This is a genomic window from Candidatus Woesearchaeota archaeon (assembly GCA_016192995.1).
Classification (GTDB): Archaea; Nanobdellota; Nanobdellia; order Woesearchaeales; family DSVV01; genus JACPTB01.
On sequence record JACPTB010000009.1, the window covers coordinates 1 to 57,671 of the forward strand.

A 57,671-nucleotide genomic window follows, 5' to 3' on the forward strand; every position below is an offset into this window, starting at 1 on the left:
TTCCTTGGGCCCCCTGGAAGAACGATGATTTTCCTATCCCGGATAATTGAAGCTCCCCAACCCTAAAGGGTGGGGATTCTTCTGATAACTATGGTTTTTGGCGTGGCGAGCCTCGTGATTCTTTACGTAATCTTTGGCCATTTGCAAAGTTATGTGGCCTACTGAGGCGATAAACTTACCATCACCCCAAAGACTACGCTTGCCCTTTCTTTCCCAGTAAAATCTTCCAAGCTTTTCTGGTTCTGCTATGAAGAGCATACGAGCAGTGTAGCCCTTCATAAGCTGTACAGCATGAGACGGGCTCATGCTGGGGCGTAGCGACGCGACCACATGAACATGGTCGAGTGCTACTTCCAGTTCATCAATAGCGAAGTCGTGACGCTTGGCTATTTCATATAGGAAGATTTCGCAAAGCTTTTGAAGTTCAACATCTTCAAAGACTTTACGACGGTACTTGGTCACCCACTGAAAGTGCCAAGTACTCCAACCTACACCGTGCTTATACGCGTGGGTCTGGTAAACCGTCATTGAGCCTCACCTCCAAAGTGGGGCTCACCACTTTACCAATAAAGAGCTAAATCAGAAAACGGCTTTATATCGTTTCGCCATTCATCCCCAACGCCAAAGCGTGGGGATTTCTGGCTAGTAATCTTTAAATGTTCTTCCTAAACCCACTATTCCATAAAGTAAAACTTAAAGTGTGAAGTAACATCGTGAGTGTGCCCCTATTTCGTCGTCGTGTGCCCCGTAGTCATATTGAAACTAACGTATGCGATTTAACGAAGTTGATTTTTCAGAGCTGAAAAAATTGAGGCAACCCACAATTTTTTCCTCGAAAAATCAATTTGGGAAAATTCTGGAAATCGCTTGGCAATTTAGCGAAGCGACAGAATTTTCCGTTAAATCGCTGTTAAACTCTTTTACCCTACAAAGTGGGGTAAAACTGCGTCCGCAGAGTCGAGAAAGAGGGCGTTCAATCAAATGAGCAAAGCGATACATAAAGAACAAGTATCAAGGGGGACATTTTGTAAGTTGGTCGTTTAGTTTAGTCGCAGGGGGAGTTCCGTTCGTCGTCGTTTATCATCGAAATCTTTAAATAGAAGTTGTGCTTAGTCTTATGATATATCACAATAAAGGGGAGTTCCGTGTATGGTTAATACAAGACAGAAGATCATAGATTATCTGAAAAAAGCAGACTGGCCATCAACTACTGAAGACATAGCTGCTGATGTAAAGGTTTCTTGGAATACAGCACAGGTTCATCTTCTAAAATTACTTCATGAAGGTATTGTTCGATATAAAAAAGTTGGAAGGCAGAATCAATTCTGGCTAAATGCAGGATATGAAAAATACTTTAAGGGGGAGAAAAAATGAAATATCTAATTTTAGGAATGTTGCTAATATCTATTATTGTTTTAGCAGGTTGTTCTCAAACTGTCGTTAAATATCAATGTGCGGATGGTTCTTTTGTAGATTCTGCAACTTCTTGTTCATCTGTAAGTTGTAAAACAGATTGTCCTCAATTAGATTGTGCTTCATGCCCAGTTAAAACTGAAACAAAAGTTGAAACTAAAACAGTTACAAATACAGTTTATGTTTGTTCAGACTTATCAGAAGTAAAGAATAAAGATGATTGTCTAAAAGCAGACTCTGAAGGATGGTACGAAGTTAAAACTATAAGTGGGGCAAGCCCAAAAGCGACAGAGTCATTTACTATCAATTCAGCCCAGTGGAGGTACACTCTTACTTGTACAGGAATTACTGAATACAGTATGTACAATTTAGAAGTTAAAAAATTAGTGGACGGACAACCATCTCAAGTTGACTTTAGAATGATGGCTAAATGTGAATCAAAAGGAGAACCAAGCTATGTTTATGAAGGAAAAGGAGATTATTTTTTTGATATAAATCCTGTAAATATGGGCTCTTGGACAATTAAAGTAGAGGCAAAAAGATAATGGTGGAAACTGTTTTTGATTTAGTAAATTCACTTGGAGGTAATGGAATTTGGTTCTGGTACTTCTTTTTTATTGTCTTAATAGGAGTATGGGCAAATAGTAAGAATCGAAACGCTTGGGCTTGGATGGCTGCCTCTTTATTTTTTTCACCATTACTTACAGGACTTGTTCTTCTGTTTTCTGGAAAAATTGAAAAGAAAGAAGAAATCAAGGAAAAAACAGAGGTAAAAAAGGAAGAAAAGAAAGAGACAAAAAAAGAGGTAGAGCAAGAATATTATTGTGAATACTGCAATAAAAAATTTAGGTCAGAAGACGCATTAAATAAACATTACGATAGTTGTGAAGCGAAAAAAATAAAGTCCGAAAAAGACACAAAAACAACAATTTGGGTTGTGAGTATTATTGTCTTCATTGGATTAGGGATATATTTTTTAATTAGTAACAAAATTAATCTCATCCCTCTTTTTTTAATTGGTTTAATTGCGACACCATTCTTTGATAAGCTATTTAATCATTACAAGAAAAAAAGCAATCGCTTAAAGCATTTTGAATTTAATTGGTGGAAAAAAGGAATAGCTATATTAGCAATAATCTTATTCTTTGTTTTAATTAATTGGCTAATTCCTGAATGCCCTAAATCTTGCAACGATAACAATTCTTGCACTAATGACTTTTGTAATTCAGAAACAGGCTATGAGTGTATGAACACACTAAAACTGAATTGTAAAGGTAATGGAATATGCGAAAGTGGAGAGTATGGCACTTCTGATTGTCCTAATTGTGATGATAATAATAAATGTACTGCGGACTCTTATAATTCTGCTTCAAAACAATGTATTCATGCTGAAATTAGGGGGTGTGTATAATGACAATAAAAGGAGATGCCGGAGAAATCTTGCTTTTTATGTATGATTACTATGTAAATGATAAAGGTTCTGTTAATCCAGAAAAATTATTAGAAACTACCAAATGGGAAGGCAACAGGATAGACAGAGCAGTCAAATACCTAAAAGAAATAGGGGCTATAGATATCATTTTAACTATGGGCAATCATCAAGGAGTTCAACATTTTATTTTAAAGAAAATAACTCCATTAGGTATCAACACAGTTGAAGATCAACCAGAGTTTAAGAGAAACTTTGGCTTTGAAGTGAATTTAGGATTACTAAAACTTAATTGGGGTGCTTCTGAAAAATGACAGATTCAGATAAAGCATTAGTTGTATTCCAAAGTAAGAAAATACGAAGAAGTTGGTTTAAAGATGAGTGGCATTATTCTTTGGTTGATATAGTCCAAGCTTTAACAGATAGTGCTAATCCTACTGATTATTTGAAAAAACTGCGTAAAAGAGATGAAGAGCTTGGAAGTTACCTAGGGACAAATTGTCCCCATGTAGAAATGCTGACTGAAACTGGCAGAAAAAGACAAATAACCATTCAAGAGATGGCTTGCAGAAGTAGGAAAAGAACGAATTGATGAAATAGAAAATCCTGAACTTGCACAGGAAAGAATGAAGGAAATTTACTCTGCAAAGGGCTATCCTAAAGATTGGATTGATAAGCGATTAAGAGGTATTGCTATAAGACAAAATCTAACTGACGAATGGAAAGAAAGAGGCATTGAAGAAAAAAGAGATTTTGCTATCCTCACAGCAGAAATTTCTAAAGCTACATTCGGAATGACCCCCAGTGAGTACAAAGAATTCAAAAATCTGCCAAAACAATCAAAAGCCAATCTAAGAGATCACATGAATGATTTAGAGCTAATTTTTACAATGCTCGGTGAACGTATGACAACCGAACTTTCACAAGATGAAAAACCAGAAACTTTTGATAAAAGCAAAGATGTTGCCAAAAGAGGTGGAAAAGTAGCAGGAAATGCTAGGATAGAAGCTGAAAAAGAATTAGGTCGTCCAGTAACAACCAGACAAAACTATCTTTCTATAACAGATAAGAAAAAGAGACTACTAGATAAAAATAAGGAATAATGAACTCCCCCTGTTTCGTCGTTTAGAAATGTCCCCTATCCATTCGTTAGCCCTCTTTCTCGTATTATTAGCTCATATATTTCTTTTTGATTATATCTAAGAATTTTCTCACATCATGTTCTACCTCATGCTTGATTGCATTGAAAATTATTTTATCATATAGTCATTATCTTTCTTAATGTCAAAATAACCACCATTTAGGTTATATTTAAAAAACATGAGCAAAACATATATAAAATAACTCTTATTGCTGAAAATAGGCTTTATGCGCGAGTGGCCAAGCGGCTAAGGCAAGAGGCTGCAATGAATATGTTTTTAAGAGCATATTGTAGTGCCCTCTGATCGAGAGTTCGAGTCTCTCCTCGCGCTTTTTCTATATTCTGAATAGAGAACTTTTCGGCTCTGGTGAAAATGTATTGCGTAGCAATATACCATCAAAGAAAGTCAAATATTATTCAATCTTTCTTTGATTCGTATAGTTTTAGCGCCAATATTGTGAAGCTCTGCTACCATCACTGTGGGGATTTTTCGGAGTGCCAGAGAGAAAAATCCAATCAAAGTAATACGTTTAAGCTGAACCGGCGCTAAAACCTGAAAGATTTTCACCAGAGCCAACTTTTCAATAACTTTAAATATCTACTTTCTTTAGAAACTAGTATGGGTGACTCATTGTATTGTCCTGAAGGAAGAAAAGGGTGGAAAGCAATAGTGTTTTTCAGTGTAGTTATGCTCTTTATTACTCTTGCTCCATTGGCTAGTAAGGATTCTTTCAAAGGCATGATGGGCATAACTTCTGGAACAACCTATGATTTAGCTCCCCTTAACGCTACCGTCGTTAATTCATTGCTTACGTTTGTGTATCTTTCTATTGTTTTAGTTATGCCAGTGTTTCTTGTTGGCTTTGGAGGGTATCTTATTATGAAACGGAGAACTCATCCGCAGCCAGAGCTTGTTCTTCAAAAGCTGGATGATGTTCCCTATAGCAGTCTCGATCACCAGTTTCATCTTTTTCCTCATGTAGAACATTTTAAAAAACAGAAAACCAGTCATGGCGAAAGTGTTGTTTTTAAAACCAATAATGATTATGAAAATGCAGCGCTGCATCCTTATTTGAAAGATAAACTGTTGCGCGGGCATACCACTGAAGAACTCCATACTGATTTAAGCAAATATGGCTGGGATAAGGAAACCATTAATATTGCTGTTCGCGATTTAGATTTAACCCAGCATGAAATAGAAATAGTCTTAAGCTCCTATATCATGCGCTGTCTTGGAGAAGGCAATAGTCTCAATACTATTAAAGATGCATTATACACCAAAGGATGGCATAAAGAAACCGTTGATACGGTCTTGCAGCGTGTTGATGACTATGTTCTTGCTGAGTATAAAGTATTGTAAGGTGAAACTAAACAATTAAATAAACCTATCGTCATCTTTAAATATAAGGGCGGTTATACAGAATTATGGGATTCAAACCAACAATTATCAAATCGATTGTATCGCTCTTAGGGGGAGTGCTCGCGGGATATTTATCATCAATACTATTACCTCCTAACATAATATGCGGAATTGAATCTTGCTTTGAAGTAGGAAAATCTAATTGGGTTTATGTGATTTTTCTCGTTGCAGTTGTTTTGATGTATGTTATTTGGTCGTTAGTAACAAAAAAGAAATAAGACTTGATTATGGCAGGAACTAAATTATTAATAACTCAAGAAGACGAGCAATATCTTTTTACGGGTAGAGATATTCATACAAATTATGGTTTTGTTAAAACAGATATTATTGAGAAAGCAAAACCTGGAACTATTGTCGAAACAAATACTGGCAAAAAAATGTATGTTCTCGAAGCCGCGTTTATTGATCTGTACCATAAAATAAAACGATCAGCGCAAATTATTCCACGAAAAGATGTTGGGATTATTGTTGCAGAAACAGGTCTATCACCCGACTGGAAAATTGTTGATGCTGGAGCTGGTAGTGGTGCCTTGTGTTGTTTTTTAGCGCATCTTGTACCTAAAGGCAAAGTGTATACCTATGATCTTCGTGAAGACCATCTTACCATCACGCAACATAATATTACTTTTTTAGGTTTGAAAAATATAACTGCACAACTTGGTGATGTTTATCAAAACATTCCTCATAAAAATATTGATTTAATCACGTTAGATGTTCCTGAGCCTTGGCAAGCGTTGCATAATGCTGTTGCAGCTTTAAAACCAGGTGGATTTATTGTCAGCTATTCTCCTTCAATTCCACAAACAAGTGATTTTGTTAATGCTGTTCGCGAGAATAAACAATTATTATTTCTAAAAACTGTTGAAATAATGTCTCGGGAATGGGAAGTGCTTGGCAGAAAAGTACGGCCAGCAACCATGCAGCCCATAGGGCATAGTGGGTTTATTACGTTTGTGAGGAAGATTAGTCTATGATTGGCTCTGTGATCTGAAGATAATAACCTAAATAAATAGTACGCTATTTCTTAAAGATATGACTAAGACAAGAGAAATAACTGCAAAAACATTAAGAACAATTGCTTGGCAAGTAGGAAACACCATCTTAAAACCCACAAGAGCTGAAATTCAAAGATATGGCTTAGGTGGATTAGCAACTCAAAAACCAAGTGTTGGATTAACTGCAGATCTGGTAACAAAAGCTGATACTGCTAGTGAACAATATATTATACAAAAACTTCTCAATCTTGATCCTGATCTTACAGTGATTGGCGAAGAATCCGGAAGAAGACACGGACGAAGCACTATCGCAGGAATTTTTGATCCGCTTGATGGCACTGACACATATGCGGGAACGTTAGAGCGTATTCTCGACGGACCTGAAAATGTAAAATATAGGCAAGATTGCCATGTACGCATTAAAGCAGATGATTTTAATAAATATACCGTCCATATCATGTACGCTATTCAGAATCGCGTAATTATTGATGTTGCTTTCAGTCCTGATAGAGGGTTACTAACATGGGCAGGAGAAGGAGAAGGTGCTTGGATGTGCAATCTAAATGATGAGAATCCTTTGGTGATAGAGCTTAGCGCTTCACGAAAACAAATATTCCAGAGCAGTGTTATAGCTGATGGGTATGTGCCAAGTAAATTAACAGAACAGTACACTGCACAATATAAACCTGTACTGGAAGCATTAGCAGGATTAAAAACACATTTTAGAAGATTTGGTTACACCTCTGCAGTATATGAAGCATTAAGTACTGTAATTCCAGAAAATCATGCTGATGCTCGAGCAATGTACATTGGTCCGCATGTATGTGTATGGGATGTACCAATCTTATTATTGCAAGAAGCTGGAGCAGATGCATTAGTGATACGAGAACATGATAGAAGGTTTAGCATTGCTCCTTTTTCATTGAAAGATTTTAGAATTTATGATCCTCAAAGTGAATTGTATAAAGATCCTTTTTTTGTCGTAGTAGGAGAAAAAGAAATGTTGGGAAGATTAGACACAAAAATATTAGGTCATTTGCCAAGATTGGAAAGATAAGAAAAAACAGATGATAAAAAAACACGAATTAGTAAACACATGGTCAAGTAATATTGTTGATGATTATAATATTGGTAAAATTCTATCAACCCTAAATATAGGAAATGGTCTGCATAGTGATGTATTCAGAATAGAAACAACCTTTGGAATATTCACCGTAAAAATTTACAAGCATAAGCAAGAAGATGAATTGCAATATGAGATTACATTATTAAAACTATTAGAGAATAATGCGTCTGCGCCAAGAATAATACAAAACAACAACAATGCATTTATTTCAAAAACAAATAATAAATGCTGCATCATCTATCATTTTATTGACGGAAAACAGCCGGATCAAATAACAAATAAACAAATCATTGAAACCGCAGGATTCTTAGGTAAATTCCACAAATTAATTGAAAACGAAAATATCATTGGAAAAAGAAACGATCTTAGCCTGAAAGGTTTAAACATAATATTACAAGAAAATAAACAACTAATTCTCGATAAAGCTTTGAAAGGAAAACAATATCTTCCCAAAATTGAAAAATACTTCAATCAATGGCATTTTCCAGATACCTTACCGCATGGTCCAATACATGCCGACATTAAACCAGACAACACATTATTTGATGAGAATGATACTCTTAACGGAGTTATTGATTTTGATAATAGTTTTGTTGGCCCCTTACTACTTGACATTTGCAAAACAATCATGTGGTGGTGCGCATTTGAAGATAATAAAATAAACAAAGAAAAATTAAGTTTATGGTTGCATGAATATCAAAAACAAAGAACCATAACAAGCGAAGAAAAAAAATATTTTTATGATATGCTCCAATTTGCTTTCATAAGCCATGCAGCATGGGATTTGTATTTGAATGCAGACAACAAAAAAACGCCTGATTGGTATATAGAAGAAGTTGTCTTCAAATTATTCAAGATAGGAGAACAAATGCAAATAACAAGAGAAGAAATGAGGGAATTAATTGATTAAATAGTTATACATATATTTTTAATAATACTATTATAACACGAAGAAACTTTAATCTACCATGCATGACCTCACTATTGGTTTTAGTAGAGGTAATCTTATTATTTCTTGTGATAGATAATAATGATAATCTTAATGATTGATATATACAAAAAAATAAAATTCAACGAGAAACATATCTTTGATGTAATGGTTCTAATACCTCTTTCAATGCTAAATACAACGATGCACTTTTGTCTTCGCGTTCTTTTTGAGATAGACCTTTCTCACGTACAAAACTAGTAAGATCACTTCTGTTATCTAATACGCCAATAGGAACATAAATCCCTGAAGGTGCTTGCACAAATCCCTGATGATCTGATTGAGCTGCACGCTCCATCATCCAACACACATCATCACATCCATAATCACGTTCCATAACTCCCGTTGGAACACGATGCGCTAAAATACTATTGGGGTCATTTGGATCGTAACGAGCATCATTTTTTGCCCTTGATTGCTCAGGGGTTACTTCAACATACAAAATAACTGCTTTTTCTAATATAGGATGGTCAAGATTTCTTAATGTATTTTGATAGCCATGGAGTAAAGGAAATCCTGCATTTTGAGAACCACCTCTTGCGCATTCAAGCATTACAGTAGAATCATCATGGACATTAGGTTTCTTTGCAAGTAATTCCCTATGCCTGGCATTCAAGTGCTGATCTAAAACACTCCACAATCTTGAATCAACAAAACCCCCTTCGTCATAATCTTGTTCACGAGTAAACACTCGTTCTAATCCTGCCGCTTGCCTTTCATCATCTATCTGAAAAAGAGAAGCAACTCGCGGATAATCATCTATTTCGACTAAATTCCCGAAATGCAACTCTGCACGCTGCTCTGCGGTTAATCCTCTTATAAAAGTCATGACTTCAGATTTCCCACTAGCAGGCAACGCCCATATTAATACGTTTTCATAATGCTCAGATTGTTGCGCCATAGTATCACCATATATGGAATAATATCAGTATTTTTAAAATAGACTATTTAACTTCTTCTTTTATGGTACTTGTACATTAGAAAGGTGCCAAAGCTGAGCACTATGACATAGACCGACAGCAGCACAACATCAGTCATTTGTTCTTGGAGTGGAATATTATAATATAATAATTCCCTGAACATTCTTTCTCCTATCACTAAAGGGTTCATTGAAGCAAGTGTTGTCGCAAGCTCTGGCATGATTTCAACAGGGAAAATAACATCAGAGAACAGAAATGTGGTTAGTGCGACAAAAACGCTTAACAGTAATGCGGTTTGTTGTGATCTCACTGCATATCCAATACACATCCCTATAAGAATAAAAACAGTGGTAATTAACAGTATTGCAATTGAAAAATCTTGAAACATGCTAAAAATATCAATGTTAAAACGCCAATATGCTACTAATAACAATATTCCAATCTGAAACAAAATCACTAACAGATTGGTAATATACAATCCAAAAATAAACGAAAAGCTTGCTACTGGCACAAGGAAATTTCTAAAATGCGCAGGAGAATTAACCTCTTTTAATACGGTAATGTTCGAAAGCAATATACTAATAAAACTAATAATAAATACTAATATAATTGGAAAAATTAATATAATTTTTTCCGCATTTTCCAGTAATGGTGAAAATACCGTTTTAATAGGCTTTAGTAATGACGCTGCTTTTGTTTTGTCAAGGCTGCTAAATTTAGTTATGCTTTTATCAAGGTCATCTGCAATTGCATACATTTCTTCCAACGCATTATCAATAATGAGAATATTTTTGTCTGTTTCTACCAGCATGGTTTCTATAAATAGTTTAGTTTCCTCTAATTTTTGAAGAATTAAAGGAATAATTTCAACATATTTTTTATTCTGCTCAAACTTTTCATTATAGCCTGTCAATTTATTTTGTATATCAATTATGTTGCCTTTTGCCATAACAATGGCGTTAACCATTTCATGTTCTGATGAAATATTCAACCCAATTGCTGCAGTAAAATTACTTATTTCATCTATCTTTTGTTGAGCAAAAGATAGATCATACAACACTGAGTTTAATGTTGTATTTATCTCCTGGGTGTCAAGATTGAATTGTTCAGTCGTTTGATTAATGCCGGAAAAATAACCAGACTGTTCCGCAAGCTTGAGGATATAATACACCTTATCAAGATCATTTTTTATTTCTTCCAAAGTTTTTTTTGTTGTGGTCAACTGCGACTTTATTATTAAAGCATCCTCAGTAAATTTATTCAATTTTGTTCTTGTTTCTTCCATGAATACAACTGACTGTTCAATATCTCCAAGAATTTTTTCAGTTGATTCAAGCGTGATTTGCTCAGAGGTTGCACCTATTTTTTCATTAAAATATTCTTTTAGATAGGGAATGAGATTCAATTTAGAATTGTCTAAATAGATAGTAATAGTTCCCCTTGGTCCTTCTTCAGTAATTCTAAAATTATCAGAAAATTCAGCACACGCATGAAGCTCGTTTTTCATGATCATAAATGTGCACTCTTCGATATCGGTGATTTGTATAAGATCAACATTATTGCTTTCTAAAATAGACGTGACGCTTGCAACCAATCGATAGCTTTCTGATACGATTCCTAGTTTGATATCATGCACTTCATTGCTGCCAAATGCAAAACCTAACAATAAAATTAAAAGCAATGGTGCAATAATCACCAGAAATGTTGTAGTCCATGATCTAAACAAAATCTTGATGTTTTTAATGATTATTTCAAAGAGCTTTATTATTTCTTTCATACTATCAACTCAGTAAACATTTGTGTAAGAGTTCTTTTATCGGGAAATTTTTGTCTCAGCATTTTCATGTTGTACATTTCAATATCTCCTCTTTTTAAAACAGCAATTTTTTTGCATTTGTCTTCAATGAAATCAAGGAGATGGGAAGAAACAATAATAGTCTTCCCTTGTTTGTTGATTTCTTCTATAAGATCCCAAATACTTTGCCTTATAATCGGATCTAAGCCTGTTGTCGGTTCATCAAGAATCAATATCTCAGGATCATGGATTAAAGCTATAGCAAAATCAAGCCTTCGTTTCATGCCACCTGATATTTCACCTGCTAATGTTCCTTTTTTTTCGTATAATTCTGTTAACGTAAGCAACTCTTCAGCTCTTGTTTTGAGGATAGTTTTTTTAATACCATATAATTTTCCAAAAAAGTGCAAGTTCTCCTCAATCGTAAGTTCTGGGTAAAAAGAATTTTCCTGGGTGCAGAAGCCAACAATGTTTCTTAGTATTTTTGTGTTTTTTGTAATTTCTTTGTTTTTAAAAATAATTTTTCCAGAATCAGGCTTATAAAATCCAATTAAGGTTCTTAGCAATGTTGTTTTTCCTTCACCACTTCGTCCAATTAATCCAATTAAATCGTGTTCCTCTATTCTTAAATTTAATGAGCGAAGAACCTTTACATTACCAAATGTTTTGGTAATATCATGAAATTCAATACACTGCTGCATATCTCCCTTGAGAAGTCTTATTGTTTAAATATTTTTATTATATTCTATTACCCCTAACCATTTAACGAACAGAGACTATTTAAATGTGATTGTTTTACCAACACAATGCTTTATTTCAAAACAACTAAAACAGTGATAAAACTGAAAAATAATGTCAGTAAATTACTTAAAGGATTAAGCACAAATACATCAGATGCAAGTAAAAATGCGTTTCTTGATGTCTTTGGAAAGATAATAATAACAAGTTATCAAATCAAGGTTGATGAAGATATACTGTTAATAATTGAAAAACAATTTGTTGAAAGATTTAAACAACATATTGAAAAATATCGCAAGCTGACAAAAACAATAGTAGAAGAAACTGATTACCAAGTTTATGCAAACATAACAGATGAAAAAATAGATGAAAAAGAAGATTATAAAAAAGAGGATGGTGATGATGAGTTTGTTATCAAAGAAAAAACAGGAGCATGGTTGGTTACCAAAAAGATACTTACAACTAAAGTTAGTGAAAATGATTTTAAGGTATGGAGAGTAAATAACAAGTTAGCGTTGCAAGGTGTTGATTATGACCGAGAGATGATATTAAATATTGATGATGAAGAATATGTTTCATTTACCAAAGGCTGTTATTTAGGCCAAGAAATAGTAGCGCGCGTCCATAATCTCGGAAAACCGCCAAAGAAATTAGTAGTAAAATCAGAAGATGACTGCACTGAAGAAGAGAAAAATAGATTAACTTCTAAAGGTATTGATCAGAAAACAGGAAAAATCCTAGGTTTTATTTTTGTAAAAAACGAAGAAGAATAAAAAAATAAAATATAATTTATATTTTATTTCAACGATGGTTGTTTCAGATTAGTCCATGCAAGATTAAAAAGGTCTTGCATAGCATTTGCGAAAAAAGGAGTATTTACCCAGATGCCAATATCATAGGTTGGATGAACATCTTGATCATCTAAAACCATAAACACCAATTCTTTACCATCAACAATACAAAATCGAGCGCGTGAATCAGTATGCCGAACTTCAGCGAGATCACCAAGGTCTTTAACAGCCGGCATAGATTCTTTAGTAATAGGCGCAGCTATGCGAATGTTAACACCGCGTTTCTTCAATTTTTCAAACACTGGTTTTAAGCCTTCAACTTTTCGCATTAAGCCTTGAGAAGTAGTCATAATAGAAACATAATCTTCTGCGTTGCGAATAGTTAATTCAAGATGATTGTAAAGGTTATGTCTCCCCCGCAATGAGCCAGATAAATCTGCTGGTTCAACAAGTTCAATACCTTGACTGTGCAATGAATTTAATTCAGTCAAAACTTCAGAATTTTTAAGATCCTCAAGACGCGAAATTTTTTCAGTGGTCTCATTATGCATATTTTTCTTAACACGCTCTACAACCTCAGTAGGCTGGACTGCAAGATATTTAATAGGCTTGCCTAATTTCATAACAACAAAACCCTTTTTCTCAAGACTCTCTAATACATCATAACTTCGAGAACGAGGGACATTGGCAATGTCGCTTAACTCTCCTGCTGTAGAAACACCGCGAGACAGCAAAGCCGCCCATATTTTAACCTCATACAAATTTAAAGAGAAATATCGTCTTAATTTGCTCAAAAATTCTTCTTTTACAATCATCTGATTCACCCCTATGGATTACAACACCGGATTACTACTATTAAAATATTACGGTTTTTTTGTCACCGAATTGAAGTCAAATCCTTGTTTTGACTCAAAAGTGAATATATTTATGTTTATAGAGAGTAAACATGTATTTAAAGTTTGTTCTTTTGGTCAGTGTCGCATAATGCGGCACTATACCATGACGCCAATGAATTTAAAAAAACAAGTTTTTGAGAAGAAAGAGCTGAAGTAGATCCAGCACCAAGAAGAAAATACGCTGTTTTCAGGTCTTGTTCTTGTTGGTGAAGAAAAGAATGGAGCCCTTGGCTTCCTTGTTCTTGATAAATTTTCAAAATCGGCAGAGATATGCCGCAAATGCTCGCACCAAGTATTAATGATTTAACCATATCTAAACTATGACGTATGCCGCCGCTAGAAACTATTGCTAGAGGAAAATGCTTTTTTGCCAATATAATAGAGATAGGTGTAGGAATGCCTATTTCACTAAAGAGAGAACTAGGATCATTATTCCGCAAATGTTCGACTTTTGTCCATGAAGTGCCGCTTTTTCCAGCAACATCAAGTGCTTTGATAGAGGTCTGAGCTAAAAGCCGAGCAGTTTCCTTGCTAATACCATGTCCAACCTCTTTAACATAGACAGGTACATCAAGAAAACGACATAAATCATCCAATAATCCTGCTTTATTCCGAAAATCTGTGGTGCCTTCTTTCTGAACTGCTTCTTGAGCTGCATTGAGATGAACAACTAATGCATTAGCATCTATATTCTTCAATGCTGCATCTATCTTTGAAAAGTAAGACTGGTTAACATGAGTAATCCCTATATTGCCAATAAGAAAGAGAGAAGGAGCATATTTTTTAACATTATACGTTGAAGTTAAAGCTGGATTTTCAATCATAGCTCTTTGGCTGCCAACAGCAAAAGGGATATTAAATTGTTCAGCTGCTTGAGCTAATGCAATGTTTATTTTTTCTGCGCCTAAACATCCACCGGTCATAGAATTGATAAGCAAAGGAAAACGAAATGTTCTATCCAGAAATGAAGTAGAAACACTAATAGTTTCCCTATCAAGTTCTGGCAATGCTTGATAAATAACATCGATATCATCAAAATAATTATGATTAAACGAAACATTATGTTCCAAGCAGAAATTTATATGTTCTTGCTTCCGCTGTTCAATAGTATGATGAGTGATAATATCTTTATTGTTTTTATTGTCTTCATTATCCTTATCATCACTCATAACAAACACCTGAAGCACCAAGTAATAATGGTAGCGGATAAATACCTTTTTCTGAAAGATCAGACTTGAAGTTATCAAGAACCGATTGACTTTGGCTAACAACAATTGCAATATCGCCGCCGCCTGCCCCTGATAATTTAGCGCTGCAGCCATGTTGATATGCATCATCAACAATGAAATGAATGTCTGGAGTTTCTAAAACTACACCAATCAATTTTTCAACACGTAATAATAGTTCTCTATTTTGTCTAATCAAATAAACAATGAGAGCAAAATGGTTGTTATTAATCGCAGATAAGAGTTTATGAACAAGAGAATTGATATCATCCATTATCTGAAGATATGAAGTTTGAAGCTGTGAATCTTGTTTATGTTGATCAAGGTAAGTATATACCTGATTAACTAATGAAATTGTTGAAGAAGATTTTTCCGTCCAGTAAATGAGGAATGGAAGTTCTCGACAGTTGAGGTGCTTGATGTTTAATCCGCCCCATCCTTCAAAAACAGGAGAAAGAATTTCTTGAAGAGATTTTCCCTTAATTTTTTCAATGAATAGTTGGGTATCAAATGAGGTATAATAGATCATATCCCCAAAAATACATGTTGCTAAGTCATAACAACTGCTGGGATAATGATGAGAAAGCAATGCAATGCTGCTTAACTTAAAAACAACTAGTTTCTCTTCAAAACTTTTGACAGATATCCGATGAAATACTAAAACACTGGTTATAATGCCAACAAGAGAAGCTGCGCTGCTCCCTAAACCTATTTTAAATAAATGATTATTATAATGGTTATTACTAGAATGATAAAATGAAGAAGTATCAACAGTCAAGGTAAAATGCTTAAGATTAATATTGCTGAGAGAAAGATATTGTAAAGCTATTTCAACTCCTTTTAAAGCTAAAGAAAAATCTTCATTTGCTCTTTCATTATTTATTTTTTCATTTCTTCGAAACTGTTGATTTTGAAGGACAAGTTTGTTTTTTTGAATAGAAAACTGAGTTTTATAATTAAAAGGCTCAAAAGACAAAGTAAATTTTGAAGAAGATATAATCTGACATCGGGCATAAATATTGACCGCAAAGGCAATACAGGAATGGCCTGGTAGTAACACATTCCATTCTCCTGCGAGCATAACTTTGCCGGGAACAGTAATCTCCATCAGAATAAATCCTCCTTAATTTGTTCAACACCTTTGCCAACACCGCAAGTAATAATCTTTTGAATAAAAGGATATTGCTTGAGAGATTCAAGAATAGAAGAAATATCTTTATGAAGAGCTATAATTTGGATGTTGCTGCCTGCATCGCTAGTGAGATAACAATTTAAACCTGTTCTTCGCAAGCTTTGAATAGCAGAGATAATAATTTGAGTTTCACTAGTATGATATATTATAGACGGTTGTGAAGCTTCCATGACTGCGTGCATCGCTAAGCTGTTTTCTTCTGCTATCTTTCCTAACATGGAAAAAGCCTTGAGATCAAGAGCTTTTTTAAGATCAATGATATCACGTTCACATCGAATAATCCAAGAAGGAAAAAGAGGCGAGGTTTTAACGCTTACAGCCATAGCTTCCCGACTGCTAATATACTTAGGTTGCGAAGATAAAACAATAACAAGCATGCGAAAATCAGGCCAATAATATTCACTATGAACTTTAGTTGCATAACTGTCTCTTCCATCGTGTTCTTTTCCTGCATGCCATTCAACAAAGCCGCCATAGACTGATCTGCATGCTGAACCGCTGCCGCGCCTTGCAAGAAGTGAGATTTGACTCCACGATAACTCTCCATGTAATGCTAAGATAGTAGCATAGGTCAAAGCTGCAATGCCTGATGAGCTGCTCGCAAACCCTGCTGCTGTAGGAAAATTATTTTTACTAACAACTTTTACAAAAATGTCCCGTGGTCTATTCATAAGAAAATCCCAAATGAGATCAATATGATGAATGATTTTGAACGAGGTTGAATTGCTTAGTAATTCAACCTCGTTCAAAATCACTAGATCTTCTCGATAGATTGAAGAGAAATCAACCGTAGTTACTGTTTCTAAATTATCTAGAGTTACTGATAAGCTGTTAGTGAAGGGAAGAATAAGTTCATTGTTTCTTTTACCCCAATATTTAATCAGAGCAATATTTGGATGAGCTCGGCTAGTTGCTTTCATCATAGTTGGATTCATAGCTGTTCACCAAGAGTTGGCAGTGTAGAAAATGTAGTACCTATAATAACTTCTTGTGAAGTATATCCTTTCTTCAAAAAAATATCAATGAGATTTTGGTGTTCTTTTTCCCCTTTTCCAAGCACAATAACATATCCTCCGCAACCTGCACCAGTAACTTTTGCTCCATGAACACCATAATCACGAGCAATTTGAATAATTTCTTCAACTGCTGGATGAGAAACACCTAATTGTTGAAGAAGCATATGGCTTTGCGTCATTAAATTTCCAAGCAATGGCAAATCAGCTCTTGATAAAGCTTCTTGTGCTTTATCGACAATACTATTATTTTTATCAACAAGTTTTTTAAAATTTAAGGAATGAGCAGTAACGTAATCTCTTGTTTGCTTCAAAATTTCAGGAGTAGACGATAATATTCCACTATTTACAAGCAAAAGTTTGAATGGTTTTTTAAGAAGCAAACGTTTATGCTGACCTTGTTCAAACAATAACACACCACCATAAGTAATAAGAGTATTATCAATACCGCTAATGATTGAAGATAGTTCTTTTTCTATTGAAAACGCTGCATCATTAATGTCTGAGAGATTCATACGAAGATTATAAAAGTCACTAAGTGTTTTCAGTAAACAAACAATGAATGCTGAACTGCTCCCAAGCCCAGCAGCAAGAGGAATATCACTGTTAACAGAAATAACAAAAGGATCTTTGATAAATAATAATTCAGAAACACGAACAATTATTTTTTCACTGGTCAAATTATGAAAGGGTTTTCCATTAAGAATAATAGATGATTTCTGACCAGAGGGTAAATCTTTCAAAAAAATTTCTAGAGATAAAGGAATAGAACTTGCAATTGCTTTACCCTGATAAGCAACAAAATGCTCGCCAAAAAGTATCACTTTTCCATAAACTTTAGCCATAACAGAGAGAAACAATAAGCAATTTATAAAGTTTTTATCGAAGACATATCAGGAATAAATTTAATGCCATAATGAATAATTCCTTGATCACCAACAGCATAGACTTTCCTAAACACCGAGGTAACGCGCATGCCAATAGAAAGATCTTGTAGTACACAATCAGTAAGCTGTCCGGTAATCCTTGGCCCTTCATCAAGCTCAATAATACCAATGCAATAAGGAGCCATTGCTGAAAAAATATCAGGAGGAGCTTTAATTTGGGTAAACGTTAAGAGCTTGCCAGAACCTTTTAAAGTAACAGGATGAAAAGTGCTGCTTCCGCAGAAACAAAGATGAGTTTTTGGAAAGTAAATTTTCTGACATTCAGAACATTGATTTCCTTCCAATCGATAGAATTCAGGATAATTTCGCCAGCGTAAAATAGGACTTTGATAATGCATAATATCACCGCTGCAAAACATTGACAACAACTGTTGCTCCAGTGCCGCCAACATTATGGGTTAATCCTGTAGTTGCATGTTGAACCTGCCGTTTGCCTGCTTCTCCGCGCAGTTGATGAACAATTTCCATAATTTGTTTAACACCTGTTGCGCCAACAGGATGCCCGCATGCTTTTAAACCACCGCAAGGATTCACAGGAATTTTTCCATCAAAATAAGTTTGACCTTCTTCAATAAGCTTGCCTGCCTGCCCTCGTTCAACTAACCCAAGCCCTTCCATTGCCATAATTTCCGCAATAGTAAAACAATCATGGATCTCAGTAACATTTATATCTGAAGTGGTAATGTTAGCTTGAGCTAATGCAAGACGAGCAGCTATAGTAGTTGCTGGAATTTCAGTTAATGATTTTCGAGAGTGCAATGCTAAAGTATCAGATGCTTGAGCTGATCCGGTAACCCAAATCGGCGTGTCAGAATATTTTTTAGCATATGCTTCAGAAGCTAAAATAACTGAAGCGCTGCCGTCAGTAATTGGCGAGCAGTCTAATAAAGTAAGCGGATCTGCAATCATTGATGAATGCAGCACTTGATCAACAGTAATTTGATTTTTAAATTGTGCTATAGGATTTAATGAACCGTGTTTATGATTCTTTACTGCAACCATGGCAAGTTGTTCCCTTGTTAAGCCAAATTCATGCATATAAGCGCGCGTCATCATAGCGTAGAGCCCGCAAAACGTAACTCCAGTAAAACCTTCCCATACTTCATCGCCTGCTCCTATTAAACCTGCTGTTGCCTGCCGTGGTTGTACATCAGTCATCTTTTCAGTCCCATTAACCATAACAATATCCGCGGCTCCTGACTGAATAGCTTGTAATCCAGAACGAAACGCTAAACTCCCCGACGCACAGGCGCCTTCTACTTTAAACGATGGCACGGTAATATTAAGAATATCAGCAGCCATTGCTCCAATATGCTGCTGTCCTGAAAATTCACCACTGCACATATTCCCTGTTGCAATCATATCAATATCTCGAGGACTAATTCGTGCATCTTCAAGCGCTTTTAGCTGTGATTCTGCCAATAAATCACGCAAGCTTTTATCCCATAATTCACCGAACTTAGTTGCTCCAGTCCCAATAATAGCAACACGCTGCTGCATTAGTGAATCATCTCCATAACCTTTCGATAATTTGAATACGTGACATATTTTTTCCTTGCAAGATACGTACTAATTTTTATAGCTTTTTCCTGAGCATAGACTAATAAAGGTGTTGTTTCAAAGATAAAACTATCGCTTCCTGATCCTGAACCATAAGAAGTAACTAAAATACGTTGCCCAGGCAAACAATGTTCAAGGACATTGCATAACCCAAGAAGAGAAGCGCCAGAATAAGTATTGCCTATCTGAGGCACAACAAGTCCTAAAACTAACTGTGCCTCAGTAAAGTCAAAATGTTTTGCTGCCTGAAGAGGAAATTTACCATTCGGCTGATGAAAAATAACATGATGAAAATCATCTTTAGTAAATCCTGTTTTGCTAAGGATTCGTTCAGTGCAAGCAATAATATGCTTGAAATAAGCTGGTTCAGAAGTAAATCTTCCAGTATGTTGAGGAACTGAAGCTATCTGCCGACGCCAAAAATCTGGAGTATCTGAAGTATAAGATAAAGTAGTAATAAGTTTTGCAGAAATTTGCTCTTTACCTACAACAAAAGCAGCTCCTCCTGCTGCAGCGCTGTATTCTAAAGCATCACCTTGAGCGCTTTGGCTGGTGTCTGCACCAATGGCTAACCCATAAGTAATCATATCTGCTTTAACTAAACCAAGAACTATCTGCAGAGCAGCTGTTCCTGCTTTGCAGGCAAATTCAGTGTCAGCTGCGGTATAATTATTACCTATCCCAATAACCTCTCCAACAATTGCAGCGCTTGGTTTTACTGCGTAAGGATGGCTTTCGCTGCCAACATAAATTGCGCCGATGGCAGTTTTATCAATACCACTTCGCTCTAAAGCGTGGCGAGCCGCTTGAACTGAAATAGTTATAGTATCTTCGTCTTTTCCTGGAACACTTTTCTCAAAAATTTGTAAACTTTGCTGTATTTGAAGATGATCTTGATGATGCGCTTCTGCAATAGTCTCAGCTTTAATTCTATAATAAGGAACATAGCCGCCAAAACCAACAATACCTACATCATTATCAACACAGTTATTCAACGCAATTCACCTAATTGTTTTTGTAATTGTGTTTGTTTTTCCCCTCGTGCAAGAACAAGATGGCTTTCTCCAAGCTCAAAATGATTAAGCAAGGTGCATAGCAAATTTAATTCTTGCGCCAAAACAGCTGCGCCAATAATTTCTGCAAATTTTAAAACATTATTGGGTAAACAACCTAATAACGAGAGGCATTCTCGTGCTGTGCCATATCCTGTCCCACCGCCTACAACACCAACTTCTAAATTAGGCAAACTTACACCAAAACGAATTCCTTGTTCTGTTTGTTCAGCATGGGTAAAGCATGCGGTTGATTCTGGTAATTGCGCAAGATCTTGCCCTGTTGCAGCAAAAATACCAGCGACAGTATTAGCTGCATTGGCATTAAACCCTGTCAAAGTTCCTGACAAGCCGCTGCCAACATAATTTTTCCAATGATTAAGTTTTTCCAATTTTGCTCCAGTAACAGTATCACCATATATCTCTTTTAAAGTTTGCTCTTGAACCATAACCTCACTTTCTACAGCTGTGCCTCGGCCTTCAAGAATATTAATATGGCTGGCTTTTTTGTCAGTGCATAAATTGCCTGAAATACTTAATAATTTAAGATTAGGAAAATCATCAAGCAATAATTGAACGATTGCTTGAGTGTATTTAACAGCAGAGTTCATACCCATAGCTGCGCCAGTGTTAAAACATATTCTCAACCATATTTTATTGCTTAATTGATATGCTTTAATTGATTTTAATTGGGTGTAGGAAGCTTTTTCTTTAACAATTTCTCTGAATAACTCAAAAACTGCCGGATTACAATTAATTTGCCAGCAAACTTGTTGTGCTTCGTGAATAGAACTCGCTTCAAACAAGGGAGCGCGTGTCATGGAATTATCTTTGACAATACATTGAACACCACCACTTGTATTAACCGTTTTAAAACCTCGCTGTAATCCAGCAAGCAATGCTGCCTCATTAGTTGCAAGAGGAACATAAAATGAACCTTTTGCATGTTGACCATGAATAATAACAGGCCCTCCTACACCAACAGGAATAACAACACCGCCAATTTTCATTTCAATACCTTTAGTAAAGTGTTGCTCATAAACACGGTAAGTAGGAACAGAGCTTTTTTTAATAGTTGAAAGAGATATTCCTTGGCTTTCTTCTAAAAGTAATGCACGTATTTGTTCTGCAAGCTCGCAGGATTCTTGAACATGATTAAGATTATCATTAAAATAAGCATTGAGAAAATATTCTTCTAATTCATACAAAGGTATATTTTTCTCAATAATCTCTTTCTTAACTGCCTCAATATCCATACAACCTAAGGTCGAGCATTTTATTTATAAATATTGACAAATATTGGCTCTGTCCCGAATGTATTGCGTAGCAATATACCATCAAAGAAAGTCAAATGTTATTCAACACTTTCTTTGATTCGTATAGTTTTTGGTGCCATGCTTGTGATTATCCTTCAAATTAATACGTGGGAAAAAAGGAAATTACAATGGGAATTTTTTCCTTGTTATAAATAAGTGAGATAATCACGGCACCAAAACCGAGGCGTTAGCCGAGATTTGGGACAGAGCCAAAAATATTATCTAAGTAATAATCCACCATATTTCACAAACAAAGGCACAAACACTAAACTAGTTATAGACATAAGTTTAATAAGAATATTCAATGATGGCCCAGAGGTATCTTTGAAAGGATCTCCGACAGTGTCTCCTACAACAGCTGCTTTATGGACATCACTGCCTTTTCCTCCAAGATTGCCTGCTTCAATATATTTTTTAGCATTATCCCAAGCTCCGCCTGAATTAGCAGATGCGATTGCTAATACTGCGCCAGTAACAATTGATCCCATTAATACCCCTGCTAATGCTTGAACACCGAATAGAAGTCCAACTACAAGAGGAGTTCCTAAAACAAGTATTCCTGGCAAAATCATTTCCTTCAAAGCTGCCTCGGTTGAAATCATAACACATTTTTTGTAGTCAGGCTTTGCTTTCCCCTGCATTAATCCTTTAATGGTTTTAAATTGTCGCCGTACTTCTTCAACCATGCTTAATGCTGCTTTTCCCACTGATTTCATCGTCAAAGCAGAGAAGATAAAAGGCAGTAATGCACCGATAAATAAGCCACTGATTACAAGAGGCGATAACAAATCAACGACACCAACACTTCCAGCAACAGTAAATGCACTGAACAATGCTAATCCTGTTAACACTGCTGAGCCTATGGCAAAACCTTTGCCAATTGCTGCAGTAGTATTGCCTGCTGCATCTAAAACATCAGTTCTTTTCCTGATAGATTTATCCAACCCTGCCATTTCAGCAATGCCACCTGCATTATCTGATACAGGTCCATAAGCATCTATTGCTAATCCTAACACAAGGGTTGAGAGCATGCCAATTGCTGCAATAGCAATCCCGTAAAATCCTGCAAATGAATAGGCAACAAAAACAGTAATTGCTAGTAAAATAATAGGCAAGACAGAACTTTCATATCCTAAAGCAAGACCATAAATAATATTAGTTGCTGCTCCTGTTTTTGAAGCATTTGCAACTGAACGCACTGGTTTATAGCGATGTGAAGTGTAATATTCAGTAACAATGCCAATGAGTAATCCTGAAATTATTCCTGATAACACCGCAAAATAAACACCGAGTGATGTATAGGTTGCTGAGAACAATTCAAATTGAGCAGGAAGAACTATTGTAGTAACAAAATACAAAGCAACTGCTACTAATAATGATGAAATAATCAAACCACGTTTTAGGACACTTTCTACATTTTCTTTTCCTTCAGGCAACTTGATTAAAAACAAGGTTATAAAACAAGCAACAATACCAATAACAGATATTAATAAAGGATACAGCAATGCTCCCAAACCAGCAGCTGCAAAAACAACAGCGCCAATAAGAAGCGCTGAACAAGTGCTTTCTGCGCAGCTCCCAAATAAATCTGCACCCATTCCTGCAATATCTCCAACATTATCTCCGACATTATCTGCAATAACAGCTGGATTTCGAGGATCATCTTCTGGAATTCCTTTCTCAACCTTCCCGACTAAATCTGCACCAACATCTGCTGCTTTAGTGTAAATACCGCCGCCAACTCTTGCAAACAATGCAATGCTGCTTGCGCCTAATGCAAATCCAGCCATGATTTCCATAACAATCGGTGCTTGATAACCAAGCACCAAGCTAAATAGAATATATAACAAGCCTAATCCTAAAACTGCAAAAGAAACTAATCCTAATCCCATAACTGAACCTGATTCAAAAGCAACTTGAAATGCCTTGCTTAAACTTTTTTGAGCTTGAAAAGTGGTTCTAACATTGCCTAAGGTTGCAATCCGCATCCCAATATAACCTGCAAGAATCGAGGTTACGCAGCCAAAGACAAACGCCAATGCAGTAGAAACACCATGATCTAAAAATAAAGCAATTAACGCGCCAAATATAACAATAAACCAAGCCATGATCTTATATTCTTGATATAAAAATGCCAAAGCACCTTCTTGTATAGCGCGGGAAATCTCTTGCATTTTTTGATTGCCTACATCATATTTAGAAACTTTTCGTGCAAGATAACATGCATATACTAATGCAATAATACCAACAAGAAATACTAACCATAATGTATAATCCATGTATAACCACCTTATTATTTCTGCTTAATTTTACTCTTTTTCTTCTCTTTCTTCTTCATTATCTTGATCTTTTAGAGATGATGGATCTTGAGTTATTGATGTATCAATCATCTCTTTAAGTTTTCGAGCCTGTTCTTCAACACTAATCAGTAGACCTAAATCTCCAAAACATTGCAAAGCGCACTCTTCACAGTAGTAGTCAGTAGTATCCTTAATAAGATACTGGGCAGTAGTTTCCTCACACACAGAACATTTCTTATGCATTACCAGCTAAAAATAGGGTTTTATTTTTAAATATTGTTATAATAAACAGTATTTATAATTACTAAAATACAATACATTTTAATATATAAATACCTAAAATTTCAAATTATGAAAAAGTGGATGATAATGAGCATATTAACAATGATGATTCTTCTTATCGGATGCTCAACTAATCAAATACCACCTAAAATTGAAAGAACCTATCCTTTTACAGATCAAACATACCAAGTAACTACGGTAGAAAATATTATTAAAGAAAAACCAACTGAAGGAAATTTTAACATTGATGCATATGTAGTTGACGTATACTTTTGCCCGCCATGCCCAAAAGGTGCTTTGTGCAAGACCTGCGGTTCTGACTTTATAATCATTTCAGACACACCAAATTATTTGGAAAATGATAATTTACGAATAGATTTAGATATTAATACTGCAAAACAATTTCAAGAAGGAAAAAAGTATAGATTTTCAATAAAATATAGGCTTCAGAAAAATGCAGTATACCAAACGGAATCTGAAATAATTAAATTAGTAGGATATGATGAGTTATTAGAATAATTACAAATTATTTACTCTTTAATCCTCTTCATTCTAAACACATTTTCTCGATCCATTTCTTCCAACCGCATTTTAATAAATGCCATCTGCGTTTTCATTTTGGGAATTACTTCAAACTCCAAAGCATTAACCCGTCTTTTAGTTTTTTCAATCTCTTCAAGTAATTTCTTCATCGTTGTTTCTGTTTCAGCAGCTTGAATAACTTTTTCAACTACTTTTTCATAGGCAAAAGCTGCATTATCAATCATAGTTGAGCTTCCGATAGTTCCATAACCACGATCCATAAAATGATGCTGCACTGGTTGAGATTTGATTTTAGGAACGACAACACCCATAATATTTTTAGACATAAGTTCAACTTCTGGTTTAGTAACAACTGCCATGCTTAAAGAAGTGAGCGATAAATCCCCTTCTACAACACGAGCCATATTTACTGCCTGCAAAGCAGTTTTATATTCTTCAGTAAGCTCTTTACGAAGTGATTTTGCCTGTTTTAACACTTCAAAAAATTCAAGTATTAAACCATCGCGTTTCTTCTTAAGTAAATTATAACCTGACTCTGCCAGCTTAATTCGTTTCTTTAAATTCTGCAGTTCACTTCTTGTCGGCTTAATATTTTGGCTCATAGCTTATCACAAAGACTTATACTTGCTGATCTTTATAGTACTTTTCCTTCAAATCAGGGCTTAATCGAGTTAATTCATTTTTAGGAATTGCACCAAACATATGCCAGGATACGTCAAGAGTTTGGTTAATGGTTCTGTCTTCGTTTCTCATTTGCTTGACAAAACGCTGCTCAAATGCTTCAGCAAATTTTAACAATCGTTTGTCACGATCGCTCAAAGCTTCTTCACCAACAATTGCAACCAGTCCTCGTAAATCCCTTCCTTGAGCATAGTTTGCATATAATTGGTCAGAAACATTTTTATGATCGTCGCGTGTTTTTCCTTTGCCAATCCCTAAATTCATTAATCGAGATAACGAAGGCAATACATCAACAGGTGGATAAACTCCTTTTCGATGAAGCTCACGACTCAGTACAATTTGACCCTCAGTAATATACCCGGTTAAATCAGGGATAGGATGAGTAATATCATCCCCAACCATAGTTAAAATCGGAATCTGAGTAATAGATCCTTTTTTGCCTTTAATCATACCAGCGCGCTCATAAAGCATCGCTAGGTCAGTGTACATATATCCTGGATATCCTCGCCGTCCAGGAATTTCTTCTCGGGCAGCTCCTATTTGACGCAAACTTTCACAATAGTTCGTCATATCAGTTAAAATAACAAGAACATGCATGTCGCGTTCATAGGCGAGATATTCAGCAGTAGTCAGAGCCATTCTTGGCGTGACTAACCGTTCAACAGCTGGATCATCGGCAAGATTCAGGAATACAACTGATCGCTGTAAAGCTCCTGTTTCTTCAAAATCTTTCATAAAATAAGAAGCTTCTTCATTAGTAATACCCATTGCTGCAAAAATAACTACGAAATTTTCTTTTTGCCCGATAACTTTTGCCTGCCGTGCAATTTGAAGGGCAATTTCATTATGGGGCAGTCCACTGCCGCTAAAGATAGGCAATTTTTGCCCTCGAACTAAAGTATTCGTTGCATCAATAGTTGAAATTCCTGTCTGGATAAAATCACTGGGTGATGCCCGCGAATAAGGATTAATAGCAGCTCCAATAATATCAATTTTTTTCTCAGGAACAAGAGCTGGCCCGCCGTCAATAGGTTTTCCTGCGCCGCTGAAGATTCTTCCTAACATTTCTTCTGAAACACCTAATTTAATGGTTTCTCCCAAAAATCGTACTCGTGTTTCACGATCAATACCTGAAGTTCCTTCAAAAATTTGAACAACAACAAGGTCATTGCTGGTATCGAGAACTTGCCCATTTTTAACACTACCATCAGGCAATTTTAATGAAACAAGTTCTCCATAACCAACAGGATCTGTTTTCTCTACAAAAACAAGAGGTCCTGCAATTTTAGTGATAGTTTTATATTCTTTCATATTCCCTACCTCGTAAGCTTATGTATGTTCTGCGTTATAATTGCGAAAATTCTTTTTCCATATCTTTAGTGGCTATTGTTAATATTTTCGCATAGTCTTTTTCAAATTTCGCTGTTGCAATGCCATCTTTTGCTTTAGTTGCAAGAATTTGCTTAACGCGAGCTCCTCGCTCTAAAGCAGCTTCTGCAAATGTTTTGAAAGCAAGCACCGTCTGCATCAGCAGATAACTTTTCTTAGGTTCTGAATAGGTATCAACATCATGATACGCATTCTGTTGTAAAATAAATTCACGGACAAGCCTTGCTACTTCCAAAGTTACTTGTTGTTTGTCAGGCAATGCATCACTCCCAACAAGCTGCACAATTTCCATCAGCTTTTCTTCTTCCTGAAGAATAACCATTAATTGTTTGACTAAATCTCTCCAGTCTTCAGCAACATACTCAGAAAACCATGGTGCTAAAGAATCAAGGTATAAACTATATGAAGTCAACCAGTTGATGCTGGGAAAATGACGGCGTTGAGCTAATTTTGCATCCAGAGCCCAGAACGTTTTAGTTACTCGTAAGGTATTTTGAGTTACTGGTTCTGAAAAATCTCCTCCAGGAGGAGAAACTGCACCAATAACACTGACACTGCCAACAGTGTCAGTTCCTAAAGGAACTACTCTTCCTGCTCTTTCGTAAAATTCAGCAAGTTTAATAGAAAGATAGGCAGGATAACCTTCTTCTCCCGGCATCTCTTCAAGACGTGAAGAGATCTCTCGCATTGCTTCTGCCCAGCGTGAGGTAGAATCTGCCATTAAAGCAACATTGTAACCCATGTCTCTGAAATATTCAGCAATAGTAACACCGGTATAAACTGACGCTTCTCGTGCAGCAACCGGCATATTTGAAGTATTAGCAATTAACACGGTTCGATTCATTAATGGCTTATTTGTTTTTGGATCAATAAGATGAGGAAACTCAGTCAAAACTTCAGTCATTTCATTGCCTCGCTCACCGCAGCCAATGTAAACAACAATATCTGCATCACTCCATTTAGCAAGCTGCTGCTGAGATACGGTGTTATGTAAAAGCATAGGTGTATTCCCCCCTATAAAATTGTGCGTTTCTGGTACAGTAAGATCATAAACATCTGTATCCTGATCAATAATGTCTATTGAAACAATCTCATCGCAAAAGACATAGTTCAACGCTGTTGCAAATGTTTGAAGCTTTTTGTCAGATAATTTTGCAGCTATCTTCTGCATTGTTTTTGCAGTAAGATTCTGATCAACGTAATAACCCGCAGTGGAAATATGCTCTTTCCCTAAGGTGAATGGTTTTGTATCACCTAAGAGTTGTTTAAATAATGCACTAGTCATAGGCACAATATCATTCGCATTATAGTAGAATTCTTGGGTATAATAAGGATGTATCTTTATTGCTTCTCGTTTAGGAATGAAGAGCCGATAATACTCCTTATTATTGATAATTCTCTCAACAGTTCTATGAAAAATACCTAGCCGCAGCAAGAGATACGTCATTGAATTCCGCATTTTTTTGCTTGCTGAAGTAATTTCTAATTCCTTTTTTCCAACATGACCATCGCAACTGATATACGCTGTTAAGAAACGTTTGATAACGCTTTCAGGAGAAACTAATAGTAACGATGGAATATCTACGGTATTAGATTTTCTCATTAATGGCATGTTGAGAGACTGAAGTAACTTTACTGCAGCAGTTGAGGAAATTTCAAGTGCTTCAACAGTATGTGCATAATACTCTTTTGTGTTTAGATTAAATAATTTCTTTCCCAAATATGCAACTCTTTGCCGCAATTCAGCTTTTTTATTGAAAAAATGTATTGTTTTCCCTCCTTTAATCATACCATCCGACATAATATAACCAATAAATTCTGCAAGTTCTTCAGAAAGAATTTTTGGTATGGTAATTGCTAGTGAAGCCCTTTCGGTTTTAATGACAGTAACATTAATACGGTTATTAGTTAATTGCTCTATCTTTTTTATGAATGCTAATGTCGGAGCATTTCTTTTCGTGTAGAAATTTATGAATGTATCATAAGTTACGTTTATTTTTTTAGCAATTTGTTTTAAGGTTTTACCAGTCTTTTGTTGATAATTATAAACCAGCTTAACCATTAGATCTATAGCCTTCTTATCAACTACCCTGCACTCGAAATTAATCTCTATTTCCTGGTAGTTTACTGAAAAGTCTATCTTTCTCGGAGCAATAAGGTAGTCACCTTCAGAAAGATGCTGTGCTTCAGTTTCTACAATATTCAATTCCTGATCTAGCTTGAAGAGTTTATGGACCGGCGTTAATTGAACTGTTTTACCAGACCTTGTTTTTACTTTTATAATTCTGCTTGTTTTTCCTTTATACACATGTGTTGCACTGGTCTTCTTTGTTTTTTCGCCATCAAAACTCCAAACTGTTAAGGGAATGTCTAATGCTATCATCTTTTCATTTTGATTTTCTAGCTCTACTGTTCCAGTTGCATACTCAAATACCTCTTTTATTTGTTTTAATTGATTGTTGACAAGTATATTTGTATCTCCTGTAACACATTTGCCTGCTCCAAACGGTCCTGGAATTGCAGCCACGCCTCCTTTAGCAAGAGGGAAAAAAACATCAAAAACACGCTGCCCAGTAATTAAAGGAACAGTTGGCGGTAATTTTTTTCTCACGCTGCGTGGCTGTCGAACTGGCCAATAGTGTTGTAAACGAATTTGATAACCATTATCTAATGCTCCAATAATCTCAGTTACGGTAAAAGAACCAGATTTCAATTCTTTTAACTTTCCTGAAACATGAGGCGGCAGCATAATTTTATGGACAATAGTCTCAGTTTCCTGCACTTCACCTAAAATTGCGCCGCCGTCTAATTTCTGCCCAATTTTAACAGTAGCTTTAAAGGTCCATTTTTTTTCTTGATCTAAGCCTGGAGCATCTACTCCTCTAAGAATAAAATCCCCCATTTTTTCCTGTAAAACTGACAATGGTCTTTGAATACCATCATAAATACTGGTTAATAACCCCGGCCCTAAAGCTACAGAGAGAGGTTTACCAGTATTAAAGACTGGTTCACCTGGTTTAATGCCAGAAGTATCTTCATAAACTTGAATAATGACGGTATCGCCATCAATCTGAATAACTTCGCCCATAAGTTTCTCATGACCAACTTTTACAATATCATACATACGTGCTGCAAGATTTTTCGCTACAACAACAGGTCCTGCAATTCTAAATAACACACCCTGACTCACATACTGTTCAGCTGGAGCTGAACGGCGTGCTGATGAAGACATTTTTTTTGTCTCTTTTTTTATAGTTGAGCTTGTTTTTTTCATTGCTTTTTTTCCCATACTACCACCTTTGATATTAATTAAATGTATCTATGCTAAGTTTGATTTAATCATTTTTCCATAAATCAACACCAATTGATTTCTGGATTTGTTTGCGTAAGGTTTCCTGACTTGCTGTTGAAGTTGATAAAACAACAGTAACTGGTTGCACACGTTTTTCTACCTGTTCGCGAAAATGTTCTGGTAATGCTTGAATCGTTGTTTCATCAGTAATGATAATTCCTAACTCTTTGTCTTGAAATAATAGTTCGAAATCTTGAAGTGGATTTTCCGCTTCTTGAACAGGAATACCAGCTAACCTAAATCCCAAGACAAATGTTGAAGGACCTAATGCTTTAAGAGTATACATGAGAGCACCTAATCAAACAACAAGTTGGGCAGTTATGAACTGCTCATCTAAACCAAGTTGTTTTCCTTTAATAATTGTTTTAAGATTTTTAATTTCAATATCTTTAGCGAGCATAAAACCAAGAATAGCTTCGCCTGCCAAAGGATGCTGATGAAGTAATAATGAAGCTTTCTGCAGCAAATAATTTTGTAACGCTGCCTCAAACAAAACCATATCTTTATGCTTAAGGCTTTCTTGATGTTGCCTGACAACAGACCCTAAGTCTCTATGTCGGGAAAGTTTAGCAATAACTGCGTCATAATCCAATGAGAGAAGTGATTGAATATACTGGCGCTGCAAACCATGACCAAACACAAGAATATGAGTCAAGATAGTTTCTTTTTTTATGTCTTCTTTTTTTAATCGAAGAATAAGCTTGAGGTTAATAACATCAATCTCTGATAAAAGATAATTTTTAAATAAGTCTGCTCCGCCCTTGAGTCTATCGCAAAAGTTAAACGTAAATTCATAGTAATATTTGTCAAGAGCATTTTCGATAGCAAGCAGTGAGGTACTATGTTTGAATGCATCAATTAGTATCTGCCGTTGCTTGTCTGAAAAAAAATGAAGTTTCTCAATAATTGCTTCAACTGATGGCAATAACAATAATTTTTGAAGAGCATCATGACTGAAAGCAACACCAACAAGTAATAATGGTTGGATTTCTGAAAAGCCACTATGGGTAAATTTAGCGCGAAGAATTGTTTTAATATTAAAGATATCGTGCCTCTTAAGATAAGCGATAATTAATTCATGGAGTTCTTCAGGTGAAATTTGCTTTAATTTTTCGAAAGAAGCGAGAGTATTTTTTTCAAGAGCATTTTCCAACAATGCAACATTTTTATATTTCAGTGCAAGCGCATTGATCTCTTGACCATAATGAAGTTCTTGCAAGTACTTTGTAATTTCATTGATTTCCATATGAAGCAGTTTATCATAGTCTTGTTTTTTCAAGAGCTTTGATTTCATAGTTACGGTACGGACATAAGTATAAGGATACTCTTTAAGTGTTATCTTGTTTGGTGTTTTAATCATGAGTTATGCTCCAAATAAGAGTTTAGCAACATCTGCCATAGTTTTCTCTTTGATAATCATGAAAAGCGTTTCTAAACTATAATCAACACGTATTGTTCCTTCTTTGTTTTCTGCAATAATGCCGCCGGCAAGGTGGGTGACAGTAGCAGATTCAGATAGTAGGCTTTTATCTTCACTGTTTAAAAAAACAGTGCTAACAGGCAACTCGTGTTTTGCTTTTTCGAGAAGGCGCTGCAGTAATAACTTGCGCTCAGCTGCTGGCAATGAAGTAAGTCGTGCATAGGCGCGGTCATACACTTCTTGTAAGAGCTGTTTTTTAACTTCAAATATATTTTTTCGTGCTTCCAGCATTGCAGAAGCTAGTTCTCGTTTTTCAAGCAAGGTAAGAGAATTTTCAAAAGCTGCTTTATCTTGAAGTAATTTCTGTTTATAATCCTCAAGAGCTTTCGCTACACTAGCCTTAAATTGCTGTTGAGACTCTTGATGTAATGCATCAGCTTTTCGTTGAGCTTCAGTTAATATTTCTTGTTGTACTTCATGTAATCCCATATCATCACCTAAGGTTAAGGAATTGATAGAAAGAAAACAGGGTTTATCCTGCTAATCCTAATATCAAAATTGCCACAACTAATCCAAAGATAACAATAGTCTCTGGAATGACGGTTAAGATTAATCCTTTACCAAACAATTCTTCTTTTTCAGCCATAGCGCCAACTGCTGCTGCACCAATTTGCTTTTCTGCAATTCCAGCTGCAATAGCGCTTAAGCCAAAAGCAATACTTGCGCCAACTGCTATTAATCCTGCTTCTGCCACCATAGTATTCTACCTCCGATAGTTTTCATAATTTTTTGCTCCAAACGGAGCATATCGTATGCCGCCGCCATGAAAGAATTTTGAAAAAAATTCTACATAGTGGAGTCGTAATGAATGTAAAAATGGCCCTAATATTCCTAACAAAATATTGATAGTATGCCCAAGCGCAAAGATAAGGATGCCAATGACAACAAAAAACCCGCCTTTTTCAATAAAAGGCATTGTCAAATTTTCATTAACAACAACTGCTAATCCTACTGATGCTAAACCTACAGCGCCAAGACGCATGTACGATAAAATATTAGAGAATATTGAAGGTAATTCAACAAGCCCTTGAACACCTTCACCAAGGTACAGCATAATAATTGCCAAAGCTAAAACAAACCAGCCAACAAGAATAGGAAGAGTAATTATTCCAAGAAATGAAATAACTAATAAAATAATCCCAGCTTCAAGTATCAACCAACTAACTTTATGTAATACTGCTTTGAAAAAACCATGATGCAATTCATTAAAAAAACCTATAAGAAATGCGAGATTCAAGTGAATAAAGCCAAGAATTGCGCCGAGGACAAGAACGATATGAATTTCATTTCCTAAAACATTTATTTCACCATGAAGGCGATTGATAATGCGTGGAAAAGTGTAGACAACTTCTTGTATACCATGTTCCACAATAGTTTCAGGTAGTAAAACAATGCCTAAACCAGAAAGAAAAGACGCAGTTTTTTCTTTAACATGCTCAAAACCAAAGTATTCTCCAAAGATAAAACCAAAAATAATGCTTGATACTGAAGAGTACAACAACACATTCAACAAATCACGTGCTTGAGGAAGTTTTGTTTTTAGCCATAAAAAGAATAAGAGAGTCACTAACCCATAACCTACATCTCCTAGCATCATGCCAAAAAATAACGGGAAGGTTAAAAACATAAACAACACAGGATTAATTTCATCATAATGCGGCAGCGTATAAAGATCCATAAAAAAAGTAAAAGGTTTTACTAACAAGGTATGCTTGAGCTGTATAGGTACTTTATCATTTTTCTGAACTGGTTTTTGTTCAATAACAATCTTAGCTCCTGCTGTTTTTTCAAGTTCTGTTTGAATTAATGGAATGTCATGAGTCGGAACCCATGCTTGTATAACAGAGCTATGGCGAGTAGCAGCAAATTGCAACGGCGCTTCTGCTTTTGCAGCTTCATCAGTGAGAAAAGCTTCAGCATTGGCAATAAAGGAAGTATATTTTGTAAGAAGTTGTTGAAGATATCGTTGAGTTTTTTGTTGTTCAATTTCAACAGTATTAATCTCATCAATCAAAGCATTGACGGCTGGCATAACATGACCAGATAATTGGAGCGCTTTGCTGATATCAACAGGAGTAAATGAATATTCTTTAAGAAGACCAGCAATCTTTACCGCATCTGCAGAGCGGCAAAATAATGCAAGAGTTCTATGCTTGCCATTCTTTGAAATGTGTAATTTATGAGAACGTGTGACATGATAAAGTTTATCACGCAAATCATCGCGGTAATTAATATAACCAATAAAAGAAGCAATGCTTTTTAGTGGTTTGTAAGAATCAATATCAAGATAGAGAGAATTAAGAAAGTCGAGTTGTTTAAGTAATTCATTTTTTTCTGATAGTTGCGCTGCAGCAAGAGCAAGTTTCTCTTCATAAGCAGTAATCTGCTGGGTGATGTGTTGAAGTTTGGTTTCAATATCAGAAAGTGTATAACAGGTAGAAGATGCTTGCGATAGAATATTAAACTTTGCTTTTAACGATCGTAGTACGAGGAGTAATTCTGAGATCTTTTCAACATTGGGTAAGGGTTTACCTATATCTAATGAAGAATTTTTAGTGTGAGGAATAAGATGAAATTTTGATAAAGAATACAATTTTTCAATAACAGGATCAAGTTGAAGTGAAGGAACTATTATCCGTACTTTAGTCATTCGTTCAGTATGTATTATCATGGTGCTGCGAAGGTTTATTGTTTAATATAATCTTTGAAGGCCGTTACAACAAAATCTACTGATGCAGGGAGATTTTTATGTGCTTTAGCTGTTAAAACTTGTGCTTCAGTTTCTGAATCTTTTAAAATAGCAGAACGTTTTTTCTCAAGTGCCTTACGAAGATGATCTAAGGCGTTTTTCTTCTCTTTTTCAAAAGCTTCTTGCCGAACATCTTGTTCGTGAGCTATAGTAGTTTGTAGGGTAAGAAGAAATTCATGTGTTTTTTTCTCAGCTCGTGTAATAATATGTTCTGCTTCTTCTTCAGCCTCTTTAATTTCCAATAATGTTCTATCCATAAAAGGTATGAAAAGTACTTACTTTTTAAAGGTTGCGATAGCCAGTACGTAATAAGTCTGGGGTTTTAGCGCCTTTTTTGTGAAGCTCTTCTTATATCTATTGTGAGGATTTTTCGGAGTGCCAGAGAGAAAAATCCAATCGAAATCAACTTAAAAAGCTGAACCGGCGCTAAAACCAAAGAAGACTTATTACGTACGATAGCCAAGGCTCTGGTGAAAATCTCGGCATAGCCTCGGTTTTGGTGCCGTGATTATCTCACTTATTTATAAGAAGGAAAAAATTCCTATTGGAATTTCCTTTTTTCCCACGTACTAATTTGAAGGATAATCACAAGCATGGCACCAAAAACTACATTTTCACCAGAGCCGATAGCCAAAGAGGAGAGTAAAGCATATAAATAGGTGGATATTGCTGATGAATATCTCTTCTTTAAAGAAGATGAAAAATACAATAGGGGGATTTAAACATGAATAAAACTAAAATAGGATTGATGATAATCATGTATATAGTAGTCGTAGTGATGACTATTACAAGTGCTTTTGCAGAGAAAACACCGTTAGCGCCACTAAATAAAGGTAATTTTGCAAGCTTTGGAACAAAAGGATGCAGCAGTGATGCGCAATACCATTGGAGATGCGTTGATGAATATCCTTATGCATTTACTAGTGATTATCTTTACAAGTCTTTTGATCCAAAAGCAACAAAGCATATGGGCGGATATTTAGAAACATTCAAATATCGAAAACCATATGTAAGACCTAACACCGTAATTGATTATATACAAATATCGAACGTTGCGCAAAGGTATTCTGATAAGAATTATATGATGAATGTAGTGCTTATTGGCCCTGGAAAACAACAAAAAGTAGTTGACACCGTTCAATTAACGCCAAACATGAAAAAATATACAACTGCTAAGTTGGAAAAAAATCCATTTACTAACCAAGCTTGGACAGCAAATGACCTTGACATGTTAGAAGCAGGTATTGTTGTTAAAGGTGTAAATGATGGTGTTAAACTTGCTCAACACTATGTTGAATTGGGCCATCACGTTGTGAATAAATAAGATTATTTCATTTATTTTTTATCTTTATTCTTTTCTTAAGAAACCTGAGAGCCTACAGCTTCAGAAATGTTTTTGAAATGATTTTGTTGAAGATAAGTTACAAGTCCTTTATTGATGTTTTTTGCGATTGAAGGACCTTGATAAATAAATCCTGTATAGAGTTGAACTAAAGATGCGCCATTAATGATCTTAGTATAGGCATCTTTTGCAGTAAAAATACCCCCCACCCCTATAATTGGAAGAAACCCAGAGGTTGCAGTGTAGATATAATTTATTATTTCAGTTGATCTTTGTTGTAAGGGCAGTCCACTAACACCACCTGCTTCATGAAAGGTGGTTCGAAGATTTTCTCGTGAAAGAGTGGTGTTTACTGCAATAATGCCTGATAGTTTTGTTTTTTTCGCAACATGAATAATATCAGCTATTTGCTCAAAAGCTAAGTCAGGAGCAATCTTAACAAGCAAAGGTTTTTCAGCATGATTTTCATGTTGTAATGTTTTTATAATCTTAAGCAATTGATCTTTATCTTGCAGTCCACGCAATCCCGGCGTATTAGGGGAAGAGACATTAATAGTTACAAAATCAACATAATCGTAAAGAGTTTTAAAAGTAGAGAGATAATCTTTATGCGCTTCATCAAGAGGAGTTACTTTTGATTTACCTATGTTAAGTCCAACAGGTATGTCTCGTGATGTTACCTGCTTTAATTGTGTTAATGCTTTATCAGCGCCTTTATTGTTAAAGCCCATGCGATTCAATAAAGCATAATCAGAGGGCAGTCTAAAGACACGTGGTTTTGGATTCCCTTCTTGTTCTTTTGCGGTTATACATCCTACTTCAATATGCCCAAAGCCTAATGAAGAAGTAATTTCGATGAGTTTACACTGTTTATCAAATCCAGCTGCTAAACCAAGCGGATTTCTGAAATTCATTCCTGCAAAAGTAGTAGGAAGCATAGGATGCTGATAATCAAAGAGAGTTTCAGTCAGATTCCTTAAAAGAATATTTTTACCTGCATATGACATAACACGAGAAACACGATCATGAACAGTTTCAGGATCCTGCGTAAAAAGAATTGGTTTAATAATGGATGTAAATAGCATGGTAGATTGAAAGAATAAGAGATATTTAAATGTAATTTGAATTACGTACATAAATAAGCTAAAAATCTATCTTGGCTTAATTTCAACATCCATCTTTATAATTTCTAAAGGTGTGGTTATTGGCTCAATTTTAATGCCGTTATTGCCATCTACAACAAACGGAGAAATATCTCGCACATATTCATCATCAAACGTGTTTATTTCAAAGCGATGACCATTGACAAATACCTTTGCTGCTTTCTTTTCCTGATCATCAAAGAATTTGAATTTAATCTGAATAATATATTCAGGTCTTAATACAGGAACTTGCAGCACTTTATTAGTTATGTCTGTTACACAGACAAAACCTGTTGGATCTTTTGTTTGATAACCTGTTGGGCAGGCTTCACATTGGCTTTGGCTAATAGACTGCATGCAAATACTTTCTACACCAAATTTTGGAACATCATTGCACCAATAATTCTGTTTATCTTCAGCAAAGCAGCAATCTTTATCGTAATTTCTATTGCAGCCTGCAGGACATAAGCCATCACTATCATCACCACATTGGCTTTTACATTCTTTGACTGGTTTTGCAAGCTCATCTTCATAACCAGATTTGCAGTCATTGCATTGTTCTAGTTTAATCACTGATCTGCAGCGCAAGCTTTCGTCATCAGGAACTAGATCGCACCATGCTTTTGCTCCGGTTGCAAAACAGCAATCCTTATCCAAATCTTCATCGCAATTATTTGGGCAAATGCCATCTACTTCTCCACATAATGGTCCGTAAAATCCTTTGTCTTTTTTGTCAAAAGCAAAGGTAAATAATTGACTAGGCAGTTCAAAATATTGTGTTGGTAAAATCTGTTTTTTTAATCTAGTATGTACCTTGATCTGCTGCAGCGTGTAAAACCCTTTTTGGGTGCCGAAAACAATAATATTGCTTCCTGGTGTAAGAACTTCAGGTGAAAATTCAATAACATTCATTTGCGTGCATGCAGGAATACTTCCATAAATATTCTGGTTGTTAATAAAAATATCTAATTTTCCTACACTCAATTCTGTGCAATCAGGGAAAAATTCGAGCTGTACAGTTTCAAGATTATATTTTTCAGTATCTGATATGGTAAAACTATTTTTACTTGCCTGCTGCGCAACGTCAGTGTACTGACCAGAGACAAGGAGATTTTGTAATTGGTATTCATTGCTAGCCCAAAACTCCCAGCCAACACTGCTCACACTTATACTAAGCTTGTTTTCAGGTTTTAATAAACCTTTGTCTAAGGGAATTGGTTGTAAATTCTTAACTGGACCATCGAAAATAGTTTTATCATTTAATGAAAGCATTAACCTTCCCCTGCTTTTGGTCACTTGGGCAGATAAAAGAACGCTTTCAGTATGTTCAAGATCAGAGATAGTAAAATATATCTCTTTGAATTGCTGGTCAAAAGCACTATTCTTTACATAGACTGCTTGTTCTTGTTTTATTGCAACAGCATTTGTTGTGGTGTAGAGGCTAATAGCAGGAATAGGATGATCAAATTCTGTTGTTTTCAAGTAATCGATTCTTCCTGGTGCCAAGCTTAAGATAGAAGTATTAAGTTTTCCTTGACCATAACCATATCCTGGTTGTCCAGGCGTTAAAGCTTTATAGCCGCTAGTCTCAGGCAATGGTTGATTTTCAAGCAATGCTTCCCTATAATCGGGAGGTAGTAATAATAAGTAAATGATGATAAATCCACCTATGATAAGTACTAATGCTGCTGCTGCTGAAGCACTTTGTGCTTGTTTATAGTTCACAACTTCACCTTCTTTTAAAAATGTTCTAGGGTTTCTGATATATATATGTTTCTATGTTTCTTAAGTATTTTATTTGTTTAAATTTTCAATTCTTTTTGCTATCTCCTCTTTTGAAGGCAAGTATTGGGATATGTTTTTGGGGAGTGAAGAGGTAATCCTATATGTTGAAACACCTATAGGTTTTTTAACTTCTTTTAATGCATATTCAACAACAGTTTTATCTTTGCTCTTGCAGATAATGATCCCAATAGAAGGATTTTCATTCTCTAATTTTAGCTTTTCATCCAATATAGATAGGTAAAACTGCATTTTCCCAGCAAACTCTGGGGCAAATTCTCCTATTTTTAATTCAATTGCGACTAAACACTTTAGCTTCCTATGATATAACAATAAATCAATAAAGTATTCTTTATCCTTAATTTCAATACGGTATTGGCTCCCAATAAAGCAAAAATAGCTCCCCATTTCTCCTAAAAAAGATTTAACTCTTGCAATTAAAGCGGTTTCAAGTTCTTTTTCTGAATGTTCTTCATTTAATTCCAAAAAATCAAAAGTGTACTCATCTTTTAATGCTAATTTTGCTTGATGTTTGTATTTTGCTGGAAGCGATTTGTCAAAATTAGTCTGGCTTAACATATATTTTTCATAAGATTGGTTTTCAACTTGATGAATCAAGATATCTTTTGTCCAGCCAAATTTTTTAACCATTGTTATATAAAACTCTCTTTCAAGCTCGTCTTTGCACTTTTCCATTATAATGATATTCTTTGTCCAGCTGATTTCTCGCACTAATGGTGCGAGTTTTTCATTATCCCTATAACTTAAGTAAAAAGTTCTCATTCTCCAAAGATTTGGTGAAGAAAATCCCTTTATCCCAGGATATTCTGCCTGTAAATCTTTAGCTACATTTTCCACAATGGCTTTACCCCATTCTTGTTTTCTTACTATTTTCTTTCCAATATCCCAATAAAGCCCGATTAACTCCTTATTGACTGATTTTAACGCATCGTACTGCGCAGACCTTATTCTTTCTTTTATTTCAGCAATAAATACGCTATATTCTTTATTTCGCATAGTTTTCATTTCAGGCTTTCCTCAATGATTTTCTGTTCTTCTTTAGTTATTCCATAAATATTATAGACTTCTTGGTCTATCTCATCATCTAATTTCTGGATTTCTTTTTCTAAACGAGCTTTTTCATCAGTTTGTTTGTTTTTGATTTCGTTCAGGCGTTTGTTTAGAGAAAGAATTTTATCTATTAATAAGATTATTTTTGCTTCTAAATCTTTATCTCTTTTCTTAAAAATAGGGAATAGTTTTAATTCCTTCACTTTAAACTGAGGAAACAATTTTCTCTGAAGTTTTCCGAATTTATTAAAAAACCAGTAACTTATTAGTTTAGAATTAATAACTCCGAGAATTAATTTAGAATGATATGCTCTAAAATTAAATATAACCATGCTGTTAATATCGTGTAGCACTTCCCTGTTAGTTAATACTGCATTAATACAATAAGGTAATTTAGATGGTATTTGTCTAACTAATATCCTCTCGCCATTAAATGGAACAGATTTTCTTGGTTCCGCCAAGAAATCTCCGTACTTAAGAAATTCTCCAGACCAAGATAAAATATATCTACCGACATCTTTCCCTTCTAAATAAGGATAATACTCTTTTGATAATCTTTGTTTTGAATGAAATTTTCTATTTTTCTTAACATCTTCAGTTTGTTTTGGGACACCTTTTCCAACTTGATACGCCTTTAAACCTGTTGAAACATTAGAGATATCTTTTAATGAAGTGGAGTTATTCTCTATTTTTGTGATTATACCTAAACTTTTTCTATTTTTTAACAAAGGAATATTAATTATATTATTATTTTTCTCAAACTCATTCCATCTAAATTTGCCTATTTCTTCTAATTTTCTTTCTCTCATTTCTGCTAGAGAAATTTTATTTGGTGTTCCTTTTTTTAGAATAATGATACATGTATCAACATTAGCCTCCTCAAATACTTTATTGAAAAAATTTATTATATGTAAATCAGAACAATTCTTTAAGATAAATTCTCTAAACGTAGAAAAAGTTTCTATAGTTAACCAATTATTAGGAATTATAAATCCAAGAAACCCCCCATGTTTAAGTAATTCATATGCTCTTTCAACAAATAATCCATATGTATTCAACTGATATTTCTGGAGTTTATATTTTTTATAATAATATGTTTTTTCTTCGTCATTGAATTTTTGATTTCTTGCAAAAATATAAGGCGGATTCCCAATCACAACATCAAAACCCCCATTCTTTATAATATCTTTAAATTCATTTTCCCATTTGAAAGCCCTATCACCAGCAATAGTAGAATCATCAATCAAACTATTTCCAACCTTAATATTCTCCTGCAATGTTGGTAATCTGTGCTTTTTCTCCGCAGTTTTTAACAGCAAATTTAATTGAGCTATCTCCACAGCCTTTGTATCTAAATCAACACCAAAAATATTTTCTTTTAAGATTTCAACTTTTCTTCCATAACTTGCAGAGGCTCCAGTTAAATCAAGCTTAGTTTGAGCTATTTCTCCATTTTTCTTTTTATCTAAAGTAACTAGATAATCAAAAGCTTTCATTAAAAAAGAACCAGAACCACATGCAGGATCTAAAACTTTAATGTTTTTTAAATCGAATTTCTTATCTTTAGCTAGCTCACCAATAGTATTTTTTACAATATAATCAACAACGTAAGTAGGAGTGTAATATATTCCTTGCTCTTTTCTATGCGCTCTTCCTTCTGTCAAACTTGCTCGTTTTGCTGTTTTCTTTAGTATATGCCCTAAATACTGTTCATAGATATTTCCAAGAACATCAGCATCAAGAGCAGAAAAGTCATAATGAACTGTATTATCAGACGTTTTAAATAATCCATAAATTATCTTTTCAATAATTTCATCATCTATTACAACTTCTTCACAAAGATGGGGACTGAATAATTTGCTGTTGTAAGTGTCATCAATACTTCTAAAAACATCATTTAACTTTTTACAAATCTTTTTATTCGTATTTTCCCTTATCAAAGACTGCAAGATAGGCGCTTCTAATTGTTTATCTTCAAGAGTTCTAATGAATATTAGTCTATCAATAATTCTTTGGACAGATTCTTCCAAATCTTCTTCAGTAAGGTTTTTTGAAGCATTATTTTTCAGGATATTTTTGGTTAGTAATTCCCTAAATCTTGTTAAGTCACTAAGAAGTTGTTTATCTACGGGGATTTTCTTTGCTTTTTTACCCCATTTTTCAGCTTCTTTGTCTATTAATCCAAGCTCTAAACTTTCCCTTGATAAAAGCCACAATTGTTCAAAATTATCCAAAAACTGGTTACAGTTTATTGAAAAGAATTGGTTTTGTAAGTAATTAATCGATTTCCATTCTGCATTAAAGACTTTTATCCCCTCAAAGTCTGTTAGGACAGCCCATACAGCACCCTTATGCCATGCATAATTTATTGACTGTTCTGCAAACTCTTTTTTGCTTAAATCTTCCCTAAGTGCTTTAGCTTCAAGAAATAATTTTGGTATTCCTTCAATCCTAAAAGCATAATCTACTCTTCCTTTTGATATTTTTTCTTCAGCAGTAACCTCATCACCATCTTCAACGCTCCAACCCAAAGCACGAAAGAGAGGAAGAATAAAATCTTTCTTTGTCATTTCTTCATTATAAGATTTAACTTTTCCAGACTCCGCTAATCTATTATATTTCTCTACTAACTTCCTTACTTCTTCTTTTCCTTGCTCTTTTGTTATCATTTTTTCTCGCTCTTTCTGGGTACATTCCAGTAAGGACTTTTACAGGTTGGGCAAACTTTTGGTTCCTCTGTTGTTTCTCGAGGAACCCATTTATGTTCGCAACGTTCACAAACATAACCTTCTAATTTAATCTTTCCCATAGTGAGTAGTTATATCCTCTTTAGTATATAAGTTTTACTATGATACTAACTGAAAGATTCAGATACTTTTATAATCTTCTATACTTTTTATGTTGTATGAAAATAATTCATCAAGATCTAAAAAAAGGCCAATTAAAGGCTCAAGTGGAAAATAATGATGATTTATGGTATTTAAGCAGTATTATTGAAGAATATGATATATTCAAAAGCAAAACTCTGAGAAAAATCAAGCTCAGTGATGGTGGAGAGAGGAACACAAAAGTGTTTACCAAAGTAATTTTGATTTCTCTTGCCGTAGAAAAAGTAGAATTCCATAAATACACTAACCTGCTTCGTGTTTCTGGAAAAACTATTGAAGGCACTGATGATGTCCCACGGGGAGTTTATCATACGTTTACCCTGGAACCAGGGACGTTATTTACCTTGACTAAAGAGCGTTTTTTGCGTTACCATATTGACAAACTCAATGAAGCAAAACAACAGCAAAAAAGCCATATTCTGATCTGTGTTTTTGACCGCGAAGAAGCAATGTTTGCGCTGCTTAAAAAATATGGATATGATATATTAAGTGAATTAAAAGGAGCAGTGATGAAAAAAGCAAATCCTGAAAAAATTAAAGAAACTTTTTATCAAGAGATTGTTGAGCAATTACGTGCTTATGATCAAAAATATGGCATAACAAAAATAGTGATTGGCAGCCCTGCTTTCTGGAAGGAATATCTTTTGGAAGTTCTTGAGCAAGATCCTTTGGCTAAAAAAGTATTGCTAGCATCATGTAATCATGTTGGCAAAAGCGGTATAGCTGAGGTTTTAAAGCGAACAGAAGTTGTCCAGGCATTAAAAGACGACAGAATTATCCAAGAAATGCATCTCGTCGAAGCACTGAAATTAGGAATAGCAAAAGATGATAAAGCAGTGTATGGTTTTAAAGATGTTCAGCATACTGCTGAAGTTGGCGCAGTTGCTCAATTATTGCTCACTGATGCCTTTATTCAGAAATTACGCAGTGAAGGAAAATATCATGCTCTTGATCATGTTATGAAACTTGTTGATAGTATGCAGGGTGAAATTCGTATCATCAGCACTGACCATGAAGGCGGGCAAGAGTTGCAGGGTTTGGGAGGAATTGGCGCTTTGCTGAGATATAAAGTGTAAGAAGCTCTGGTGAAAATGTAGTTTTTGGCATCTTTTGGTGAGGCTCTTTAAGTTTTCGTGCGGGGATTTTTCGGATTTCCAGAGAGAAAAATCCAATAAAATAAATCCATCAAAAGCCGAACTGATGTCACCTGAATCCGAAGGATCTCAGGGATTAAAAATAGTGATTTTTAATAAAACCGAGGCTATGCCGAGATTTTCACCAGAGCCATAGTAAGAGGTATTGATAAACAACATGGAACGAAAATTAACCTCAGAACAATATCATGTGTTACGAGAAAAAGGCACTGAACCGGCTTTTACGGGCAAGTATGTGCATACTAAAGAGAAAGGTAGGTATAGATGCGCTGGATGTGGAAATATATTGTTTAATTCAGATACTAAATTTGATTCAGGAACTGGATGGCCAAGTTTTTCTGATCCTGCTAACAAACAGAATATTGTTCTTAAAGATGATGTTAGTCATGGTATGCATAGAGTCGAGGTTTTGTGCAGGAAATGCAGCGGACATTTAGGACATGTATTTGATGACGGTCCAGGAAAAACAGGAAAAAGGTATTGTATTAATTCTTGCGTTTTGAATTTTGAGAAGAAATAATATCATGCAAGAGCTACCAAATTATTTTCACCGCGGTGATTAACCTGACAATATTTATAAACAACAAAATATAGAATTTCTTTTAGAGAACTTTGCAAGTATTTTGCAAAGTTCTCTTCAAAAGAGGTAGCATATGCCAATACCACAAGCTCAACGTAGATCAAGAACTGATGATTCTCAAAGAAGTGAAACTCCAGATAATTGGCAGCAACAACTTCTAAGAAGACAAGCACAAGCAGAAGAAGCAGGTGCAAGAGCACAAAGAGACAGTGCTGCATCTCAAAAAAGGCTGGCAGATGAAGAAGCTGAAGCATTAAAACAAAATAAACCGAGTAAATGGCAGAAACTCAAAGAAGCCATGACTAAACAAAGAAAATGGTTTTGGCAAAAAGATAATAAACCACAGCCGCCAATCATTGGTCAGAAAAAAACAACGCGAGGGTTGCTGTACTTTACTTATGCTCTTGCAATAAGTTATTATTTCATGTTCTACGTAACGGGAAACAGTACAACATTATATGTTAAATTAGGGGTTAATTTTATTTTAGGATTATTTGTCGTGTTAACAGCATCTGATCTTGAAAAAAGAAATATGCACCAATGGTTTGGAGCTATTATTCTTGTTGAAATTATTCTCCCGGTTGTTTATAATTTAAGCGGAGATATAAGAAATATCGATTGGATTACAAAGTATATTATTAATCCATACTTATTCCCATTATGGATGTTCTATGTTATATTTAATCGTGATCAAAACAGCGACCAACCAACAAATTTTGGCACGATATTAATCATATTCTGGATAATATTGTTGTTTTTTGGTATTACAAGCATAGCGCAAGCTAAAACAGGAATTGGGAGCTTAAAAGCTGGAGTAAGCCAGACTGCGCAGGGTGAACAATTAAAAGCTACTGCGGCTGTATATGGCGAAGGTCTTGGGGGAGTATTTGGTTTTTTCAAAGCATTCTGGAACAGTATTACTGACTTCAGCTACAAAATGACAGTTCGTTGGCAAAACACGTTATCCTATGCCACAGGTGAACAATATTCAGGTGAACAACAAAAGAGTGGCTCATCAGAACCTGTTGGCATCCATATTAAAAACATGAAACCTGGCGCTGATCTTTTTAGGAAAAATGAGCATTTGTTTGTAACAGCTGCTTTAAGCGCAAATAAACTCACCATGCCATCTGGAGAGGTGTTAGTACAATGTTATGAGGGGAAAAAAGACGCTTCTTTTGAAAAAGGAACAACAAAAGAAGGGAAAGAGATTATAGATTACGGCCTGGTAAAACTGCAAACGCAAAAACCAGCTCCTGAGCGGTTAACCAAGGATTTTCCTGAGGAAAAAGACCGACTTGCGTACTATAAGTTGATAGAAGGAGATGAAAAAGAAATCAAATGCAGATTTCCAGAAGGACTCGCTAAATTCAACAAAGCAAGTGGCAGCCAGCAAACATTTACCGTGAATTTTGAAGCATTTTTTCCTTATGAAACAACAAGTGAAAAAGTAATTTATTTCATTGATCGCGACAGATTTTTAAGTTATCGTGATGAAACAGGAGAAGCACGGTTAGAAAAATTGAAAGACGACACTGGTATTGACAGTTTTGATACAAAAGCAGTTTATTCTCCTGGTCCTATAGAACTTGGACAGCCTGATAAATCCCTGATTCCCATTCATGAGGCAACTGATGAAGAAGATGCTACTTTTTTTACTGTCGCAGGAACATTGAGCAATAATCAATTTGGGTGGGACGGAAAGTTAAAAAAAATAACCAACATCAAAATTGCAATTCCTAAAGGGACTTCTTTGATTGAGACGGGCACGGGAACTATACCAAAAACTGCATTGCCAAGTGGAGAATCAACAGTAAAATCAGAAGATCTTGGTGAAGCTACAATCTATGAATGTTCTCATCTTTTCAAGAAGAATGATCAAAATGCAGATGAATGCCCTGAGGAAGAGTTCACCGCAAAAGGAGGAGTGTATAGAAGTTGCAGCTACCAATATGAAAATGATGGTGATATTAAAGAGTGTATAAAAGACGACTGCAAAAAATTAACAACTGAGTATAATGTGTACAACCTGCGTGCTGAATTATATACAGATACCCTAGTTGATATAAAAGATTTTGTAACATTTAGTTGCTCAGCAAAAGTTGATAAAATCAGTGACGTGCTTGAAGAAAGCAAAACAGTAACAAAAAAGAAAATAATTATTAAAGCGCAATATTGGTATGAAATAAGTGAGTCAACACAAGTAGCAGTAAAACAACCTCAAACACCAGGTATGAATGTTGTTGACACTACTATTGAAAAAACAAAGAAACCAGGCCCAAGCATGGAAGTTGAACATAAAGTTGAAACTGCTCAAAATGTGAAAGTGGAATGAAAAAACAACTAAAATTCAATGTAATAATTCTTCTCATTTTAGTAAGTATAAGTTTAATAGGCTGCAATAAAGGTAAGCAAGACATTAAAACAATCAAGGATTTTCAAACAGGCACTGAAGGATTAAGTTTTGAAATATTTAATATTCCAGAAGAAATTTATGATAATAGCCAGTCGCAGCCAGCAGTAACGGTATGGAATAAAGGCGCTTATGATTTAAAAGACGGCAGATTAATGATCAGCACAGGAAAGGATGATTTTTGTTTATTTATGGATGATAAAGGTTGTGCTGATGCTTTATTTGAAAAATTAGAAATCAAGGGAAAATCAGTCTTTAATCCGATTGGTGATTTTCAGATTTTTGAATTTGGCATTAAACCAAAACAGCTGAAAAAAACTGAAGAAGAACGCACTGAACCGGTTGTTTTCAAAACATGCTATGAATACGAAACTGAATTAAAAGAAGATATTTGCATTGATCCGTCATTAGGTGCCATGACTTCAATAGAAAAAGCGTGTGAAGTAAAAGATATTGATGCTTCTGACCAAGGGAGTCCAATTGCAATAAAAAAGATAGAAACAAAATTTCATAAGTCAACAAACGATTATGTTGTTCCAGAATTTATCATAACAATAAGAAACGAAGGCAACGGTGAAGTAATAAGAAAAGAAAAAACAAGTGATGTTTGTTCAAGCAATAAACTTAATCCGAAGGATTGGAACACGATTACTTTAGAAGAAATTAAGGTTATGAACGATCGTTTCAGATATATTTTAGGAACAGGTGGAAAAAGTATGGGCGGCAATAACATTAAATGCATTCCAAACAATCAAAAGGGTATTCGTTTAAAAGATAAAGAAATTACCTTAAATTGCTTTGTTGATCCGCCAGGAATACATAAGAATGAAGGTGCATTTATGACACAAATTGCGATAAAGCTTCGGTATGGGTATACTTATACTGAGACAAAGAAAATAAAAATTATCAATCCAGATGTAGTAAAATAAAAAAGATAAAAGAACATGAAAAAAATATATTTCCTATGGGTTGGTATTATTTTAATAATACTAACAGGATGTAATAGACAGAGCCCTCAAGCTAATTATGATTTCAGAACTGGAAATGAAGGATTAGGATTAAGCTTAATGAGTATTGACGATCGGGACCTCTACTTAGAAGGGGATTATTTGCGACTAGCAGTGAATGTGCAGAACAAAGGCAGCTACAATTTCCCATTAGGGAAATTGTATATTTCAGGATACGATAAAAATGCCATATTTTTTGCTGCTGCAACGCAAGAAATTCCTCCTTTGGAAGGAAAAACGCCAAATAATCCTGAAGGTGAGATAAAGACATTAACGTTTGAAGAAGAACGACCTTTAAAAGTTCCTTATGGCACTGAATATGCGCCTGTTGTTCAGGCAACTGCCTGCTATGAATACCAAACACGAGCATTTTCAACAGCATGTATTATTCCAGACACTAAAACGTTAACACAAGGAAAAGCGCGATGCAAGCCGGAAATAACGCATTTAAAAAATCAAGGCGCACCGATTGCAGTAACAAGTGTCGAACAAAGGATAAGCCAGAACTATATGCAGTTTATTGTAACGGTTGAAAATAGAGGGAAAGGATTAGTAATCAATACAAATAATATAGCTGACTGCCCTTTTAACTTAGATCATACTAAAACAAACATTGTTCATATTGACATGGCTATTTCAGGATTAGGGGAAGCAATATGTCAAAATGAGAATAGTATTACTTTATACGAAAACAAGGGAACAGCAATTTGCAAATTTATTACTAGACCAGGTCCTGAGTATTATGAAACTCCTTTAATCATTGATCTTAACTATGGTTATGCAAATAGTATTAAGAAACAAGTTAAGATAGTGAATCCGTTTTATGAAGGATCAAACAAGGAGAAATAGTATTGAGAACTTTGTCCGAAAAGTATATAAACCAGTATGGACAATAGAAAAAACAGAAAAAGGAGGCAAATATATGAAACTGAGAATGCCGCTGATAGTTATTATCATAAGTGTAATAGTTATTCTTACAGGATGCAGTGGTGGTGGAAAAGGTCCTTCTAAAGTGCAACCTGTCTATTTTGGTGGAAGTCAAGGATTAGTTGGTGTATTTGAAGATATTGGAGCAGTAGCTAAGAGTGGTGTTCCAGAAGTATGGGAAGACCAATCATTTCCTATTTCAATTCTGTTATTGAACAAAGGAGAGTTCATGGTAGAACCTGGCACCGTTAATATGAAAATCAAAGGAATTGCCTCAACAGATTTTACTGGGATTACCTTTGACATGACCAATCAGCAAAGAATAGACAAAGTTTCAGAATATTTTCCAACAGGGGGCGAAGAACAGCTCTTCTTTGGAAATGCCCAATACAAAGGAGTTGTAGGAACATTTTTTGATGCTAATGTATTCGTAGAATATACTTATTTGTATGGGACTAATATCGCAGTTCCGCAAGTGTGCTTAAAAGGAGATATTCGTGATAAGAGATTTTGTGAAATAGACGGTCAAAAAGCTGCATTTGCTTCAGGAGGTCCAATTCAAATTGGTGCTGCTGTTGAAAGATCAGCTGGTAAAGGCCGTGTAATAGTGGAAATTCCTGTAAGAAATGCAGGAGTAGGAAAAGCTAAAGTTGATGATCCGGGAATAGATTTTAACCCCATCTATGATGAAGTAGAAATTGTTGAAGTTACTCAAGGATGGGAGTGCGAAGCGCGAGGCAACACTAATGTGATCAGAATTGCAGCTGCACCAAGCAAACAGCAAACAGTATTAAGATGTAAATTTGGATTTGACAGTCCAATTCCACCTAAAGATGTATTTCTTCAGCAGCTTGATGTTAAACTTAAATATGTCTACCAAGATGCTGTAGCGCAAACAGTAAGAATTCGAGAAAATCCTGAATTGAAATAAAATTCAATTTTACAAAATTGAATTTTATTTCAAACTACAAAGAGTGAAATGAGCTAACAAAGCTTCTAATTGCAAATATTCATCACTGCCTTCAGTCATTCTGAATTCAATTTCTCCGCATTTATCAATCAGTTCAACTTTTTTCCTGTCAGAAATGGGCAACTCCCAAACAGCTTTTTCAATTTGCTTGATAATATCAATGCCGCTTAAACCATATTTTAACATAGTATCTAATAGTTTATTGCGAGCTTCTACAAACTTATTTTTTACGGCAAGAGTTAAAATTTCAAGCACTTCTTTTGGATCAGCTACTGACGCTAAAGAATACACTAATGCAAGAGTAAGGTGTTTCTCAACTGCGCAGCAGCTTTGAAGAATATTTTCCATTTTTCTGCAGTCGCCATGAGTAATTTCATACAATGCTTTTTTAGCTTCATCAGCAATAGTAAAACCTTCTTTTACTGCTATATGATCAATAATAGTAAAAACATCTTCTTGCATTAATGGCCTAAATCTGAATACCGTGCATCTGCTTTGGATAGGATCTATAATTTTAGATGAATAATTATTAGAAAGAATAAATCGCGTTGTCTGTGAATAATTTTCCATAGTCCTTCGCAATGCTTGCTGCGCTTCTTTAGTCAGAGCATCGCTTTCATCAAGAAAAATTATTTTAAAAGGTACATTGCCAATGGCTTTTGTCCGCGCAAAGTCTTTTACTTTCGTCCGAACAACGTCAATGCCTCTTTCATCTGACGCATTAAGCTCAAGAAAATTATTACGCCAATGTTCGCCATATAATTCTTTTGCAATAACTAAGGCAAGCGTGCTTTTTCCTGTGCCTGCTGGCCCAGAAAACATCAAGTGTGGCATATTTTTTTGCTGGACAAATGCCTTTATTTTATCAACAATATAATGTTGACCTTTAAGCTCAGCAAAACGAGAAGGTCGATATTTCTCTATCCAAATAGTATTTTCCATAGTAAAACGAAAAAAGAAACAGTTTAAATAAATTGTTATTTACGGTACGTAATAAGTCTGGGGTTTTAGTGCCTATATTGTGAAGCTCTTCTTAAGTTCACTTTGGAGATTTTTCGGAGTGCCAGAGAGAAAAATCCAATTGATGTGAACTTCAAAAGCTGAACCGGCATTAAAACCATAGAAGACTTATTACGTACTATTTACGATCTTAAATAATGTCTTCTTCTGCTATAACCATAAAGTCCCCTACTGCGATAACAGCGCTAAAAGGGATAAGAATATTATTGTTTTTATCTTTTTCAAGTTCAAGTTTTTCAGTATATGACGTTGGATTAACAAGAACAAGATGAATAAGTTCACCTGAACGTGTTTCAAAAACTAAATCACCTACTTCGCCGAAACGCTTGCCTGTTTTAGATACAACTGTTTTTCCTAATAATTGTTTTGAGAATCGTCTGTCTTCGTCAGCCATAAGATCTACCTCGTAATCATACTTAAAAACAGTGTGATTTATGTCGTATTTAAATCTTTCGTTTGAAGCGTTTTGATTTTTTCTGCCATAAAAACCTCATCATAACATCTGATTCTATATTCACAACCATTACATTTAGCCTTATTGTTACAATAACTTGGTAATGAATTTTCAGAAATAAGAGCATGTATTTTAGCCACTAAACGTTCAATATCATATTTAAGAAAAGGGTTTAAAGAAATATTCTCTTTTACATTGAGCTGGGGAAAATAAACAGTGCCATAACCGCTGGGATAACCGGCATCTTGGAGAAGCATAATATACGCAGCTACTTGGATATGGTGCCCTTGATATAAAATAGGTGCATGGCTGAATTTTAATTCTATAGGGACTGCTAAATCAGGAGTTTGCAATAAAACATCTATTTTGCCTTTTAACTGAAGTTGTTTTGAAGCGAGATAGACCTCAGTTCTAAATCGAGGGTTAAAGGTATCCCAAAGCGCTTGCCCGTAACAATGGTGTTGATGAATATTTTCTTCGATAAGATCAGTGAAAAATGATACTTGCATAGTGAGTATTTCGACAAGTTCCTGGTGAAGCTTAACTTCATCAAGAGCTTGCGCTTTACTATCAACAGCATATCTTTTGAGAATAGTATCCAGAAGGTTATAATAATGAGCTCGTAGTAAATCCTTGATAACAGTAGTCTCCTGTATTTGAAGAACAAGTTCCTGGAGAGCATTAACAATATACTGAAAAAAAGTATGTTTAATAGCGCCAATAAGAAGCTCGGGTTTTGAGGGCTTTTCTAAAAACAATGCTTTCTCAAGAAATAACTTTCGAGGGCAATATACATACGTGAGTAAAGAGGTGACATCAAGCATAATGAAGAGAAAACACATAATCTTTATAAAGTAAATCAAAAACAATCTCCCCATGAATGTCGATGAAAAATTACAATTAATCAAACAAGTAGGAGAAGAGATTGTTACTGAGGAAGAATTGAAAAATCTCTTACAAACTAAAACCCATCCTGTTGCATATGATGGTTTTGAGCCTTCAGGAGTTCCCCATATTGCGCAAGGCATTCTCAGAGCAATTAATGTGAATAAAATGATTAAAGCTGGAATTAAATTCAAAATGTATGCTGCTGATTGGCATGGTTGGACTAATTTAAAATTTGGTGGAGATTTAGAGAAAATCCAAAAAGCTGGAGATTTTCTCATTGAAATATGGAAAGCATGCGGCATGGATGTTGAGAAAGTTGAATTCATACGGGCAGTAGATATTGTTGATGATCAAGAATATTGGAAGAAGGTAGTCCGTATTGCGCAGCATGCAACAGTAAATAGAATAGTTCGTTGTGGCCAAATAATGGGAAGAAAAGAAGCTGAAGTTCAGCAAGCTTCGCAGATAATCTATCCTTGTATGCAAGCTGCTGATATTTTCGAATTGGAAGCTGATATTACTCAATTAGGTATGGATCAACGTAAAGTAAATATACTGGCAAGAGAACTTGGACCAAAATTAGGATTCTGGAAACCAGTAGTAGTGAGCCATCATATGCTTCTTGGATTAGGTGAACCAGTAAGTAAAGAAAAGGACCCCATTGAACGTGCAATAGATATGAAAATGTCAAAATCAAAGCCAGACACCGCTATTTTTATGCTTGATTCAGAAGAAGATATTAAGCGTAAAATAAGCAAAGCATACTGTCCGGTAAAACAAGTCGATGAAAACCCTGTATTGGAATATTGCAAGTACCTTGTCTTTGAAAAGTTCAAAACAATGCATATTGAAAGACCAGCAAAGTTTGGTGGGAGTATTGAATTTGAAAGCTATAATAAGTTAGAATCCGCATTCAGCGCAGGCACAATTCATCCTTTGGACTTAAAAAATGCAACCACTCATTACATTAATGACATGATTGCGCCTGTGCGAGAAAAAGTGCAGAAAAACGCAAAACTCCATAAGTTACATGATGAAATTAATAGTTACTCTACAGAGAAACATATATAAACCAAATAATCTATTAAACAAGTATGAATCTTAAAGCATTACAAGAAACAATGTTAAAAGAAGGAATTGACGGTATTTTTCTAGGAAACATTAACCATAAAGATTCGCATCTTTACTACCTTACCCATATTGAAGCAGAATATACTTTTCTCATCATCACACCGGATAAAACACCAACAATATACGCTTCTTCATTAGAATACGAAAAAACGAAAAATGAAGCAATAATAAAAAACGTGAAGATGCTAACAAAACATCCCTTTAAAATACTTCAAGAAGAGATTAAAAAAAACAGGTACAAGAAAATAGGCATTAACAAAGGAGTTCTCACTATTAACGAATTTGATTCGTTAAAAAAAATGATAAAAGACGTGGAATGGGTTGATATCAACAAAACTATCTACCAAATAAGAGAGCAAAAAACATCGTGTGAAATTAAAGCTATTAAAAAAGCTTGCAGTATCGGCGATAAGATATTTACTGAGTTGATAAAAAATTTCAAGAAGTGTAAAACTGAGCTTGATGTTGCAAATTTCATTGAGCAAAAAGCAAAACACTATGGCTGCACCATCTCATTCCCGGTGATTGTTGGTTCTGGAGAAAATGGAGCAATGCCTCATTACACACCAAAAAATGTTACGTTGAACAAAGGATTTTGTGTTCTTGATTTTGGCGTAAGATATCAAGGATACTGCTCAGACATGACACGAACAATATATATTGGAAAACCATCAGAACAAGAACGCAGGCATTATCAATTAGTGCTAGAAGCAATTTATGAGTCAAGAAAGATAATAAAAATAGGACTTCAAGTTAAAAAAACAGATGAACTAATAAGAAAAAAGTTTGGTAAGCTAAATAAATTTTATATTCATTCACTTGGTCATGGCCTTGGCACCGAAGTGCATGAGCCGCCAGGCATTTCATATAAAAGTAAAGAAGAGTTCAAAAATAATATGGTTTTCACCATCGAGCCTGGAATTTACTTTCCAGGAAAGTATGGGATTAGAATAGAGGATGACTATGTCTTAGAAAATAATAGATTAAAACAACTAACTTCTTCAACAGACGATTTAATTATTATTAATTAAATCATTTTCAAAACATTTAAAAACAATGAATACTCTCTTAACAACATGGAGACATCAGCAAAAAATGAACTTGAGAGTGTCATGTATTCTTATACCATTAATGCGCACAAAGTGGAAGCAGAGAATAAGCTATTGAAAGAAACAGTTTCTCAATTACAGCATGAATTAAATAAACTGCGCCAGCCTGCATTAATGGTATGTGAAGTAACTGAAGTTTCAAGTAAGGATACTGCAATTATTAAAACCCCTAATGGAAATAAATTCTTAGTTCATATTGCTGCTGACTGCGAACCATTAAAAGCTGGCGATCATGTATTAACTGAGCAAAAAAATTTAAGTATTATGAACAGGATTCATAACACCAAGCGCTTCAATGTGGAAAAATTTGTTATTATTGAAAAGCCGCAAACAAAATGGGAAGAAGTGGGTGGATTAACCGAACAAATTAATGAAATTAAAGAAGTTATTGAATTGCCTTTAACTTCGCCAAAATTATTTGAAAAGGTAGGCATCCAGCCGCCAAAAGGGATTTTGTTATATGGTCCTCCAGGAACAGGAAAAACCTTGCTTGCTAAAGCAGTTGCTGCTTCAACAAGATCAACCTTTATTGAAATTGTAGGTTCTGAATTAGTGCAGAAGTTTATTGGAGAAGGAGCAAAACTAGTCAAAGAAATATTTGAGCTTGCGCGAAACAAAGCACCATCGATTGTATTCATTGATGAAATAGACTCTTTAGCTTCCCGAAGAATTGAAATTGGTACTTCAGGAGAAAGGGAAGTGCAAAGAACATTCATGCAATTGCTCGCAGAACTCGATGGTTTTAAAAACCTTGACAATGTTAAAATTATTGGTTGTACTAATAGAATAGATATTCTTGATCCTGCAATCATCAGGCCGGGAAGACTTGACCGATTAATTAAAGTAGATAATCCTAATAATGATGGTAAAAAACAGATTTTCAAAATTCATACTTCTAAAATGAGTTTAGATAAAAAAGTGAAAATTGAGGAAATAATTCAAAAGATGACTGAGTTTAGTGGTGCGGAAATCAAAGCTGTATGTACTGAAGCAGGTTACTTTGCAATCCGCGCCAACAGAATAAAGATTATGCACAAAGATTTTCTAGAAGCTATTGAAAAAGTCAAGCGTAAAGAAGCAGAAGACGAGACCTACATTAAGATGTTTGGATAGAGGGTACGTAATAAGTCTGGGGTTTTAGTGCCTATATTGTGAAGCTCTTTTTAGTCAACATCGGGGATTTTTCGGAGTGCCAGAGAGAAAAATCCAATCAAAACTACACTTCAAAAGCTGAACCGGCACTAAAACCATAGAAGACTTATTACGTACAATAGAGGGGCTGCGTAGAAATCCTACTCTATTTCCTTATAATCTTCACAATTCCTTTATCTGTATCTAATACAACCATATCTCCATCTTTTAACATCTTAGTTGCATATTTTGTACCAATTAAGCAAGGTTTATGCAACTCTCTGGCAACAATAGATGCATGACAAGTAATGCCTCCTTCATCAGTGATAATGGCTTTAGCTTTCTCCATGAGAGGAGCAAAATCTGGCGTAGTCATTGAGGTAACGAGAATAGCATTTTTTTCCATCTTGTTAAATTCAAGCACTCCTCGAATAATCTTAACTCTGCCTTTTACTTTTCCAGGAAAGGCACAAATTCCTTTTAATACCACATTTTTACTGCCATGTTTCTCTCTTATTTCAAAATTATTGTGCGTTATATCTATTTTTCCTTTATCAAATTTCATCTGCCAGGCATTTTTCTGTCTTTGTTTTATTCTTTCTTTATCAGCTTTCTTATTATTCTTCAGCAAATCTAAAATCTCTTGGTAGGTTAAACATACTAAGTCTTCTCGATTGATACCAAACTTCTTGCTTATTATTTCAAATAAATTAAGAATATTATAACCAACTTTGGTATATACATCTAATCGATAGGTCCTAAAATAAGCAAGCTCTTTTGCAAGCCAGATTTTAGTTTCATCTCTTTTCAATATATTGTATTTGGTTATTATTTTTTTAGTTTTTTGTTTATTGAAGTGATAGAATTGATCTAATTCCTCTATGTTCTCATCAATATCAATAGTACCTAATTGTTTAATTCTATCTTTGATCGTTTTTTCAGTCCATAACTGTCCACTCCATTTAGTATATGACAACCATTGATATTGTCTGAGATGATTTTGTATGTTTTTACGGTCAGGATTCTTTGCAATTTTATAAAGATGTAATAATTCATCAGATCCTTCGGTTGGTTTGGAAGATGATGTGAATAACTCAAAGTAATCATAGTTGTTAGTTTTGATATTTTCTTTAATAATCTTTTTTATCTCATCCTGAACAATATTTTCAACGAGAATAGGAAGATACATTGCAGGAGCAAACTCAAGGCATTTATTGCTGAAGGTTAAAAACAGTCCGAACATATTATTCTTTAGTTGTTTTGATTTCATCTGCTTAATTTCATTAGAAAATTCAATCAATTCCTGTGCTTTTTTATAAAAAATATTAAAAAATATTTGCAGAAATTCAAAATTTGTTTCCTTTAATTTCTTATCTAATAAGTTCTTAGCGATTTCTACTTCCTTTTGATCATAGTAATTAGAATAATCTATAATAAGATACTTATTTAATCCAATAGCAATCCCTAAGGCATCTTTAAAATAGTTTGTTTGAATACCGTTATAAAAATAAGAACTAATCAAAATACTCTGTCCTTTTCGTTCAACTACTTTGAGCCAGGTCATAAATCATTAATATGCGTTCAGATATATAATTTTTATTCTATTGCAACGTCTCTATGAAGATGCTATGTGCACGAATTAGTAGGATTTCTACGCAGTTGATAGATGAAGAAATAAAAAGTACGTGCTCATAAGTTACTTCCGTTCATCATCCTAGCGTCAGCTGGTGTTCACGAAGTCATTGCACGCAATACAAAGTAACATAATGATGTTTATAAAAGTTATGTCAATATTCCTTAAAAAAATAAAGAATTACCACCAACTGAATATTTTTCCCAAAAGATAAATGATAAATAAAATAAAGAGTACTACTATGACATCTATGCCGTTATTATCTCTTTTTTCTCTTGAGCCCATTGATTTCAAC

General features: G+C 34.9%; 54 protein-coding genes, 1 tRNA gene and 1 pseudogene. 23 read left to right on the forward strand and 33 right to left on the reverse strand.

The genetic code is table 11. The annotated features are described in order from the left end of the window. Nucleotides 1-33: 33 nt before the first annotated feature. Nucleotides 34-528 carry an IS200/IS605 family transposase gene (gene tnpA, locus HYY69_06900; GenBank protein MBI3033178.1) on the reverse strand — a complete coding sequence of 165 codons (495 nt, stop codon included), beginning with the start codon at nt 526-528 and terminating at the stop codon, nt 34-36. A 621-nt stretch (nt 529-1,149) separates the two neighbouring features. On the opposite strand from tnpA, the gene HYY69_06905 reads away from it, so the two are divergent. From HYY69_06905 to HYY69_06955, 11 genes and pseudogenes are all read left to right on the forward strand, one after another. Then, the gene (locus HYY69_06905) at nt 1,150-1,374 is read left to right on the forward strand and encodes a winged helix-turn-helix transcriptional regulator (GenBank protein ID MBI3033179.1); all 225 of its coding nucleotides are present in this window, start codon (nt 1,150-1,152) and stop codon (nt 1,372-1,374) included. After that, nucleotides 1,371-1,958 (forward strand): hypothetical protein, encoded by a 588-nt coding sequence (locus tag HYY69_06910; protein ID MBI3033180.1) that lies wholly within the window; start codon nt 1,371-1,373, stop codon nt 1,956-1,958. Before HYY69_06905 ends, HYY69_06910 begins: the two co-directional genes overlap by 4 nt. Continuing rightward, a complete protein-coding gene (locus HYY69_06915; protein ID MBI3033181.1) occupies nt 1,958-2,824 on the forward strand; it encodes a hypothetical protein in 867 nt (288 codons plus the stop codon). Before HYY69_06910 ends, HYY69_06915 begins: the two co-directional genes overlap by 1 nt. Then, a complete protein-coding gene (locus HYY69_06920) occupies nt 2,824-3,156 on the forward strand; it encodes a hypothetical protein (protein MBI3033182.1) in 333 nt (110 codons plus the stop codon). Before HYY69_06915 ends, HYY69_06920 begins: the two co-directional genes overlap by 1 nt. Next, nucleotides 3,153-3,945 (forward strand): annotated as a pseudogene (locus HYY69_06925) (phage antirepressor protein). The gene HYY69_06920 and the pseudogene HYY69_06925 overlap by 4 nt, the downstream one beginning before the upstream one ends. Nucleotides 3,946-4,212: 267 nt before the next feature. After that, nucleotides 4,213-4,314 (forward strand) — tRNA-Cys (locus tag HYY69_06930). A 288-nt stretch (nt 4,315-4,602) separates the two neighbouring features. After that, nucleotides 4,603-5,343, forward strand: coding sequence for a hypothetical protein (locus HYY69_06935; GenBank protein ID MBI3033183.1), 741 nt, complete (start codon nt 4,603-4,605; stop codon nt 5,341-5,343). 65 nt (nt 5,344-5,408) lie between these two features. Beyond that, entirely contained in the window at nt 5,409-5,621 is a 213-nt protein-coding gene (locus tag HYY69_06940; GenBank protein MBI3033184.1) for a hypothetical protein, read from the forward strand. 9 nt (nt 5,622-5,630) lie between these two features. After that, nucleotides 5,631-6,377: a methyltransferase domain-containing protein gene (locus tag HYY69_06945; GenBank protein ID MBI3033185.1), complete on the forward strand. Its 747-nt coding sequence runs from the start codon at nt 5,631-5,633 to the stop codon at nt 6,375-6,377. Nucleotides 6,378-6,435: 58 nt separating this feature from the next. Next, the gene (locus HYY69_06950) at nt 6,436-7,455 is read left to right on the forward strand and encodes a hypothetical protein (protein MBI3033186.1); all 1,020 of its coding nucleotides are present in this window, start codon (nt 6,436-6,438) and stop codon (nt 7,453-7,455) included. Nucleotides 7,456-7,465: 10 nt separating this feature from the next. Further along, entirely contained in the window at nt 7,466-8,434 is a 969-nt protein-coding gene (locus HYY69_06955) for a phosphotransferase (GenBank protein MBI3033187.1), read from the forward strand. A 160-nt stretch (nt 8,435-8,594) separates the two neighbouring features. Here HYY69_06955 and HYY69_06960 read toward each other — a convergent pair whose 3' ends face one another. The 3 genes from HYY69_06960 to HYY69_06970 are packed head-to-tail and all read right to left on the reverse strand — an operon-like array spanning nt 8,595 to nt 11,928. Further along, nucleotides 8,595-9,413 (reverse strand): hypothetical protein, encoded by an 819-nt coding sequence (locus HYY69_06960; protein MBI3033188.1) that lies wholly within the window; start codon nt 9,411-9,413, stop codon nt 8,595-8,597. Between the two features lie 47 nt (nt 9,414-9,460). Continuing rightward, the gene (locus HYY69_06965) at nt 9,461-11,209 is read right to left on the reverse strand and encodes an ABC transporter permease (GenBank protein ID MBI3033189.1); all 1,749 of its coding nucleotides are present in this window, start codon (nt 11,207-11,209) and stop codon (nt 9,461-9,463) included. Beyond that, nucleotides 11,206-11,928 (reverse strand): ABC transporter ATP-binding protein, encoded by a 723-nt coding sequence (locus tag HYY69_06970; GenBank protein ID MBI3033190.1) that lies wholly within the window; start codon nt 11,926-11,928, stop codon nt 11,206-11,208. The genes HYY69_06965 and HYY69_06970 overlap by 4 nt, the downstream gene beginning before the upstream one ends. A gap of 105 nt (nt 11,929-12,033) precedes the next feature. Here HYY69_06970 and HYY69_06975 point away from each other — a divergent pair, with 105 nt between their 5' ends. Beyond that, nucleotides 12,034-12,738, forward strand: coding sequence for a tRNA-modifying protein YgfZ (locus HYY69_06975; GenBank protein ID MBI3033191.1), 705 nt, complete (start codon nt 12,034-12,036; stop codon nt 12,736-12,738). 23 nt (nt 12,739-12,761) lie between these two features. Here the strand turns inward: HYY69_06975 and HYY69_06980 are convergent, their stop codons facing one another. The 11 genes from HYY69_06980 to HYY69_07030 all read right to left on the reverse strand — a co-directional run bounded on the left by HYY69_06980 (nt 12,762) and on the right by HYY69_07030 (nt 24,501). After that, nucleotides 12,762-13,571 carry a TrmB family transcriptional regulator gene (locus HYY69_06980; GenBank protein ID MBI3033192.1) on the reverse strand — a complete coding sequence of 270 codons (810 nt, stop codon included), beginning with the start codon at nt 13,569-13,571 and terminating at the stop codon, nt 12,762-12,764. A 137-nt stretch (nt 13,572-13,708) separates the two neighbouring features. Continuing rightward, nucleotides 13,709-14,821, reverse strand: a complete 1,113-nt coding sequence (locus HYY69_06985) for a type 2 isopentenyl-diphosphate Delta-isomerase (protein ID MBI3033193.1) — start codon at nt 14,819-14,821, stop codon at nt 13,709-13,711. Continuing rightward, the gene (locus HYY69_06990; protein ID MBI3033194.1) at nt 14,814-15,986 is read right to left on the reverse strand and encodes a phosphomevalonate kinase; all 1,173 of its coding nucleotides are present in this window, start codon (nt 15,984-15,986) and stop codon (nt 14,814-14,816) included. The genes HYY69_06985 and HYY69_06990 overlap by 8 nt, the downstream gene beginning before the upstream one ends. Then, nucleotides 15,986-17,005 (reverse strand): diphosphomevalonate decarboxylase, encoded by a 1,020-nt coding sequence (mvaD, locus tag HYY69_06995; protein MBI3033195.1) that lies wholly within the window; start codon nt 17,003-17,005, stop codon nt 15,986-15,988. Before mvaD ends, HYY69_06990 begins: the two co-directional genes overlap by 1 nt. Next, nucleotides 17,002-17,928, reverse strand: a complete 927-nt coding sequence (mvk, locus tag HYY69_07000) for a mevalonate kinase (GenBank protein ID MBI3033196.1) — start codon at nt 17,926-17,928, stop codon at nt 17,002-17,004. Before mvk ends, mvaD begins: the two co-directional genes overlap by 4 nt. A 23-nt stretch (nt 17,929-17,951) precedes the next feature. Continuing rightward, nucleotides 17,952-18,368, reverse strand: a complete 417-nt coding sequence (locus tag HYY69_07005) for a Zn-ribbon domain-containing OB-fold protein (protein MBI3033197.1) — start codon at nt 18,366-18,368, stop codon at nt 17,952-17,954. Between the two features lie 4 nt (nt 18,369-18,372). After that, nucleotides 18,373-19,530, reverse strand: coding sequence for a thiolase domain-containing protein (locus tag HYY69_07010; GenBank protein MBI3033198.1), 1,158 nt, complete (start codon nt 19,528-19,530; stop codon nt 18,373-18,375). After that, the gene (locus HYY69_07015; protein ID MBI3033199.1) at nt 19,530-20,585 is read right to left on the reverse strand and encodes a hydroxymethylglutaryl-CoA synthase; all 1,056 of its coding nucleotides are present in this window, start codon (nt 20,583-20,585) and stop codon (nt 19,530-19,532) included. The genes HYY69_07010 and HYY69_07015 overlap by 1 nt, the downstream gene beginning before the upstream one ends. Beyond that, complete coding sequence (locus HYY69_07020; GenBank protein ID MBI3033200.1) at nt 20,582-21,898, reverse strand: 3-hydroxy-3-methylglutaryl-CoA reductase; 1,317 nt, start codon at nt 21,896-21,898, stop codon at nt 20,582-20,584. Before HYY69_07020 ends, HYY69_07015 begins: the two co-directional genes overlap by 4 nt. A 278-nt stretch (nt 21,899-22,176) precedes the next feature. Next, nucleotides 22,177-24,237, reverse strand: coding sequence for a V-type H(+)-translocating pyrophosphatase (locus HYY69_07025; GenBank protein ID MBI3033201.1), 2,061 nt, complete (start codon nt 24,235-24,237; stop codon nt 22,177-22,179). A 30-nt stretch (nt 24,238-24,267) separates the two neighbouring features. Continuing rightward, on the reverse strand, nt 24,268-24,501 hold the full coding sequence (locus HYY69_07030) for a hypothetical protein (protein MBI3033202.1): 234 nt from the start codon (nt 24,499-24,501) through the stop codon (nt 24,268-24,270). A gap of 126 nt (nt 24,502-24,627) precedes the next feature. Between HYY69_07030 and HYY69_07035 the strand changes: the two genes are divergently transcribed. Next, the gene (locus tag HYY69_07035) at nt 24,628-25,059 is read left to right on the forward strand and encodes a hypothetical protein (GenBank protein ID MBI3033203.1); all 432 of its coding nucleotides are present in this window, start codon (nt 24,628-24,630) and stop codon (nt 25,057-25,059) included. Nucleotides 25,060-25,070: 11 nt separating this feature from the next. On the opposite strand, the gene HYY69_07040 is transcribed toward HYY69_07035, so the two are convergent. The 9 genes from HYY69_07040 to HYY69_07080 form a co-directional block, all read right to left on the reverse strand. Beyond that, on the reverse strand, nt 25,071-25,685 hold the full coding sequence (locus tag HYY69_07040; GenBank protein ID MBI3033204.1) for a V-type ATP synthase subunit D: 615 nt from the start codon (nt 25,683-25,685) through the stop codon (nt 25,071-25,073). Nucleotides 25,686-25,701: 16 nt separating this feature from the next. Continuing rightward, nucleotides 25,702-27,075 (reverse strand): V-type ATP synthase subunit B, encoded by a 1,374-nt coding sequence (locus HYY69_07045; protein ID MBI3033205.1) that lies wholly within the window; start codon nt 27,073-27,075, stop codon nt 25,702-25,704. Nucleotides 27,076-27,109: 34 nt separating this feature from the next. Next, nucleotides 27,110-29,671: a V-type ATP synthase subunit A gene (locus HYY69_07050; protein MBI3033206.1), complete on the reverse strand. Its 2,562-nt coding sequence runs from the start codon at nt 29,669-29,671 to the stop codon at nt 27,110-27,112. An 817-nt stretch (nt 29,672-30,488) separates the two neighbouring features. Beyond that, complete coding sequence (locus tag HYY69_07055) at nt 30,489-30,791, reverse strand: hypothetical protein (GenBank protein ID MBI3033207.1); 303 nt, start codon at nt 30,789-30,791, stop codon at nt 30,489-30,491. A 12-nt stretch (nt 30,792-30,803) separates the two neighbouring features. Then, a complete protein-coding gene (locus tag HYY69_07060) occupies nt 30,804-31,865 on the reverse strand; it encodes a V-type ATPase subunit (protein MBI3033208.1) in 1,062 nt (353 codons plus the stop codon). 3 nt (nt 31,866-31,868) lie between these two features. Continuing rightward, nucleotides 31,869-32,414 (reverse strand): hypothetical protein, encoded by a 546-nt coding sequence (locus HYY69_07065; protein ID MBI3033209.1) that lies wholly within the window; start codon nt 32,412-32,414, stop codon nt 31,869-31,871. A gap of 43 nt (nt 32,415-32,457) precedes the next feature. Next, nucleotides 32,458-32,682 (reverse strand): V-type ATP synthase subunit K, encoded by a 225-nt coding sequence (locus HYY69_07070; GenBank protein MBI3033210.1) that lies wholly within the window; start codon nt 32,680-32,682, stop codon nt 32,458-32,460. 6 nt (nt 32,683-32,688) lie between these two features. Next, on the reverse strand, nt 32,689-34,656 hold the full coding sequence (locus HYY69_07075; protein MBI3033211.1) for a V-type ATP synthase subunit I: 1,968 nt from the start codon (nt 34,654-34,656) through the stop codon (nt 32,689-32,691). 14 nt (nt 34,657-34,670) lie between these two features. Then, nucleotides 34,671-34,991 (reverse strand): hypothetical protein, encoded by a 321-nt coding sequence (locus tag HYY69_07080; GenBank protein MBI3033212.1) that lies wholly within the window; start codon nt 34,989-34,991, stop codon nt 34,671-34,673. 467 nt (nt 34,992-35,458) lie between these two features. Between HYY69_07080 and HYY69_07085 the strand changes: the two genes are divergently transcribed. After that, a complete protein-coding gene (locus tag HYY69_07085) occupies nt 35,459-36,058 on the forward strand; it encodes a hypothetical protein (GenBank protein MBI3033213.1) in 600 nt (199 codons plus the stop codon). A 35-nt stretch (nt 36,059-36,093) separates the two neighbouring features. Here the strand turns inward: HYY69_07085 and HYY69_07090 are convergent, their stop codons facing one another. The 5 genes from HYY69_07090 to HYY69_07110 all read right to left on the reverse strand — a co-directional run bounded on the left by HYY69_07090 (nt 36,094) and on the right by HYY69_07110 (nt 42,880). Continuing rightward, the gene (locus HYY69_07090; GenBank protein MBI3033214.1) at nt 36,094-37,161 is read right to left on the reverse strand and encodes a quinone-dependent dihydroorotate dehydrogenase; all 1,068 of its coding nucleotides are present in this window, start codon (nt 37,159-37,161) and stop codon (nt 36,094-36,096) included. A gap of 66 nt (nt 37,162-37,227) precedes the next feature. Beyond that, complete coding sequence (locus HYY69_07095; protein ID MBI3033215.1) at nt 37,228-38,943, reverse strand: hypothetical protein; 1,716 nt, start codon at nt 38,941-38,943, stop codon at nt 37,228-37,230. A gap of 69 nt (nt 38,944-39,012) precedes the next feature. Continuing rightward, nucleotides 39,013-40,026, reverse strand: coding sequence for a DUF1016 domain-containing protein (locus tag HYY69_07100; protein MBI3033216.1), 1,014 nt, complete (start codon nt 40,024-40,026; stop codon nt 39,013-39,015). Next, a complete protein-coding gene (locus HYY69_07105) occupies nt 40,023-42,740 on the reverse strand; it encodes an N-6 DNA methylase (protein ID MBI3033217.1) in 2,718 nt (905 codons plus the stop codon). Before HYY69_07105 ends, HYY69_07100 begins: the two co-directional genes overlap by 4 nt. Further along, complete coding sequence (locus HYY69_07110; GenBank protein ID MBI3033218.1) at nt 42,737-42,880, reverse strand: hypothetical protein; 144 nt, start codon at nt 42,878-42,880, stop codon at nt 42,737-42,739. The genes HYY69_07105 and HYY69_07110 overlap by 4 nt, the downstream gene beginning before the upstream one ends. A gap of 96 nt (nt 42,881-42,976) precedes the next feature. Here HYY69_07110 and HYY69_07115 point away from each other — a divergent pair, with 96 nt between their 5' ends. The 6 genes from HYY69_07115 (at nt 42,977) to HYY69_07140 (ending at nt 49,971) form a co-directional block, all read left to right on the forward strand. Further along, complete coding sequence (locus HYY69_07115) at nt 42,977-44,035, forward strand: mRNA surveillance protein pelota (GenBank protein ID MBI3033219.1); 1,059 nt, start codon at nt 42,977-42,979, stop codon at nt 44,033-44,035. A 235-nt stretch (nt 44,036-44,270) separates the two neighbouring features. Beyond that, complete coding sequence (msrB, locus tag HYY69_07120; GenBank protein MBI3033220.1) at nt 44,271-44,633, forward strand: peptide-methionine (R)-S-oxide reductase MsrB; 363 nt, start codon at nt 44,271-44,273, stop codon at nt 44,631-44,633. A gap of 133 nt (nt 44,634-44,766) precedes the next feature. Then, a complete protein-coding gene (locus HYY69_07125; GenBank protein ID MBI3033221.1) occupies nt 44,767-47,028 on the forward strand; it encodes a hypothetical protein in 2,262 nt (753 codons plus the stop codon). After that, nucleotides 47,025-48,035 carry a hypothetical protein gene (locus HYY69_07130; GenBank protein MBI3033222.1) on the forward strand — a complete coding sequence of 337 codons (1,011 nt, stop codon included), beginning with the start codon at nt 47,025-47,027 and terminating at the stop codon, nt 48,033-48,035. Before HYY69_07125 ends, HYY69_07130 begins: the two co-directional genes overlap by 4 nt. 15 nt (nt 48,036-48,050) lie before the next feature. Continuing rightward, a complete protein-coding gene (locus HYY69_07135; GenBank protein MBI3033223.1) occupies nt 48,051-48,962 on the forward strand; it encodes a hypothetical protein in 912 nt (303 codons plus the stop codon). Beyond that, entirely contained in the window at nt 48,937-49,971 is a 1,035-nt protein-coding gene (locus HYY69_07140) for a hypothetical protein (GenBank protein ID MBI3033224.1), read from the forward strand. The genes HYY69_07135 and HYY69_07140 overlap by 26 nt, the downstream gene beginning before the upstream one ends. 24 nt (nt 49,972-49,995) lie before the next feature. On the opposite strand, the gene HYY69_07145 is transcribed toward HYY69_07140, so the two are convergent. The 3 genes from HYY69_07145 to cas4 form a co-directional block, all read right to left on the reverse strand. Further along, nucleotides 49,996-50,952, reverse strand: coding sequence for a replication factor C small subunit (locus HYY69_07145; protein MBI3033225.1), 957 nt, complete (start codon nt 50,950-50,952; stop codon nt 49,996-49,998). A gap of 208 nt (nt 50,953-51,160) precedes the next feature. Further along, a complete protein-coding gene (locus tag HYY69_07150) occupies nt 51,161-51,424 on the reverse strand; it encodes a PRC-barrel domain-containing protein (protein MBI3033226.1) in 264 nt (87 codons plus the stop codon). Nucleotides 51,425-51,462: 38 nt separating this feature from the next. Further along, complete coding sequence (gene cas4, locus HYY69_07155; protein MBI3033227.1) at nt 51,463-52,308, reverse strand: CRISPR-associated protein Cas4; 846 nt, start codon at nt 52,306-52,308, stop codon at nt 51,463-51,465. Between the two features lie 52 nt (nt 52,309-52,360). On the opposite strand from cas4, the gene HYY69_07160 reads away from it, so the two are divergent. From HYY69_07160 to HYY69_07170, 3 genes are read left to right on the forward strand one after another with little or no spacing between them, the layout of a single operon-like run. Further along, on the forward strand, nt 52,361-53,443 hold the full coding sequence (locus HYY69_07160) for a tyrosine--tRNA ligase (protein MBI3033228.1): 1,083 nt from the start codon (nt 52,361-52,363) through the stop codon (nt 53,441-53,443). A 23-nt stretch (nt 53,444-53,466) separates the two neighbouring features. Continuing rightward, nucleotides 53,467-54,534 carry an aminopeptidase P family protein gene (locus HYY69_07165; GenBank protein MBI3033229.1) on the forward strand — a complete coding sequence of 356 codons (1,068 nt, stop codon included), beginning with the start codon at nt 53,467-53,469 and terminating at the stop codon, nt 54,532-54,534. Nucleotides 54,535-54,579: 45 nt separating this feature from the next. Continuing rightward, the gene (locus tag HYY69_07170) at nt 54,580-55,725 is read left to right on the forward strand and encodes a proteasome-activating nucleotidase (GenBank protein ID MBI3033230.1); all 1,146 of its coding nucleotides are present in this window, start codon (nt 54,580-54,582) and stop codon (nt 55,723-55,725) included. A gap of 184 nt (nt 55,726-55,909) precedes the next feature. Here the strand turns inward: HYY69_07170 and HYY69_07175 are convergent, their stop codons facing one another. Beyond that, nucleotides 55,910-57,013, reverse strand: coding sequence for a hypothetical protein (locus HYY69_07175; GenBank protein ID MBI3033231.1), 1,104 nt, complete (start codon nt 57,011-57,013; stop codon nt 55,910-55,912). Nucleotides 57,014-57,671 lie beyond the last annotated feature (658 nt).

Excerpts from the sequence above, each read along its gene's own strand:
- HYY69_06910 (MBI3033180.1), top strand. The coding sequence starts at position 1,371 with ATGAAATATCTAATTTTAGGAATGTTGCTAATATCTATTATTGTTTTA.
- HYY69_07125 (MBI3033221.1), top strand. The coding sequence starts at position 44,767 with ATGCCAATACCACAAGCTCAACGTAGATCAAGAACTGATGATTCTCAA.
- HYY69_07140 (MBI3033224.1), top strand. The coding sequence starts at position 48,937 with ATGAAGGATCAAACAAGGAGAAATAGTATTGAGAACTTTGTCCGAAAA.
- HYY69_07100 (MBI3033216.1), bottom strand. The coding sequence starts at position 40,026 with ATGAAAACTATGCGAAATAAAGAATATAGCGTATTTATTGCTGAAATA.
- HYY69_06915 (MBI3033181.1), top strand. The coding sequence starts at position 1,958 with ATGGTGGAAACTGTTTTTGATTTAGTAAATTCACTTGGAGGTAATGGA.
- HYY69_06965 (MBI3033189.1), bottom strand. The coding sequence starts at position 11,209 with ATGAAAGAAATAATAAAGCTCTTTGAAATAATCATTAAAAACATCAAG.
- HYY69_07045 (MBI3033205.1), bottom strand. The coding sequence starts at position 27,075 with ATGAAAGAATATAAAACTATCACTAAAATTGCAGGACCTCTTGTTTTT.
- HYY69_07135 (MBI3033223.1), top strand. The coding sequence starts at position 48,051 with ATGAAAAAAATATATTTCCTATGGGTTGGTATTATTTTAATAATACTA.
- HYY69_07165 (MBI3033229.1), top strand. The coding sequence starts at position 53,467 with ATGAATCTTAAAGCATTACAAGAAACAATGTTAAAAGAAGGAATTGAC.
- HYY69_07020 (MBI3033200.1), bottom strand. The coding sequence starts at position 21,898 with ATGGATATTGAGGCAGTTAAGAAAGAGATTATTGAGAAAAATATACCT.
- HYY69_07025 (MBI3033201.1), bottom strand. The coding sequence starts at position 24,237 with ATGGATTATACATTATGGTTAGTATTTCTTGTTGGTATTATTGCATTA.
- HYY69_07055 (MBI3033207.1), bottom strand. The coding sequence starts at position 30,791 with ATGTATACTCTTAAAGCATTAGGTCCTTCAACATTTGTCTTGGGATTT.
- HYY69_06950 (MBI3033186.1), top strand. The coding sequence starts at position 6,436 with ATGACTAAGACAAGAGAAATAACTGCAAAAACATTAAGAACAATTGCT.
- HYY69_07070 (MBI3033210.1), bottom strand. The coding sequence starts at position 32,682 with ATGGTGGCAGAAGCAGGATTAATAGCAGTTGGCGCAAGTATTGCTTTT.
- HYY69_06970 (MBI3033190.1), bottom strand. The coding sequence starts at position 11,928 with ATGCAGCAGTGTATTGAATTTCATGATATTACCAAAACATTTGGTAAT.
- HYY69_07090 (MBI3033214.1), bottom strand. The coding sequence starts at position 37,161 with ATGCTATTTACATCCATTATTAAACCAATTCTTTTTACGCAGGATCCT.
- HYY69_06920 (MBI3033182.1), top strand. The coding sequence starts at position 2,824 with ATGACAATAAAAGGAGATGCCGGAGAAATCTTGCTTTTTATGTATGAT.
- HYY69_07145 (MBI3033225.1), bottom strand. The coding sequence starts at position 50,952 with ATGGAAAATACTATTTGGATAGAGAAATATCGACCTTCTCGTTTTGCT.
- HYY69_07115 (MBI3033219.1), top strand. The coding sequence starts at position 42,977 with ATGAAAATAATTCATCAAGATCTAAAAAAAGGCCAATTAAAGGCTCAA.
- HYY69_06980 (MBI3033192.1), bottom strand. The coding sequence starts at position 13,571 with ATGATTGTAAAAGAAGAATTTTTGAGCAAATTAAGACGATATTTCTCT.
- HYY69_06955 (MBI3033187.1), top strand. The coding sequence starts at position 7,466 with ATGATAAAAAAACACGAATTAGTAAACACATGGTCAAGTAATATTGTT.
- HYY69_07060 (MBI3033208.1), bottom strand. The coding sequence starts at position 31,865 with ATGATTAAAACACCAAACAAGATAACACTTAAAGAGTATCCTTATACT.
- tnpA (MBI3033178.1), bottom strand. The coding sequence starts at position 528 with ATGACGGTTTACCAGACCCACGCGTATAAGCACGGTGTAGGTTGGAGT.
- HYY69_07175 (MBI3033231.1), bottom strand. The coding sequence starts at position 57,013 with ATGAAATCAAAACAACTAAAGAATAATATGTTCGGACTGTTTTTAACC.
- HYY69_06985 (MBI3033193.1), bottom strand. The coding sequence starts at position 14,821 with ATGAGTGATGATAAGGATAATGAAGACAATAAAAACAATAAAGATATT.
- HYY69_06935 (MBI3033183.1), top strand. The coding sequence starts at position 4,603 with ATGGGTGACTCATTGTATTGTCCTGAAGGAAGAAAAGGGTGGAAAGCA.
- HYY69_07075 (MBI3033211.1), bottom strand. The coding sequence starts at position 34,656 with ATGATAATACATACTGAACGAATGACTAAAGTACGGATAATAGTTCCT.
- HYY69_07130 (MBI3033222.1), top strand. The coding sequence starts at position 47,025 with ATGAAAAAACAACTAAAATTCAATGTAATAATTCTTCTCATTTTAGTA.
- msrB (MBI3033220.1), top strand. The coding sequence starts at position 44,271 with ATGGAACGAAAATTAACCTCAGAACAATATCATGTGTTACGAGAAAAA.
- HYY69_07110 (MBI3033218.1), bottom strand. The coding sequence starts at position 42,880 with ATGGGAAAGATTAAATTAGAAGGTTATGTTTGTGAACGTTGCGAACAT.
- mvaD (MBI3033195.1), bottom strand. The coding sequence starts at position 17,005 with ATGAATCCAACTATGATGAAAGCAACTAGCCGAGCTCATCCAAATATT.
- HYY69_07150 (MBI3033226.1), bottom strand. The coding sequence starts at position 51,424 with ATGGCTGACGAAGACAGACGATTCTCAAAACAATTATTAGGAAAAACA.
- HYY69_06975 (MBI3033191.1), top strand. The coding sequence starts at position 12,034 with ATGCTTTATTTCAAAACAACTAAAACAGTGATAAAACTGAAAAATAAT.
- HYY69_07160 (MBI3033228.1), top strand. The coding sequence starts at position 52,361 with ATGAATGTCGATGAAAAATTACAATTAATCAAACAAGTAGGAGAAGAG.
- HYY69_07010 (MBI3033198.1), bottom strand. The coding sequence starts at position 19,530 with ATGCAGCAGCGTGTTGCTATTATTGGGACTGGAGCAACTAAGTTCGGT.
- HYY69_07105 (MBI3033217.1), bottom strand. The coding sequence starts at position 42,740 with ATGATAACAAAAGAGCAAGGAAAAGAAGAAGTAAGGAAGTTAGTAGAG.
- HYY69_06905 (MBI3033179.1), top strand. The coding sequence starts at position 1,150 with ATGGTTAATACAAGACAGAAGATCATAGATTATCTGAAAAAAGCAGAC.
- HYY69_07030 (MBI3033202.1), bottom strand. The coding sequence starts at position 24,501 with ATGCATAAGAAATGTTCTGTGTGTGAGGAAACTACTGCCCAGTATCTT.
- mvk (MBI3033196.1), bottom strand. The coding sequence starts at position 17,928 with ATGGCTAAAGTTTATGGAAAAGTGATACTTTTTGGCGAGCATTTTGTT.
- HYY69_07005 (MBI3033197.1), bottom strand. The coding sequence starts at position 18,368 with ATGCATTATCAAAGTCCTATTTTACGCTGGCGAAATTATCCTGAATTC.
- HYY69_07040 (MBI3033204.1), bottom strand. The coding sequence starts at position 25,685 with ATGAGCCAAAATATTAAGCCGACAAGAAGTGAACTGCAGAATTTAAAG.
- HYY69_06960 (MBI3033188.1), bottom strand. The coding sequence starts at position 9,413 with ATGGCGCAACAATCTGAGCATTATGAAAACGTATTAATATGGGCGTTG.
- HYY69_06990 (MBI3033194.1), bottom strand. The coding sequence starts at position 15,986 with ATGGAGATTACTGTTCCCGGCAAAGTTATGCTCGCAGGAGAATGGAAT.
- HYY69_06945 (MBI3033185.1), top strand. The coding sequence starts at position 5,631 with ATGGCAGGAACTAAATTATTAATAACTCAAGAAGACGAGCAATATCTT.
- HYY69_06940 (MBI3033184.1), top strand. The coding sequence starts at position 5,409 with ATGGGATTCAAACCAACAATTATCAAATCGATTGTATCGCTCTTAGGG.
- HYY69_07170 (MBI3033230.1), top strand. The coding sequence starts at position 54,580 with ATGGAGACATCAGCAAAAAATGAACTTGAGAGTGTCATGTATTCTTAT.
- HYY69_07065 (MBI3033209.1), bottom strand. The coding sequence starts at position 32,414 with ATGGGATTACATGAAGTACAACAAGAAATATTAACTGAAGCTCAACGA.
- HYY69_07085 (MBI3033213.1), top strand. The coding sequence starts at position 35,459 with ATGAATAAAACTAAAATAGGATTGATGATAATCATGTATATAGTAGTC.
- HYY69_07035 (MBI3033203.1), top strand. The coding sequence starts at position 24,628 with ATGAGCATATTAACAATGATGATTCTTCTTATCGGATGCTCAACTAAT.
- HYY69_07080 (MBI3033212.1), bottom strand. The coding sequence starts at position 34,991 with ATGGATAGAACATTATTGGAAATTAAAGAGGCTGAAGAAGAAGCAGAA.
- cas4 (MBI3033227.1), bottom strand. The coding sequence starts at position 52,308 with ATGCTTGATGTCACCTCTTTACTCACGTATGTATATTGCCCTCGAAAG.